General features: G+C 41.9%; 48 protein-coding genes. 10 read left to right on the top strand and 38 right to left on the bottom strand.

The genetic code is table 11. The annotated features are described in order from the left end of the window. Positions 1–18 precede the first annotated feature (18 nt). The 5 genes from iscR to prlC form a co-directional block, all read right to left on the bottom strand. Entirely contained in the window at positions 19–510 is a 492-nt protein-coding gene (gene iscR, locus B4F91_RS14080; RefSeq protein WP_004585770.1) for a Fe-S cluster assembly transcriptional regulator IscR, read from the bottom strand. Positions 511–730: 220 nt separating this feature from the next. Continuing rightward, entirely contained in the window at positions 731–1,459 is a 729-nt protein-coding gene (gene trmJ / locus B4F91_RS14075; RefSeq protein WP_054982876.1) for a tRNA (cytosine(32)/uridine(32)-2'-O)-methyltransferase TrmJ, read from the bottom strand. 99 nt (positions 1,460–1,558) lie between these two features. Then, positions 1,559–2,314 carry a class I SAM-dependent methyltransferase gene (locus B4F91_RS14070; RefSeq protein WP_004585768.1) on the bottom strand — a complete coding sequence of 252 codons (756 nt, stop codon included), beginning with the start codon at positions 2,312–2,314 and terminating at the stop codon, positions 1,559–1,561. 50 nt (positions 2,315–2,364) lie between these two features. Beyond that, a complete protein-coding gene (locus B4F91_RS14065) occupies positions 2,365–3,546 on the bottom strand; it encodes a response regulator (RefSeq protein ID WP_286938838.1) in 1,182 nt (393 codons plus the stop codon). A 131-nt stretch (positions 3,547–3,677) separates the two neighbouring features. Beyond that, complete coding sequence (prlC, locus tag B4F91_RS14060) at positions 3,678–5,729, bottom strand: oligopeptidase A (protein WP_286938840.1); 2,052 nt, start codon at positions 5,727–5,729, stop codon at positions 3,678–3,680. Between the two features lie 226 nt (positions 5,730–5,955). Here prlC and gorA point away from each other — a divergent pair, with 226 nt between their 5' ends. From gorA to B4F91_RS14045, 3 genes are all read left to right on the top strand, one after another. Next, on the top strand, positions 5,956–7,317 hold the full coding sequence (gene gorA / locus B4F91_RS14055; protein ID WP_286938842.1) for a glutathione-disulfide reductase: 1,362 nt from the start codon (positions 5,956–5,958) through the stop codon (positions 7,315–7,317). Positions 7,318–7,631: 314 nt separating this feature from the next. Continuing rightward, positions 7,632–8,216, top strand: coding sequence for a hypothetical protein (locus B4F91_RS14050; protein WP_232510954.1), 585 nt, complete (start codon positions 7,632–7,634; stop codon positions 8,214–8,216). A 209-nt stretch (positions 8,217–8,425) separates the two neighbouring features. Further along, positions 8,426–9,262 (top strand): mechanosensitive ion channel family protein, encoded by an 837-nt coding sequence (locus B4F91_RS14045; protein WP_286938844.1) that lies wholly within the window; start codon positions 8,426–8,428, stop codon positions 9,260–9,262. Between the two features lie 50 nt (positions 9,263–9,312). Here the strand turns inward: B4F91_RS14045 and tldD are convergent, their stop codons facing one another. From tldD to B4F91_RS13920, 25 genes are all read right to left on the bottom strand, one after another. After that, positions 9,313–10,752, bottom strand: a complete 1,440-nt coding sequence (tldD, locus tag B4F91_RS14040) for a metalloprotease TldD (RefSeq protein ID WP_024032486.1) — start codon at positions 10,750–10,752, stop codon at positions 9,313–9,315. Beyond that, complete coding sequence (locus B4F91_RS14035; protein WP_286938846.1) at positions 10,749–11,576, bottom strand: carbon-nitrogen hydrolase family protein; 828 nt, start codon at positions 11,574–11,576, stop codon at positions 10,749–10,751. Before B4F91_RS14035 ends, tldD begins: the two co-directional genes overlap by 4 nt. Continuing rightward, positions 11,573–15,430: a YhdP family protein gene (locus B4F91_RS14030; RefSeq protein ID WP_286938847.1), complete on the bottom strand. Its 3,858-nt coding sequence runs from the start codon at positions 15,428–15,430 to the stop codon at positions 11,573–11,575. Before B4F91_RS14030 ends, B4F91_RS14035 begins: the two co-directional genes overlap by 4 nt. Next, positions 15,430–16,902, bottom strand: coding sequence for a ribonuclease G (gene rng / locus B4F91_RS14025; protein WP_004585759.1), 1,473 nt, complete (start codon positions 16,900–16,902; stop codon positions 15,430–15,432). The genes B4F91_RS14030 and rng overlap by 1 nt, the downstream gene beginning before the upstream one ends. A gap of 1 nt (position 16,903) precedes the next feature. Next, on the bottom strand, positions 16,904–17,473 hold the full coding sequence (locus B4F91_RS14020) for a Maf family protein (RefSeq protein WP_024032489.1): 570 nt from the start codon (positions 17,471–17,473) through the stop codon (positions 16,904–16,906). Next, positions 17,473–17,952 (bottom strand): rod shape-determining protein MreD, encoded by a 480-nt coding sequence (mreD, locus tag B4F91_RS14015; RefSeq protein WP_004585757.1) that lies wholly within the window; start codon positions 17,950–17,952, stop codon positions 17,473–17,475. Before mreD ends, B4F91_RS14020 begins: the two co-directional genes overlap by 1 nt. After that, positions 17,945–18,787, bottom strand: a complete 843-nt coding sequence (gene mreC, locus B4F91_RS14010; RefSeq protein ID WP_024032490.1) for a rod shape-determining protein MreC — start codon at positions 18,785–18,787, stop codon at positions 17,945–17,947. The genes mreD and mreC overlap by 8 nt, the downstream gene beginning before the upstream one ends. Next, positions 18,787–19,830 (bottom strand): rod shape-determining protein, encoded by a 1,044-nt coding sequence (locus tag B4F91_RS14005; protein ID WP_002958401.1) that lies wholly within the window; start codon positions 19,828–19,830, stop codon positions 18,787–18,789. Before B4F91_RS14005 ends, mreC begins: the two co-directional genes overlap by 1 nt. A 136-nt stretch (positions 19,831–19,966) precedes the next feature. After that, entirely contained in the window at positions 19,967–22,006 is a 2,040-nt protein-coding gene (locus B4F91_RS14000; RefSeq protein ID WP_286937754.1) for an SUMF1/EgtB/PvdO family nonheme iron enzyme, read from the bottom strand. Between the two features lie 176 nt (positions 22,007–22,182). Beyond that, a complete protein-coding gene (locus B4F91_RS13995) occupies positions 22,183–25,863 on the bottom strand; it encodes an H-type lectin domain-containing protein (protein ID WP_288635898.1) in 3,681 nt (1,226 codons plus the stop codon). 56 nt (positions 25,864–25,919) lie between these two features. Further along, a complete protein-coding gene (locus tag B4F91_RS13990) occupies positions 25,920–26,405 on the bottom strand; it encodes an agglutinin biogenesis protein MshP (protein ID WP_286937751.1) in 486 nt (161 codons plus the stop codon). Further along, on the bottom strand, positions 26,395–27,234 hold the full coding sequence (locus B4F91_RS13985) for a PulJ/GspJ family protein (protein WP_273609587.1): 840 nt from the start codon (positions 27,232–27,234) through the stop codon (positions 26,395–26,397). The genes B4F91_RS13990 and B4F91_RS13985 overlap by 11 nt, the downstream gene beginning before the upstream one ends. Further along, on the bottom strand, positions 27,234–27,776 hold the full coding sequence (locus B4F91_RS13980) for a type IV pilus modification PilV family protein (protein ID WP_126005702.1): 543 nt from the start codon (positions 27,774–27,776) through the stop codon (positions 27,234–27,236). The genes B4F91_RS13985 and B4F91_RS13980 overlap by 1 nt, the downstream gene beginning before the upstream one ends. Continuing rightward, positions 27,763–28,254, bottom strand: a complete 492-nt coding sequence (locus B4F91_RS13975; protein ID WP_288635895.1) for a type IV pilin protein — start codon at positions 28,252–28,254, stop codon at positions 27,763–27,765. Before B4F91_RS13975 ends, B4F91_RS13980 begins: the two co-directional genes overlap by 14 nt. 8 nt (positions 28,255–28,262) lie before the next feature. Next, the gene (locus B4F91_RS13970) at positions 28,263–28,829 is read right to left on the bottom strand and encodes a prepilin-type N-terminal cleavage/methylation domain-containing protein (protein WP_054982904.1); all 567 of its coding nucleotides are present in this window, start codon (positions 28,827–28,829) and stop codon (positions 28,263–28,265) included. 22 nt (positions 28,830–28,851) lie between these two features. Beyond that, a complete protein-coding gene (locus B4F91_RS13965) occupies positions 28,852–29,436 on the bottom strand; it encodes an agglutinin biogenesis protein MshB (protein WP_286937748.1) in 585 nt (194 codons plus the stop codon). Between the two features lie 5 nt (positions 29,437–29,441). Further along, entirely contained in the window at positions 29,442–30,659 is a 1,218-nt protein-coding gene (locus B4F91_RS13960; RefSeq protein ID WP_286937747.1) for a type II secretion system F family protein, read from the bottom strand. Then, complete coding sequence (locus tag B4F91_RS13955; RefSeq protein ID WP_273605492.1) at positions 30,646–32,373, bottom strand: GspE/PulE family protein; 1,728 nt, start codon at positions 32,371–32,373, stop codon at positions 30,646–30,648. The genes B4F91_RS13960 and B4F91_RS13955 overlap by 14 nt, the downstream gene beginning before the upstream one ends. After that, a complete protein-coding gene (locus B4F91_RS13950; RefSeq protein ID WP_286937746.1) occupies positions 32,370–33,560 on the bottom strand; it encodes a tetratricopeptide repeat protein in 1,191 nt (396 codons plus the stop codon). Before B4F91_RS13950 ends, B4F91_RS13955 begins: the two co-directional genes overlap by 4 nt. Then, a complete protein-coding gene (locus B4F91_RS13945; protein ID WP_286937745.1) occupies positions 33,557–34,459 on the bottom strand; it encodes an ExeA family protein in 903 nt (300 codons plus the stop codon). Before B4F91_RS13945 ends, B4F91_RS13950 begins: the two co-directional genes overlap by 4 nt. 2 nt (positions 34,460–34,461) lie before the next feature. Then, the gene (gene mshL / locus B4F91_RS13940; RefSeq protein WP_286937744.1) at positions 34,462–36,120 is read right to left on the bottom strand and encodes a pilus (MSHA type) biogenesis protein MshL; all 1,659 of its coding nucleotides are present in this window, start codon (positions 36,118–36,120) and stop codon (positions 34,462–34,464) included. Further along, positions 36,104–36,427: a mannose-sensitive agglutinin biogenesis protein MshK gene (locus B4F91_RS13935; protein ID WP_004585744.1), complete on the bottom strand. Its 324-nt coding sequence runs from the start codon at positions 36,425–36,427 to the stop codon at positions 36,104–36,106. Before B4F91_RS13935 ends, mshL begins: the two co-directional genes overlap by 17 nt. Continuing rightward, entirely contained in the window at positions 36,405–37,085 is a 681-nt protein-coding gene (locus B4F91_RS13930) for a hypothetical protein (protein WP_024032505.1), read from the bottom strand. The genes B4F91_RS13935 and B4F91_RS13930 overlap by 23 nt, the downstream gene beginning before the upstream one ends. Beyond that, on the bottom strand, positions 37,082–37,681 hold the full coding sequence (locus B4F91_RS13925) for a PilN domain-containing protein (protein WP_286937743.1): 600 nt from the start codon (positions 37,679–37,681) through the stop codon (positions 37,082–37,084). The genes B4F91_RS13930 and B4F91_RS13925 overlap by 4 nt, the downstream gene beginning before the upstream one ends. Continuing rightward, on the bottom strand, positions 37,678–38,610 hold the full coding sequence (locus B4F91_RS13920; protein ID WP_054982911.1) for a hypothetical protein: 933 nt from the start codon (positions 38,608–38,610) through the stop codon (positions 37,678–37,680). Before B4F91_RS13920 ends, B4F91_RS13925 begins: the two co-directional genes overlap by 4 nt. Positions 38,611–38,687: 77 nt before the next feature. Here B4F91_RS13920 and B4F91_RS13915 point away from each other — a divergent pair, with 77 nt between their 5' ends. After that, complete coding sequence (locus B4F91_RS13915) at positions 38,688–39,596, top strand: 1-aminocyclopropane-1-carboxylate deaminase/D-cysteine desulfhydrase (RefSeq protein ID WP_286937742.1); 909 nt, start codon at positions 38,688–38,690, stop codon at positions 39,594–39,596. A 138-nt stretch (positions 39,597–39,734) separates the two neighbouring features. Here B4F91_RS13915 and B4F91_RS13910 read toward each other — a convergent pair whose 3' ends face one another. The 6 genes from B4F91_RS13910 to B4F91_RS13885 all read right to left on the bottom strand — a co-directional run bounded on the left by B4F91_RS13910 (position 39,735) and on the right by B4F91_RS13885 (position 47,708). Next, the gene (locus B4F91_RS13910; protein ID WP_286937740.1) at positions 39,735–41,408 is read right to left on the bottom strand and encodes an EAL domain-containing protein; all 1,674 of its coding nucleotides are present in this window, start codon (positions 41,406–41,408) and stop codon (positions 39,735–39,737) included. A gap of 145 nt (positions 41,409–41,553) precedes the next feature. Beyond that, complete coding sequence (arsC, locus tag B4F91_RS13905) at positions 41,554–41,970, bottom strand: arsenate reductase (glutaredoxin) (RefSeq protein WP_286937739.1); 417 nt, start codon at positions 41,968–41,970, stop codon at positions 41,554–41,556. Between the two features lie 9 nt (positions 41,971–41,979). Then, entirely contained in the window at positions 41,980–42,996 is a 1,017-nt protein-coding gene (arsB, locus tag B4F91_RS13900; RefSeq protein ID WP_064386234.1) for an ACR3 family arsenite efflux transporter, read from the bottom strand. Between the two features lie 9 nt (positions 42,997–43,005). Beyond that, positions 43,006–43,728: an arsenical resistance protein ArsH gene (gene arsH / locus B4F91_RS13895; RefSeq protein ID WP_024032512.1), complete on the bottom strand. Its 723-nt coding sequence runs from the start codon at positions 43,726–43,728 to the stop codon at positions 43,006–43,008. Positions 43,729–43,899: 171 nt separating this feature from the next. Further along, positions 43,900–46,626 carry a response regulator gene (locus B4F91_RS13890; RefSeq protein ID WP_286937737.1) on the bottom strand — a complete coding sequence of 909 codons (2,727 nt, stop codon included), beginning with the start codon at positions 46,624–46,626 and terminating at the stop codon, positions 43,900–43,902. Between the two features lie 170 nt (positions 46,627–46,796). After that, positions 46,797–47,708, bottom strand: coding sequence for a LysR family transcriptional regulator (locus B4F91_RS13885; protein ID WP_138576981.1), 912 nt, complete (start codon positions 47,706–47,708; stop codon positions 46,797–46,799). A gap of 138 nt (positions 47,709–47,846) precedes the next feature. Between B4F91_RS13885 and B4F91_RS13880 the strand changes: the two genes are divergently transcribed. The 4 genes from B4F91_RS13880 to B4F91_RS13865 all read left to right on the top strand — a co-directional run bounded on the left by B4F91_RS13880 (position 47,847) and on the right by B4F91_RS13865 (position 51,247). Continuing rightward, positions 47,847–49,019 (top strand): MFS transporter, encoded by a 1,173-nt coding sequence (locus tag B4F91_RS13880; RefSeq protein ID WP_138576979.1) that lies wholly within the window; start codon positions 47,847–47,849, stop codon positions 49,017–49,019. Between the two features lie 69 nt (positions 49,020–49,088). Continuing rightward, positions 49,089–50,228 carry an MFS transporter gene (locus B4F91_RS13875; protein WP_055254624.1) on the top strand — a complete coding sequence of 380 codons (1,140 nt, stop codon included), beginning with the start codon at positions 49,089–49,091 and terminating at the stop codon, positions 50,226–50,228. An 11-nt stretch (positions 50,229–50,239) separates the two neighbouring features. Further along, positions 50,240–50,773, top strand: coding sequence for a redoxin domain-containing protein (locus B4F91_RS13870; protein WP_286937734.1), 534 nt, complete (start codon positions 50,240–50,242; stop codon positions 50,771–50,773). 63 nt (positions 50,774–50,836) lie between these two features. Beyond that, a complete protein-coding gene (locus B4F91_RS13865) occupies positions 50,837–51,247 on the top strand; it encodes a hypothetical protein (RefSeq protein WP_055254627.1) in 411 nt (136 codons plus the stop codon). A 120-nt stretch (positions 51,248–51,367) separates the two neighbouring features. Here the strand turns inward: B4F91_RS13865 and ssb are convergent, their stop codons facing one another. Together ssb and B4F91_RS13855 are read right to left on the bottom strand one after the other, a co-directional pair. Continuing rightward, positions 51,368–52,072, bottom strand: a complete 705-nt coding sequence (gene ssb / locus B4F91_RS13860) for a single-stranded DNA-binding protein (protein ID WP_024032519.1) — start codon at positions 52,070–52,072, stop codon at positions 51,368–51,370. A 20-nt stretch (positions 52,073–52,092) separates the two neighbouring features. Further along, positions 52,093–53,460: an MFS transporter gene (locus tag B4F91_RS13855; protein ID WP_024032520.1), complete on the bottom strand. Its 1,368-nt coding sequence runs from the start codon at positions 53,458–53,460 to the stop codon at positions 52,093–52,095. Between the two features lie 163 nt (positions 53,461–53,623). Here B4F91_RS13855 and uvrA point away from each other — a divergent pair, with 163 nt between their 5' ends. Beyond that, positions 53,624–56,446, top strand: a complete 2,823-nt coding sequence (uvrA, locus tag B4F91_RS13850) for an excinuclease ABC subunit UvrA (protein WP_286939040.1) — start codon at positions 53,624–53,626, stop codon at positions 56,444–56,446. 35 nt (positions 56,447–56,481) lie between these two features. Beyond that, positions 56,482–57,519: a hypothetical protein gene (locus tag B4F91_RS13845; protein ID WP_286939039.1), complete on the top strand. Its 1,038-nt coding sequence runs from the start codon at positions 56,482–56,484 to the stop codon at positions 57,517–57,519. The last annotated feature ends 152 nt before the right edge of the window (positions 57,520–57,671 follow it).

Raw genomic sequence — 57,671 nt, 5'->3', positions numbered from 1 at the left:
TCCGCTGCAGGTCAACTTTTATAGTTGACAGCTTACTTGAATGTTTTCCAACTGCTTAATTGCATTATTGATGCTGTTATCTTGGCGAGATGCGATTTCTTTTACATCTGATTTTTCCACCAATTCAGCTAAGGTAATATTATTTAAAAACTCTTCGATACGTGCGCTTAAATCAGACCATAGGTTATGAGTTAAACAACGCATACCGCTTTGACACCCGGTATCGGCACCTTGGCAACGTGTTGCATCTACCGATTCGTCTACGGCGCTAATTACATCGCCAACAGAGATAACCGCGGCTTCTCGGCCTAGCAAATAACCGCCGCCAGGACCACGAACCGAGCTCACTAAGCCATTTTTACGTAAACGGGCAAATAATTGCTCAAGGTAAGACAAAGAAATTTCTTGTCTTTGTGAAATATCAGCAAGGGCAACAGGACCTACACTCGCATGTAGTGCAACATCCAGCATAGCTGTTACGGCATATCTGCCTTTTGATGTTAACTTCATAACGCCCCCCGCACAAAAGAGTGCAAATTTTAATTACCAGAGTAAAATAGTCAAGTATTATCACTTGATAAAAATTTGATTAGAGAACACTGTTCTATTAACAAATTTTTAATACCTGACCTTTTTGGTCAAGTATTAGGTGTATTGTAATTACTTGAGTGTTTTAGTCAAGTATTAGCTCGTTATTTACCCGCAGGTTTTTATAACCAATCGCTATACCTTACTTAGGAATAGATTTATTAATTGAGGTAAGAATACCGCGCAGTATGTTCAGCTCTGCCTCTTCTGGGCGTGCACGGTTAAACAAACGGCGTAGCTTGGTCATTACTAAACCTGGATGCTGCTTAATAATAAAACCGGTGTTATCGAGCGTCTCTTCTAAATGCTCGTAAAATAACTCTGTTTGTTTTGAGCTTGGGTAAGCAGTCTCATCGTCTGCTTGCTCAGCCTTTGGCTGCTGATTTAAAAACGCCATACGCGTTTCGTAGCTTAGTGTTTGTACCGCCATAGCTAAATTAAGCGAGCTGTACTGTGGATTTGCAGGAATACATACATGATAATTACACAGCTGTAGTTCTTCGTTAGTTAAACCGCTGTTTTCACGGCCAAATACAAGCGCTACAGGGCCGTTTACAGCCTCAGCAACTAGCTTTTCACCGCACTCACGTGGCTCAACCATAGGCCAAGACAGCGTGCGTGAACGAGCACTCGTACCAATAGTTAATGCACAATCGGCAATCGCATCAGCCACGGTATCAACAATAACCGCATTACCTAAAACATCGGTTGCACCGGCTGCTAAGGCGCTTGCATGGCTGTCTACTTCACAAGCAGGGTCCACTAAATACAGTTTTGATAAACCCATGGTTTTCATGGCGCGAGCCGCCGAACCAATGTTGCCAGAGTGTGAGGTATTAACTAAAACGATGCGAATATCATCTAAGATCATTGCTGTGCTACTTTACTATGCCAAAAAATTGTGCGAATTCTAACATAAAAGCGCGCTAAGATCCTAGATCCTTAAAGCCGATCAACACGCATAATACCGTTAAACCATGGCCGCTTTTACATACACATCAAAACGGTTCTTTTTTGTTTTAATTTGCATGCTGGGGGTTTGGTTGTTTAAAAATGGGGCGTAATCGGGGCGTTTAACGACCACACGCTTACTGGCAAGTGGGTAGGCGAATTCAAGTAAGTCATCAGCGTCGGTATCTGCGCCTACTAATGCCTGAAATACGCGCATTTCTTTTTTAACTAACGCTGATTTCTCTCGGTGTGGAAACATAGGATCTAAATACACTACATCGGGCATGCTCTCGCACTGCTCTAACAACGTGTGGCTTGAGCCAAACACTAAGCTCATATTTTGCTGCATCCACGAACCAATCTCTGCATCTTCGTAAGCGCGTTTTAAGCCATCAAATAATAAAGCTGCTACCACAGGGTGGCGCTCATGCAGTATAACCTTACAGCCAAGTGACGCTAGCACAAAGCCATCTCGGCCAAGCCCGGCGGTGGCATCAAGTACAACAGGGGTTGCGCCTTTATTTAACCCTACCGCTTTTGCGATTGATTGCCCTTTGCCGCCGCCAAACTTACGCCTGTGAGCAACTGCACCTGTTACAAAGTCTACGTTTATTGCGCCAAGTTTAGGCTCATCGCTTTTTAAAAGGCTAAGGCCTTTATCGTCGTAATGCAGAGTAAAACCGCTACAACTTTGCGCCCATTGGGCTAAGTTAAAACGCGTTTCTAGCTCATTTAAATATGGGCGACACTCTTTAAAAGCACACTGAATAACCACTACACACTCCGACGAAAAATTTCAGCTGCAGTATAACAAGCGTTAAAGCACTAAAATAGCTCTATATCGCTTTGATGCGCAAGACTATGTGAGCTGGCCTCCTCTACTTTAGAGCGTAAGTTGTACAATAATTCGTTGCGGCTCTCGGTCACTTGTTTAAGCTGGTACTTTATAAACGCTAAATCACTATTTGCGGTTACTAGCAGTTGCATAGTTTCGTCTAATTGCGACATGTATAAAGTTAAATCAGCAGGATTGGCGTGTGCTTGTGTTTGCTTAATTGCACAGTTAAGTTCATGAAGCTGCTCTATAAACTGCCTTGTGTAGTCGTTTTGTACAACATTTTGGCTAGTAAGCTGCTTTACTATATCTTGCAAAGCAGTGCTAATTTGGGTGGCTTGTTCAAAGCTATTTTCGTTTCTTTCCATAGCAACGACCTTTTCGTTTGTCACTTCGAGTATGTGCGGGAATAAGTCTTTATAACGGCCGTATAAAGCACGATTATCAGCCGGCATATTTTTAATTAATAAAGATATTTTGGGGTAGTTAATAATGGTGCTGCTACCAATATCAACAAACCGGTTGGCATTACGGTGCTGCTCTAAAAGCTCCTGCTCAAGCGGGCATACGCCACTTTCTAAACTATAAAAATAGCTCCCCCCTTGATACCAAAACACAATAACCACGTCTAAATTAAACGGGCTGAAAAAGGCAAGTAAGTGCTCGCTTAATGACTGAAAGTTATGAGAGTGATAGCTTTGCCCCACAAACCTAACAATACGCCCCATATCCCCCGACTCCGCCAAAGCCATTGCGGCGGTATCTTGCGCTTTAGCTACATCAAATTTTAGCCTTTCACATTGCTGCCGGTACTCATAAAGCACTTTAATGCGTGCCATTAGCTCTTCGGTGTTGAAGGGTTTTATGATGTAGTCAGACGCGCCTACGCTGTAGCCTTTTACTCTATCGTTAAGCTCCACCTTAGAGGACAAAAACATAACGGGTATATCGTGTGTTGACTCATCTTCTTTTAGTGCTTGGCATACTTGGTAGCCGGATTTACCGGGCATTTCTATATCAAGTAAAATTATGTCGGGCGTGTGCTTTTTGGCTAGCTTAAGTCCTTGTTCGCCATCTTTAGCGTGAATAAGCTTACAAAAGCCCGCTAAAGCCTCTTCAATAATTCGATGAACATACAAATCGTCATCAATCGTTAGTACCAACTTTGCCATGCCCTAGTCCATTTTGCTGCGTATACACAAAGCATAGTACGGGAGGTTAAAATTACTAAAAACAATTGGCCAATATATTAAAAAACATAAAAAAAGCGCCATATAGGCGCTTTATAAGGTTAAGTAGTTGTTTATGCAGCTATACCACTGTGACGCAGTAAGGCATCAACATTTGGCTCGCGACCACGGAACTTTTTAAATAACTCCATAGGTTCTTCACTGCCGCCTTTTTCTAAAATATTTTCTAAGAAGGCTTTACCTGTTTCGGCGTTAAAAATACCGTCTTCTTCAAATTTAGAAAATGCATCTGCAGAGAGTACCTCAGCCCATTTGTACGAGTAGTAACCGGCGCTGTAGCCACCTGCAAAAATATGACTAAAGCCATGTTGAAAACGATTAAACTCAGGCGGGTTAACCACCGACGTCCGGCTACGTACGTCGTTTAAAATCGCTTGAATTTGGCACTCTTGGTTTGCCTGGTAGCCGTGGTGGATTCTAAAATCGAACAACGAAAATTCAATCTGACGCAGCATTTGCATGCCAGAATTATAGTTTTTAGCAGCCAGTAGCTTATCAAGTAGCTCTTTTGGTAATGGCTCACCACTTTCAAAGTGGCCTGAAATAAAGCTCAGCGCTTCTTCATCGTAACACCAGTTTTCTAAAAATTGGCTTGGTAGTTCTACGGCATCCCATGCAACGCCGTTAATACCAGCAACAGGAGCAGCATCAACTTGGGTAAGCATGTGGTGTATACCATGGCCAAATTCGTGGAAAAGCGTGGTTACTTCGTCATGTGTAAATAGCGCCGGTTTGTCGCCTACCGCTTTATTAAAGTTACACACTAAGTATGCCACGGGTGTTTGCAATTCGCCGCTGGCGCGCACTTTACGCCCCATACAGTCATCCATCCACGCACCGCCACGTTTGCGCTCGCGTGCATATAAATCAAGATAAAAACAACCGCGCAATGTATTACTGCTATCAAAAATTTCAAAAAAGCGAACATCGCTGTGGTAGCTATCAAAGTCGCTTACTTCTTTTACCTTAATACCAAAAAGGCGGTTAACGGTTTCAAATAAACCGCTAAGTACTTTATCTGCAGGGAAATAAGGGCGCAGTACTTCATCTGAAATTGCGTATTTTTCTTGCTTGAGCTTTTCGCTGTAGTAACCAAAATCCCATGCTTGAAGCTCAGTAATGCCATGGTGTTGCTCAGCATAGGCTTTTAGCTCTGCCACTTCTTGCTCTGCTTGAGGCTTAGACTTAGCGGCTAAGTCTTCTAAAAATGAGAAAACTTGCGCTGGCGACTCAGCCATTTTAGTTGCTAATGATTTTTCAGCGTAGTTATTAAACCCTAATAGCTGCGATAGCTCATGGCGTAGTGCAAGCTCTTCTTTCATAATGGCTGAGTTATCAAACTCACCCGCATTAGGGCCTTGATCTGAAGCGCGCGTACAAAATGCTGTGTAGGTTTCTTTGCGCAGTTCGCGGTCATCTGCATAGGTCATTACCGGTAAGTAAGACGGAAAATCAAGCGTAAATACCCAGCCGTCTAAACCTTTGCTTTTAGCTGTTTCGCTAGCAAGCGCTAATGCCGACTCTGGCAAGCCTGCCAATTGGCTTTCATCGGTAATGTGTTTATGCCATGCAAGCGTTGCATCCATTACGTTGTTGCCAAATTTAGAGGCAAGTTCAGATAAACGCGTGCTAATTTCGCCGTAGCGCTTTTGATCTTCTGCTGATAATGCAATGCCTGAAAGTTTAAAATCACGTAGGGCGTTGGTGATGGTTTTTTGTTGCGCAGTGCTGAGTGTTTTAAATTCATCGCTGTTATAAAGCGCATTATACGCTTCGTACAGGCCTTGATGCTGCCCGACAAATGTTGAGTACTCCGATATAAGTGGTAAACATTGCTCGTAGGCTTCACGCAGCTCGTCGTTATTCATGACTGAATTAAGGTGCGATACCGGTGAAAACATACGCGAGAGTTTATCGTCAGCTTCTTCAAGGGGTAATACTAAATCGTTCCATGTATACGAGCCTTTTTCTAACACGTCATCTATGGCTTTACGACATTGCTCTATACCGTGCTTTAGTGCCGGTACTACGTACTCTGGCTTTATTTTCGAAAACGGGGGTAAGCCTTCTAGGCCAATGAGTGGATTTGTTTGTGCTTCGCTCATGAATTTTCTCAATTTAATTGACTATGAATTTGAAGTTGGGGCAAAACGGTGAAATACAAGCCTCCATTAATGGGTCTAATATAGCTTAGGATGAAACTGATCGGCATAATAAACAGTTTCGTTTGTTGTATTTATCAGCTTTTTAGCGCGCCGCGCTGGGTGACTTGCACTTAGCATATGCTATCATCGGCACATTATAGTTAAATATTTTTTTTGAGGATAAAACATGGCTCAGCATTTTGATTACATTGCGATTGGTGGTGGTAGTGGCGGTATTGCCTCTGCTAACCGTGCGGCAATGCGTGGCGCTAAGGTAGCGCTTATCGAAGCAAAACACATGGGCGGCACCTGTGTTAATGTAGGCTGTGTGCCTAAAAAAGTAATGTGGCATGGCGCACAAGTTGCTGAAGCAATTAACTTATATGCACCTGATTACGGCTTTAACGTAGAAGTAAAAGACTTTAACTGGAGCAAACTCGTTGAGAGTCGCGAAGCGTACATTGGTCGCATTCATAAAGGATACGACAACGGTTTAGCTAACAATGGCGTAACCGTAATTAATGGTTTTGCTAAATTTGTTGATAGCAAAACCGTAGAAGTAAACGGTGAGCATTACACGGCCGATCATATTTTGATTGCAGTAGGTGGACGTCCGCATACTCCTAATATTCCAGGTGCTGAGTACGGTATAGACTCAAATGGCTTTTTTGAATTAACAGAGCAGCCAAAGCGAGTAGCGGTAATTGGCGCAGGTTACATTGCTGTAGAACTTGCCGGTGTACTACATGGTTTAGGCACAGAAACTCATTTATTTGTACGCAGACACGCGCCGCTTCGTAATTTTGATACGCTACTGGTTGAAACCCTAGTAGAGATCATGAAAAAAGAAGGCCCAACACTGCATACCGAATGCTCGCCTAAAGAAATTGTTAAAGAAAGCGATGGTAGCTTAACCATTCATTTTGAAAATGGTTACAGCCAAAATGTTGACCAAGTAATTTGGGCTATTGGCCGCGAGCCAAGCACCGATGTAATTAACATTGCAGCAGCAGGGGTTGAACTAAATAGCTCTGGTTATGTAAAAGTAGATGAATATCAAAATACAAACGTACCTGGTATTTATGCTGTGGGCGATATTATTGAGCACGGTATAGAACTTACGCCTGTCGCTGTTAAAGCCGGCCGTACCCTGTCAGAGCGTTTATTTAATAAAGAACTACCTGATGATTTAAAAATGGATTACAGCCTTGTACCTACTGTGGTATTTAGCCACCCACCTATTGGTACTATTGGTGAAACCGAGCAAGAAGCTATTGCTCGCCACGGTGAAGAAAATGTAAAAGTGTACAAGTCGGGCTTTGCCGCTATGTACACAGCCGTTACACAACACCGCCAACCGTGTGCAATGAAGCTTGTATGCGTAGGCCCTGAAGAAAAAGTAGCTGGCTTACACGGTATTGGTTTTGCCGTTGATGAAATGATTCAAGGCTTTGCTGTTGCTATGAAAATGGGCGCAACTAAAGCTGATTTTGATGCCGTTGTTGCTCTGCACCCTACAGGCTCAGAAGAGTTTGTGACGATGCGCTAAGCAAATTCTGCTTATAACGTTAAAAGCCCTTACTATGTTTTAGTAAGGGCTTTTTTTATGCTTAACGCATTTAACCCTATGCAGCACAACTAATTAACTCAATTTATTACAAAAAACACATCATAAATACATAAAATAAAAACATAACCCATTAATTTAACAGCAAAAAACTTAGACCGATAAATATATAAAAAGTTTCTATAATGTTTTGGCTTTTAGCCATTTTTATAATTAAACTGCCGCGCATTGTTTTCTATTTGAGCTTTTATATGTTTTTACTGCGATCTTTTATTTACTTATTATGCTTAGCAGGTGTGGCTTTTTTAATTCAGCTTGAAGGTTTTGATTTACAGCAAAATGCACTTTACAGTGAAGAAACACTAACCGAACACATGCAAGATATTTTAACGTTTTTAAGTTGTATGCTGTTTTTCTACGCCTCACGTATTCACTCTGATCTTAAAATAGCCGCGCTGTTACTAGCTGCATTGTCGGCTGCTATGTTTGTTAGAGAATTTGACACCTACCTAGATATGTATGTGTTTGATGGCGCATGGCAAGCAATTGTATATACGCTGTTAGGGAGCGTACTACTTTACTTAAAAGCCCAACGAGGCTTTATTTACAGCTCGTTAAAAGCCTATGCGCAAACACCGAGCTATGGTATTTGTCTGTCTGGCTTAGTGACCTTACTCGCTTTTTCGAGAATGATGGGCAAGGGCGAGTTTTGGCACTCAGTTATGGGAGAACAATACGTTCGGGTAGTTAAAAATATTATTGAGGAAGGCATAGAAACCCTAGGTTACACGCTTATTTTTATCGCTGCTATTGAGCTTGTATTGTTTTGCCAAAAACACGCTCAATACGCGCAAGCCTCTATTACAGAGCACACAGCCTAGCTGCTAAGTAATACCGGTTTAATTAAGTATTAGCCGTTCTAGCGTGCAAAATAAAGCGCTAACAGGGTTATAACGCTATTCACCTATAGCTATAAATGGCTCATAACTTAACACAATTGGTATAAGTGATTTTATGTAGCTTAAATTTGCTAATTGGTTTGATTACTCAATATACTTAGCGTGCCTATTGCTACTCGTATTTGGAAGTTATGATTAAAGACATACTCATGCACCCTTTTTTAGTTTCTGTGCTCGTGCTTGCCATTGCATTTGTGCTTAAAGTACTGGTTGATAAACTAGCAAGAAACCGCGCAGAAAAAAAAGAAAAAGACATTCGTTACATCACTCATAACATTAAGCACTTTATTAATTTTGTTATGGTGTTGTCGCTGCTATTTGTGTGGTCGACCGAAATACAAAATTTTGCGCTGTCTATTGCTGCGTTTGCAGTGGCTATAGTGCTTGCAACACGCGAGTTTATACAATGCGTTATTGGCTTTTTTTACCTAGTTACCACCCGCCCGTTTAGAGTAGGTGATTGGATACAAGTAGGTGATTATTTTGGCGAAGTAGCCGAAACAGACTGGGTAAAAACCACCATGCATGAAATAGACATGCACACTTATCAGTTTTCGCGCAAAACAATTTATATTCCAAATAATAAGCTGATCACCAGCTCAATTAAAAACCTTAATTATGTAAAGCGCTTTGTGACTCATCATTTTACTATTGTACGCAGAGAGAGCTTTAACCCTTATGTTATCCATGACGAATTAGTCAATCAGGCAAAACTATACTGCGAAGAGTTTCACGATGTAGCAACACGTTATAATTCGATGATAGAGCGTAAACTCGATGCCAAAATTTCGGGTCCGGCACCGGTTATTCACTTTGGTACTACAGAGCTTGGGGAGTTTAAAGCAAGCTTTACGCTATTTTGCCCAACCAACAAAGCACTTGAAATAGAGCATAAATTAACTGAGTGTTTTATGTCTTTGTGGTACGAACAGGCGAAGAAGAACAAAGAAGAGCAAAGCGAGGCGTAAACCTCGCATTGGTAACCTAAAAAGCGCGAACTGCTTCGCGCTTTATTGTTTTATGCGGTACCACCTACTGTAAGTTGGTCTATTTTAAGGCTTGGTTGACCTACCCCTACAGGAACGCTTTGGCCATCTTTACCGCAGACACCTACGCCTTTATCAAGGGCTAAATCGTTGCCTACCATAGAAATATGCTGCATCACCTCTGGACCATTGCCAATCAGTGTTGCACCTTTAATTGGCTGGGTAATTTTACCGTTTTCAATTAAATACGCCTCTGATGCGCTAAATACAAACTTACCTGAAGTAATATCTACTTGGCCGCCACCAAAGTTTGGTGCAAATACCCCTTTTTTAACTGAGCTTATAATATCGGCTTGGCTATGCTCGCCCCCTAACATGTAGGTGTTGGTCATACGCGGCATAGGTAAATGCGCATACGACTCACGACGTGCATTACCCGTTGGGTTTACACCCATTAAACGCGCATTGAGCTTATCTTGCATGTAGCCTTTTAAAATACCGTTTTCGATAAGTACGTTATAAGCTGCAGGTGTGCCTTCATCGTCAACGTTAAGTGAACCACGGCGATCGGCCATGGTGCCATCATCAACTACTGTACACAGCTCAGATGCTACTTTTTGCCCCACTTTACCGCTGAATGCCGAAGCTCCTTTACGGTTAAAGTCGCCTTCAAGGCCATGGCCTACCGCTTCGTGTAAAAGCACGCCAGGCCAGCCATTGCCAAGTACAACTTCCATCGTACCTGCTGGTGCATCAATTGCCTCTAAGTTTACTTTAGCTTGGCGTACTGCTTCTTCGGCAAAGCCCATCCAACGTGGCTTGCCTTCAACTAGTTCTTTAAAGTAACCATAATCTAAGCGTGCGCCGCCCCCTGCACCACCGCGTTCACGGCGGCCATTTTTTTCAAGTAAAACGGAGCAGTTTAAACGAATAAGCGGGCGTATATCGGTAGCAAACGTGCCATCGCTGGCAGCAATTAATACCTCTTCGTATACAGCCGACATTGAACTAATTACTTGCTCAGCATCAGGGGCGAGTTCGCGTATGTAGTTTTCAAGCTCACGCAATAAACTCACTTTATCGCTGTCACTCATGCTTGATATTGGCTGATGCGGGGCAAATTGCTCTTTTGCTTTCACATCGCTAAATACTTTAATGGTTTTATCTTCGCCTGCATCGGCAATGCTACGAGCTGCCGTTGCGGCTTTGTTTAACGCTTCAAGGTTAATGGCATCAGAGTAAGAAAACCCTGTTTTTTCACCACTAACGGCACGCACACCTACTCCGCGCTCAACATTGTAAGAGCCTTCTTTTACTAAGCCGTCTTCAAGCACCCATGACTCATGATGGCTTGATTGAAAATATAAATCGGCGTAATCCACTTTATGCTGATGAATATACCCAAGCGTTTTTTCGAGTTCTTCTCGATTTAGCTGGCTGTCGTGTAATAAATGCTGTTCAACCGAATTCATAATAAATGCTCTCTAAATCGTTGATGAGATTGCACGGGCATATCTCTTCTAATTTTATTTAACTGGTTTAGGTCGGCGTAACCGCTTATAGACCCTACCCCACTTTCAAGCGTTGCTATTTGCTCGCCCCACGGTGAAATAATAATACTGTGGCCGTATGTTTGGCGGCCATTTTGATGCGTTCCATACTGCGCAGCTGCAATAACGTAACATTGCGTTTCTATTGCGCGTGCTTTTAATAAGGGTTGCCAATGTGCTTGCCCTGTAGGGAGTGTAAAAGCACTGGGCACTAAAATTATTTCAGCCCCTTGGCGCGTAAGTGCGCTAAATAATCCGCTAAAGCGCAAATCATAACATACTGTTAAGCCAATTTTACCAAACGGTGTAGCAACAACCACCACATCATCGCCTGCCTGAGTAAAGTCTGACTCTCGATAGCTGGCGGTTTTATCGGCCACATCAACATCAAATAAATGCATTTTATTATACGTGGCTACGCATTCACCTTGGCTATTAAATAAGTGCGAGGCCGCAAAGTATTTATTATTTTTGTGTGGCTCAGGGATGGTGCCCGCATTTAACCAAATATTATGCTTTTTACACAATGCACTTAATTGCTGCTTGTAGTGAGTAATACGTTTAGCAACCGCTAGCGTATCATCGCCACTTTTACTAAATACTAAAAACGCCTCGGGTAAACATACAAGCATTGGCCTGGCTGCGGGGAGTTTATTTAACGCCTCGCCAAGGGTTGCCATGTTTTCGTCGGGGTTGGTGCCTGAGCACATTTGCAAAGCAATTATATTGGCGTTTAGCGTACTCATTGTGTTGCTGTTACCACGGCATCTTTAAGTGTGAGTGTACTGGCCGCTTGCGGCTGATTTTGCGCAGCTTGCGGTAAGGTAACTTCTTTACTTTTACGCTCAAGCTCTTGTACCACAGGGTCATTCATTTTGCCGGTTACTTTAAAGTTAATTTCGGAGATCACCCTTGCTGAGTGAATAACCTTATCAAGCGCTAAAGCGGCAAGCCCTGTGACGGGATTAACCATCCAAGCCACTATAACCGGAATACTAGATGTTACTTGCGGTGCCACAGCTAAATCGTAATCTATTTCAAGGGTGTTTAAATTAGCATAGCCGTTAATCGTTAAATCGGCTGGCACGCCATCCATTTTGGTATCTTTTGTGTAGGCTATACCTTTATCTAGCTGCATAGAGCCTTTTAAGCTGTTGTAAAAAAAGCCTTTTGAAAATACATCTCTAAAATCGAGTTTTAATTTACGCACTAGCGAGTCAAGGCTAAGTAGCGAAAATACACGTGCCCCACCATCACTTATTTCAGCAATGTGGCCTTCGCCTAAATCCCACTTAACTTCACCGCCCAAACTAGGTATATCAAAGTCATACGGGGCGCCTTGCCAAGCAAGGTTGTAGTTAATATCGGCTTTTGAATCTTTTATGGCGGTGGTGATATCAAATTCATCAAATAGCGCGCCTATATCGTCACTTTTAAGTTCACCATTAAATTGCGTAAAGCCACCTTGCCATTGCCCTTTGGTACGTAAAATATGGTCGCCCTTATCAACCACAAGCTCAGAAATAGTAAGCTTGTCGCCTTCACCGACCAGCGAAGCGCTCACTTTATCAAGCTGATAACTTGCCACTTTACAATCTGCACATTTAAATTCAATGGCAGGTACTGTGTTAAGCCACGCTAGGTTTTGCTCTGGCAGTACATCGGTGATCTCAAGATCTTCTTCTACTTTAGGTGCAAAGTTAAGTCTTAAGTAATCGCTATTTATACGTATCGGCTGGCTTGGCTGAGAGCTGGGAATAAACACGTCAGCACGCAGCTCTTTGGCATTAAGCTTTAAATATAAGTCGTTTTGCTGGGGCGCTAAGCGCATTTCAAAATCGTTAAAAATAATGTCGCTAGCATTAACCTTGTCAATATGCGCAACCACTTCATTTAATGGCGGCATAATACCCTCAGCCTGCTGGTCTGGCTTAGCTTGAGCGGCTTTAATTATTTGGTCTATTAATCCAAACCATGCTTCTAGTTGCGTTTGTTCAAGGTTAATATTAACGCTTAAATCTTTTTGATTTAGCCCTAAATCTTGCTCAGCAAGTACAATATGCATATTACTAAATTGCGGCTGACCGTTTTCTAAAATCGCATTAAAATATAGCTGCTGATTAGCATTAGCCGTAATAAGATTTGAAATATCATCGCCTTGCACTATGCCCGTTAACGGCCAAACCTGTTCACTTGTTTTGCCATAGGGCGCTGGTAGCGTGCTCGTCAAGCCACGTAGCTCAGAGCTAACCTGAGCGCGGTAATTAAATCCTTGCTCAGTAAAATTAAGTGCAAGGCCTATATCAACTTCACTTTGCCCACTCAGGTACCCTTTCAGTACACCTTGCGCCTGGGTTGTTAGTGTATCTGCATTTAGTAACGCCGTTATATCAATATTAGCGGTGTACTGCTGTGCTTCGCTTGCACTATTATAGTTAATGCTAAGCGGCATACCCAACCATGTAGCGCTGGCGTTTTGCATGCTAATTGTATCGTTTTCAAAGCTGAGCTCGCCGCTTAGTTTTTCAAGCGCAATGCCAGGGGCTGCAATATAAACAGGTAAATCGTTTAGCTTTACTTTGCCGTTTACACTGGCTCCACCTTTAAATTTAGAGCCAATTAAAAGAGTTACGCTTGCATCGGCTAGACCTTTACCTTGCACCACTTCAAAAATATTGGCCAGTGGGTTTGCAATCGGGGTGGCTGCAAAAAAGTCATGCAGTTTTTCCATTTGCGCGCGTTTATCTATTTGTACAATGAGTTCATCAGCGTGCATTAAATCGGCAATACTCACTTGCACGCTATCGCCTACTTCTAAATTAACTAACTGGCCTTGCTGGCTATAAATATCCATTCGCTCGTTGGCAAAATGCAGCTGCACATTAGCGTTAGTTACTGCCGGCCAATTGGAGTCAAACGCGTATGTTGCGTTGTCTATTTGCGCGAGTACATCAAATTGGCCGCTGCCATCGGTGAAAGGAAAACCTGAAAGCGGACCTGCAAATAATACTTGCGCCTTAGCTACTTCGCCCCCTTTTATTGCACCGTTTAAGTAGCTTACAAGTTGAGGGCTCATTGCCTTTAACGGAAAGTAGTGCCCAGCTACTGTGGCATCCTCTGCATAGGCTTCTGCGTATAGATCTAAGCGAGGATCGTCGCTAAGGCTTACATTTAGCTCAGCCGCTAAGGTAACTTCGTTATTATCAAACCAAATATTATTACTGCTTACATTCCAGTAATTATCTGTTTTTGCTAAATCCAGATCGATATTAATTTGGTTGTAATCAATATTTTTACTGAAGCTGTTGCCGGTTATTAAAGTCCCGTTTTCGCCAAATAGCTGCACTCGCCCGCGCTGCTGATTTATAAGCCCCGAGACTCTAAGCGCCTGCGCTGCAGGAATACCAGACACTTCTTGCCAGCCAATATTATTAGCTGAAAACCATAACTGCCATTGCTCATCTGGATTAAGTTCTAGGTAGGCTTGATCGATAAAACCACTTGGTTTGCGGTTTAAAAGTGGCTGTAATGCTTCAAAGTTAGTTAACGACGCCAAGTTACTCAGTAAAGAAAGATCAACCTGCTGCAGCCACACTTTATTGTGCTTACCTAAGTTTGCCTCAAATTCTAGACTTGGCCAGGTTGTGTCGTTATTACTAAATGTTAGGCCCGTGCTTTTTAAGTGCCAAGCGTTTGCCTCAGGAAATAAATGAAATCCCCCTTCGCTTAAGCTTACTTGTTTAGCTTGTTGGTTGTTTTGCCAGTGCACAAAGCTAGGTAACCACTGCATTTTTACATCGCTGATAAAGCCATTTTCGAGCTTAAGCCAAGACTTTAAGTTTATGTCTGTGTAAAGCTGTTGTTTTTCAGTATTAATATACTGCGCCAGCCAATTAGACACATCTACGCTATTTGCTTGTACGTAAATATCACCCGCTATTTGCTCTATAGTTTTGCCACTAAGCGCGATACGTGCGTCAAAGCTACCCACACTAATGCCGGGCAAGGCGAGGCTGCCGCTTCCTAAATGCTGTTCATCTTGGTTTTGCCATACTATGTTTTCGAGTAATAGCTTGCGCTCTCTACCGTCTTCTAAAATGAAATTAATACTCGAATTTTCAATAGCAAAATGCCCTGTATCTCCTAAAAATAGCTCTTCAATTAGCTCTTTTTGTTCAAACGAGACATCATCGTTATTGCTGTTATTAAATAAATTTTGAATATTTACACTGGTATGAAAGCCATTAATAACAAAGTAATTAGACTTTAACTGAAAGGCTTTAATGCTCTCCCATAGGTTAAGCTCTAAGCTTGTTTTGGCAATAGTAAGCGATATAGGCGCAGTTTCGTTATCCTTAAAGGAGAGATCTTCTAATACCAAGGCAGGGCCGGCGCCATGCCAACTGGCAGAGATTGCGCCTATAGAAAGACTAATGGCAAATTTATCGTGCAGGTAGGTTTCTATATCGCCTTTATAGTCGTTTGCATAAGGTAAGGTGTACTTTAAAATAGAAACAATCACGGCCAGTAATACTAAAATTATGGCGCAGGTTTGCCATAACTTTCTAAAACAAAAAAAACAGACCGCTTTCGTTTTCATTACATCATTACCACATCAAACTGCTCTTGGCTGTATAGGCTCTCTGTTTGAATATTGACCTGTTTTCCAATAAATAGTTCAAGTTCGGCAAGGTTATGATACTCATCATTGAGTAAGGCTTCGCTTACTGCAGGCGCCGCATACACCATGAATTTATCGGCATCGTAGGCACGATTAACGCGTACTATTTCGCGCAGTATTTCATAGCATACAGTTTCGACTGTTTTTTGTGAGCCACGTCCAGAGCAAGCCGGACACACATCACACAAAATATGCTCAAGGCTTTCGCGGGTGCGCTTACGGGTCATTTCTACTAAGCCTAATGCGCTTAAGCCGTTTATGTTGGCTTTTGCACGGTCTTTAGATAGTGCTGACTCTAGAGAATGTAATACTCTGCGTTTATGATCTTCGCTGATCATATCGATAAAATCGATAATAATAATACCGCCTAGGTTACGCAGGCGTAGCTGCCTAGCAATGGCTGATGTGGCTTCCACATTGGTATTAAAAATGGTTTCTTCTAAATTACGATGCCCTACAAATGCACCTGTATTCACATCAACTGTGGTCATCGCTTCGGTTTGGTCAATAATTAAATAGCCGCCCGACTTAAGCGTGACTTTACGATGCAGTGCTTTTTGAATTTCGGTTTCAACGTCAAATAAGTCAAAAATTGGGCGCTCACCTGGGTAATACTCAAGTGCCTGCGAAAGCAAAGGCACAAACTCTTCAGTAAACAGCTTTAGCTCTTGATAGGTTAGCTTAGAGTCAACTCTAATGCGCTCCATATCTTCACCTACGTAGTCGCGCAGGGTTCTAAATGCAAGCGTTAAGTCTTCGTGTAATATACTGGCTTTATTGGTTTTTTTACGACGTGATACAATTTTTTGCCATAGTTTTCGTAAAAATTCAGCATCGTGTCTTAGCTCCGCTTCGCTAGCGCCCTCTGCCGCTGTACGAACAATAAAACTGCCATTATCGTCGCCGTATTCTGCCACTATTTTTTTAAGTCGCGCACGCTCTTCTTCGGTTTCAATACGCTGACTAACACCTACATGCGTAGCGTCTGGCATAAACACTAAATAGCGAGAAGGAATAGTGATATCGGTAGTAAGCCTTGCTCCTTTAGTGCCTAGTGGGTCTTTAACCACTTGCACCATAATGTACTGGCCTTGGCGTACTAGCTCACGTATGTCTTGTACTTTTTTAATCGGCTCGTCGTCTACACCCTCAACTATTGAGGCGCTATTGACTATGTCTGATGCATGTAAAAAAGCGGCTTTTTCTAGGCCTATATCTACAAAGGCTGCTTGCATGCCTGGCAGTACGCGGCTTATTTTTCCTAAGTAAATATTGCCTACAATACCTAGGTTGCCTATACGCTCTAGTTGAATTTCTTGTAATACACCGTTTTCGATTAGGGCAACACGGCTTTCACTTGGCGTGACATTTATTAGTAATTCTGTACTCATGTTACCTTCTTAGGAATGCTTGTAATAATTGTTCGGTCTCGTATAAAGGTAAGCCTACAACAGCAAAATAGCTACCCGCAATGTGTGTAACAAAGCGACCACCTAAGCCTTGAATGCCATAACCACCGGCTTTATCCTGTGGCTCGTTTGACTCCCAATAGCTATTTATCTCTTCATCGCTGAGGGTTTTAAAGGTCACATCGGTACTCACCACACAACTTAGTACATCTGTTTGTGTAGCAAAAGCAACGGCAGTAAGCACTTGATGTGTATTACCAGATAAACGTTTAAGTGTTGTTATAAAATCGTTTTTATCGCGTGGTTTACCCAACGATTCGTTATCAATAACAACCACAGTATCGCTACCAAGCACTGGGCGGTCTGTGTAACCAAGCGCTACGCCTGTTTGCGCTTTTAAGCGGGCTAAGCGCTCAACCAATGCATGAGGCTGCTCGTTTGCAAGTGGGGTTTCATCTGCATCTACACTGAACTGTTCAAACTCAATGCCTAACTGACTCAACAACTCTTTACGTCGCGGGGAGGCTGATGCCAAATATACTGCGGTTGTCATTACCTGATCCTAAAATGTCTACGGTATTTGCGAAGAAGTAAAAAGACCCAAAACCAGCTGACCATACCGGTCGCCACTGGCCACAGGTATTGTGGATTAAAATAAACACCTAATAAAAAGTGATTTAACCAAAATTGCATTAGGTGATACAAGGTTAAAAATAAGCCCACTAATAAGCTTTGCTGCCAAAGCGAAAAGTTACGTATTTTTTGAAAGTTACTTGCGGTCACAAATATACAAATAGAATACGTGAGTGAGTTAACTCCTAATGGCGAGCCTAAGGCTAAGTCCATGAGTAGGCCAACAACCCACGCGGTACCAATATTTAATCTATGCGGCACTGCCAGCGACCAGTACATTAATACCAGTAACACCCAATCAGGTCTGAAGGGCTCAAACGAAAAAGGCAGTGGCATTAATGCCATAATTAAAGCAAAAAAGATGCTTAGGGCAATTAACAATGAATAACGATTAATCATCGCTGATTTGCTCCTGTTGATTGCGCCATAAAATAACCAACAAACGAATACGGTCTAGCTGTGCAATAGGCTCTGCAAATACTTGAGCAAATGGGCGCCCTTCATCGCGGTTTATTTCGGTGACAACAGCCACCGGATAACCTTCAGGAAACGTACCGCCAAGCCCTGAGGTCACAAGTACATCGCCAATGCGCACATCAAGGCTATGAGGTACATGCGAAAGCTTAACAACGTTAATTTTACCTATGCCTTCGACTACCGTGCGTACGTCGTTTCGTAGTATACGTACCGGCGTAGCATGGGTTGTGTCGGTCATTAGTAGCACGCGCGATGTGGTAGAGCCTACTTTTGTTAATTGGCCAACAACCCCCATTTCATCAATTACGGCTTGGCCTTCGCTTAGGCCGTCGGTGGTACCGCGGTTAATAACCACTTGATGACTATAAGGGTTTGAATGTACAGAAAGTACTTGGGCTATTTTTTTACGATTAGATTGCTTAGCCGATGAGCCAAGTAAAGCGCGTAGCTTTTGGTTTTCGCGGGCTAAAAATTGGTATTGCTGCAATTGCTCGCTTTGTAGCATTTGTTTCTTTTTCAGCGCTTCGTTTTCACTCAGTAACTGATCGCGGGTATGCAGGCTTTTAGCACCTAAGCTAAATATTTCGTAAGGTAGGTTGGCAACGTAAATTAATGGGCTGACAAGTGTATTGAGGCTTGTACGTACAACCGTGCCGCCTTGTGTAAACTTATCGCCCGCAATGAGCACTATGCTCAAAAGCACTGCGACAAAAAGTCGCAGTTGCAAAGAGATGGTTTGTCCAAACAGTAATTTCATTAATCGTAACTAAAAACGTCACCACCATGAACATCAATCATTTCAAGTGCTTTACCGCCGCCACGTGCTACACACGTAAGTGGATCATCGGCAACAACCACAGGAATGCCTGTTTCTTCCATTAATAAACGATCTAAATCTTTTAATAGTGCACCACCGCCAGTCAGAACCATACCGTGAGCTGAAATATCCGATGCAAGCTCAGGTGGAGACTGCTCAAGTGCAACCATTACGGCACTTACAATGCCCATTAGCGGCTCTTGGAGTGCTTCTAAAATTTCGTGCGAGTTAAGTGTAAATGAGCGAGGAACACCTTCGGCTAAGTTACGACCGCGTACTTCAATTTCAATTGGTTCGTCAGTTTTAAAAGCAGAGCCAATTTGATGCTTAATATTTTCAGCCGTTGCTTCACCAATTAGGCTACCAAAGTTACGGCGTACATAATTAATAATGGCTTCATCAAATTTATCGCCACCAATACGCACAGACGATGAGTAAACAACACCGTTTAGTGAAATAATAGCAACTTCGGTAGTACCACCACCAATATCAACAACCATAGAACCGGTTGCTTCTGATACTGGTAGCCCAGCACCAATTGCTGCGGCCATTGGCTCTTCAATTAGGTACACTTCGCGCGCGCCGGCACCCATTGCTGATTCGCGGATTGCACGCTTTTCTACTTGGGTTGCACCACACGGTACACAAATAAGTACACGCGGGCTTGGGCGCATAAAGTTATTGTTGTGCACTTGTTTTATAAAGTGTTGTAACATTTTTTCGGTTACATAAAAGTCGGCTATTACGCCATCTTTCATTGGGCGAATCGCTTTAATATTACCCGGTGTACGCCCTAGCATTTGTTTTGCTTCTGTACCCACAGAAGCAACACTTTTAGGTCCACCAGCGCGTTCTTGACGAATAGCTACAACTGAAGGTTCGTTAAGTACAATACCTTCTTCTTTTACATAGATAAGGGTATTGGCTGTACCCAAGTCGATCGATAGATCGTTTGAAAAAATACCACGGAGTTTTTTAAACATGAGGCTGGATGACCTTTGAAATACGTTCTTATGTTAGCTGCACTCACTTTAACATGCCTAATTAGATGAGCAATATAAAGCGCAACTACCTTTGTTAATTTGTGAAAAAAGGAAGCTAGGCTTCCTTGGTTAAATGCTATCGTTCGCGGACTAAGCGAAAGCCAATGTAGTTAGATCTAAAATCTGGCGCTAAAATTAATCGTGTTGAAGCACGTGCAAGGCTTGGTGCAAAGTTCCACGCCCCGCCTCTTACTGCAACATCAGATTCGCCCGACTCTTTAGCTGTCCATTCCCACACATTGCCTACGGTGTCATATAACCCAAATGCGTTAGGAGAAAAAGAACCCACCGGTGCTGCACGTTTGTTTGACCATTCGCTACCACACCAACCACAGTTAGCTAAATTTTTACCTATTTCGTTACCCCAAGGGTATTCTGTTTCTGTACCTGCGCGAGCGGCGTATTCCCATTCAACTTCATTAGGTAAACGGTACTGCTGGCCGGTTTCGCCAGAGAGCCATTCGGCGTACGCTTTCGCGTCGTTAAATGTTAAACACACAGCAGGAAAATCGCTGCTTTGCTCAAAACCTGGGTTACGCCAGTTTAAATTAGCTTCCCATACGGGTTCGCCATTTAAATAATAAGCACACCCTTTGCTTTGCTCTGCTTGTGTTTTATACCCAGTACTTGCTACAAACGCTTCGTAGGCACCTACGGTAACCTCTTTGGTTTGCATAGCAAATGAGCTGGCTATCACTTTTTCAATAACCGGGCGTTCATTTGCTAAACCATTGCCGTTAATATCGCCCATCTTAAATTTACCGGCGGGCACAACTACAACATTATTTTGTACATCAGCAGAGCGATTAGTGCTTGCTGTACGACTTACAGGTTTTGGTTGCTCGCGAGTGTAAGCCGGTGCAGCAATCGACTCAGACTTTTTTACTAAGTTAGCATGAATAGTCTGTGCTTTGGTTAAATCAACTCTTACTTTGTAAGGCTTATAACCTAATTTACGTATTTCTACGTTATGCACACCACGCGGTAAACGCGTAACTAAACGCGTAGAGCCAAAGCTCACCCCATCAATAAACACTTCATCATCGTAAACATTTGAACGTAAAGTCAGCTCAACTTGCTGATTTTTCTCTTTATTTATAATTGATGGATAGTTTTTTTTTGTAGGTGCAGCTTTCACTGAATAATCGCGCACTGGCTGATTGTTCATTCGCGATACAGACACAGTGTCGGTATTATCCGCGGCGTTGCTGAATGTTAACTGACTATCAGAGTAGGTTGTACCGTAACCAGGCTGATACGCTGTCGCGAGTGGCGAGCCATATTCAGAACAATAACGGTTATCTACGTTTAATAAGTTACATAGGCGGCTGCTGTTTACTTCGCCGCGCATGGTTACGCTTAAGTTAACGTTGTAATTGCCTTGTCCGCTAAATGCACTGTTAACTACATGGCTACTTAAAATTTGTACTTGTGCGCCTGCCATGTTGCGTTTTGGTTCAACAATTCGCTCTTCTGTTAAATTAGCAAATATTTGATCAACAAAGCGCTTAGTGGCTTTTTGTAAACCCATTTGCTGGCCGCGTTGCTCACAGGCTGCGAGCGTTTCGGTACGCTTACAGTTAATTGTGTGGTTTACTTCAAGTGTACCTTCGCGGGTAAACTCATTACGTAAACGCTCTACTCGGGCTGTAGTTAATTGCTCTTTTAAGCTTTCTAAGGTGTTTAAAAGCGTATGTTTTGCAACACGAATTTGCTCTATATCTTTACGATGAGATGCAATTGCCGCCAACTGCATTGAGATGTCGTCTTTATTTTGCTTATGATCAACCACGGCTTTTTGATAGCGCGATTGGGCAGCACTAATATCAAGCGTAGGATCGTCAATTAAGCGGCGATACATTTCGTTCATCGCATCAAGTGATTGGTTTTTCTCTTTATCAAGCTCTGTAGAGCGAGAACGAAGTAGTTCAAGTTGGTTTTGTAACTGACTTTCTTCTTTTAAGTGTTTTTCAAGTATTTGTGTCGAGTTATCGTATTCTGTTTGTTTAATACTAATCTCTGATTCAATTCCGGTTACTGTTGCTGTGTCTTGTGCAAATGCACTACTAGCTAACAAACTAGCGGAAATTAACAGAGATAAAGGAGCAATTCGCATATATTCCAGTCCCAAAAAGCGGCAATTATTTGGTCGTTATTATTGTTTATTAGAGTGTACTCACTTTTGAAAGCTGAACATTTTTCAACCATCAAAAATCAATACACCCAATGCCTTATGCTATGTACTTGAAGCACAAAACACAAGCTTTGTTCAATTATTATCTTAGTTTACAACTATTCTCTTGTTTCACGCCAGTAAATAACCCGATCATTTCCTCTAAAGCGACCAAATTGCAAAATAGCATGGGGATCTTGCTGTGAATTATCACCAAGCCAATCCCACTTTAACCAATTTTCTGTTTCGTATTCTAATGTAAATGTACCACTGCCATTTGGTATTGCATAAATAGCATTGTTTGTAGGGTAGCTGCCTTCCTCTAATGAACCCGCTGCGCCTGCACCATACTCATAGCTTAATATTGGCGTTGATGGCGATATTTGGGATAACTGCGGATGCTCAAATACACTGCAGTTATCTTCGGTATTTAATACAAAGCCTGCTCCATCAAAGTACTGAGCCTGCATAGGCACACGTAATGAGTCTAAATCTGAGCCGGCATTGTTGCCTAGCACTAAGCGTCCAAAGCGAAAGTCTATTGGCACATCATTTAAACGCACGCTATTGCAATCAGTGCTGCAGCTCGCTTGCGTACTCGGCTCATCGTTGGCATCAATTAACGTAGCCCCTTCTGTATTAGTGACGGTGGCCATAAGATTAACCATAGTAAATGGGCCGTCGGGGTTATTTATAGCCAAGCGCGTTAACATGGCTGTGCTGTCGCTCATTTGCCACTGTCCATCGGCTAGAGTGTTCCAACTGTTGCTACTTATATTGGCTAACCTGCTGGTTAGCGTGGTTGCTGGTACATAATTACCAGCTTGATTGTTTTCGGCATTTATTTGTACTTGGGCTTTTTCAAAGCCTTGTTTGTAATTAGCCATTAGCTGGTTGTTATGATTAAGTGCTTGTACCGTAAAACCAAGCTCAAAGGGCTGATCTAAATAGGTTAAATTACTGCCTAACTGTGTACATTGCGCAGCAGCTTGAACACCTAATACTTGATAGTGCGATGGAGCAAACCGCCCTACGTTGTTTAGCTGCCCTTTTACATCGCCCACACCAAAATAATCGCCATCTTGTAAACCCGCAAATACGTTTATAATACCCACTTGGTCATAAGCGTACTGCGATATGGATTCACTCAAGCTTCCCGTATCTGTAAAGGCAAGGGTACTTAGCGCTTCAATTTGCCCCTCATTCCCAGAGCCGGGTAATACTAAGCTATGTGTTACTAAAGGAGACTCGCTAATGAAGTGTTTGGCAATGGGATTGCTATGAATAGCGCTATAGTTATCAGGTATCCCATCGTTGTTATTGTCTTGCCCTGCACGCCACTGTACTGCATTCATTTTTAAATCAAATGACTCACCCGTTAATCTAAATAAACTATCGCTTGCTGTTTGAGCATAGCCATCACTTGCAACTTGCATCGCTAATCCAAAGGGCTTAACTACATATTCGTTAGAACTGCCGGTTAAGCTTACTGATAAATTAGTTACTGGGTCTAATACAATTGTTGCCCGTGCATTTAAACTTAATTTAGCGGCATCAGGGTAGTTAATAGCAATAGGGGCTTTTGAGTCTTGATCAAAGGTGAGCGAAAAAGTTTGATATGCTTGCTGCACGCTATACGTATTCGCATTATTACTAAGTTGTATTGGATCTGAACACGTAGCGCCGGTACTGCAGGTATAAGCTAAATCTAAATCAACTTGACCACCTGCAGGGAATGCGGCTTCGCATACGCCTGTTGTGGTATTTGTTTTAACCGCTTGAATGGATAGCTCGGCGGCATTAAAACCCTCGTTAGAGAGCTTACCAGATAATTGAGTGGGGATACTCGCTGTATTGGCTGTGTCGTTATTAAAAATAAACCCTGCATCAGAAAAAACCACTTTGCACCCGCCCAGCCCTACGTTATTACCATTAATATAACAACGCAGCGGTGCAGATGGGTCGGCGGTATTATAGCCAAGTGTGACGGTGCCTGTGGTACGCTTTGCAAGCGCTACTGTGGCAGAGCCTGTAAAGGTAACAATTTCACCGTTTACCCAGCTTTGCTGGCCACTGTTATCTGGAGACAGGTCAAGTGCGGAAGGCTCATCGTACAGTAAATCACATGCATCGTTTGCACAGGCGGTTAATGTCATTTCTTTTGCTTGGCAGGTTAAGCCTTGGTTATCACTTAATGATATGCGGTAGTGATCAAGCAAAACCGGCGTAAAAATACCGCAAAATCCAGGAATACTCTCTGGCACTGTTAACGCATCAAACGTAGAGCTGCCCTCGGTTATTACTTGTGTTGCAGCGGTTATAGAGCCATGGTATGTGACATTTTGAGCAATTCTTACCTCCCCCGTTGCGACAATATATGCAGCAATATTTGCATCGGCCGCAATGGCAACATCACCATCGACATATATAGCTAAATACGCCCCTTCTTCAACCGCAATATTCGTTTTGCCTATGTTCAAAAATGCGCTAGCAATTAGCGACGATGTATCTTTTAAAAAGATACGGGTGGGCGCTGTTACCTTATACTCATCTTCCAATAAGTTAAGTGCTAGTTCGTCATAAAAATAATCGCCAGCTAACGATACAGGCACATCACCGGTAGAGCTTCCATCGTTTGTGACCGTGGGTACTTGCGCAGCTTGATTTGGCTCAAGGGAGTTATACCCTGTGGCTACACAGCCTTGGCCATTACACAAGGGTGGGTTGGTGAGTGCAGTTGATATTAAATTAGTGGTGGTAATAAATTGTGCATTGCTATCGGTTATTTCCACACCTTGAACAAGCTGCACTTGTCCATCATTGTAGGTAGAAATAGCGCCAGGAAATAAAGTATCGCAATCTAAAATATCGCCATTAAATACAAACGTACTGGTCATGGCCAATATAGAGGCTTCTTCTTTTACGTGGTTACGCTCTCTGTCGCCATCACGGTCTTCATCAACCACCAGCCCTAACCGATCCGCTCTTAAATTACAGCTGCGCAGCCACCCACCGTCTTCTTCAAGTCGGGAATTTTTACTTGCCACCACCAGCGGTGCCTCACTAAAGTTATTGTTAAAATTAAAGTAGTTACACCCATCATTCCAACCATCAACTTCGAATCCTGTAAAAAAGGTCTCCCAGGACACTTCTACCCCATTGTCATCGGTAAAGGTGCGATTACTGCCAGGCTCTACAGCCATGTAGGCCACCGTTTCAGTTTGAATAACACCTAATGCGGTTTCTGAGGCCTCTAACGCTATATTTACCCCGCTTGTAGATAAGGAACCACTTTGCACTGCAATGGTTAAAAAAGGCACAAGCGCTTGAGACGGCGGGTTACTATCTAAACTATTTAGTGTTTGTAACGAATGAAAAAAGTTAGGCCTTACGGCAAACGGTTTATTAAAAGTCAGTGATTTGTAACCTTTAGGCGTGATGGGGGCAAACCCCGACTTATCACCGTATTGTAGTTCAAGGCGTAAGTCGGTGTTTCCGACTTCCATAATGGTCCCATCAGGAAATTCATGCACTCCATATTCTACCGCTAAATAGTGCGCGCCCATGGTTATATGCTCGCCATCTTCTCCTGATGGCTCAAGTGGCAATGCTTCAAACCCTGTGGTTGTTACATTGCGTATTCTCACTATAGCGGGGTTACCGCCTTGATTAGTGGACAACATAAATACCGCAGGAGGGGTTATGTATTGCTGCTGAAAATTTATTTTTGTCCATATGGGTGAAGTGTACGTGTCTTGTAGCTCTATAAATCGCCCTTCAATTTTAGGCGGTACAGCCATAGCACATCGGCTTAGTAGCAAACTTATTAAACATAAAATACAGAGGGTATATTTGCTCATGGTAGTGTTTTAGCCTCCACACTTAGAGTACGTTGGGTTTGCCAATATTCCTTTTGACATGCTGCACCGGCAGCACAATCATTGGCGGCGCACGTTGCAGAGCTTTGTAAGTAGTAAATATTAACGGTGCCAGAGCGGGTGCTGCTATCGGGTAAGGCTATGTATTCACTACAGCTCAGTTCAACTTCACAATTGGCTAGATAGAGGGTGCTAAAACTCCTACTGGTGGTTACTGCACTACATGTTTGCGCAGTGCTATTTAGTGCAAAAATTTCGCTTAAGCCGGTTTCTAATCCGCTTTGGGCTGCCATGTAAGCGCGCGCGCCGTAATACTCAATGGTATTTTGCTGCGCCGCACCCGATAACACTTTAGAAAGCGCCAGCCCTAGTGCCAGCAAAGTGACACTGATCACCAACGTAATTATGAGCAAATTACCCTGCTGCTTTTTAGCAAAACTGATGTTTTTTATATTAAGGGACATTAGGCACATGCACCTCATGGCTAATACTTATTTGTTCGGTGTCGTTAAACCCCATTTGCGCAAACACATTAACAACCGCGCTGCGCTGTAGCGAAATCTCACTTAACGTAAAAAAGGCTCTGCTCGTTAAGTTATTGGCAATATAATTACTCATTAAATCGCGTTTAACGCCCGAGCTAACCTGTAAGCTGGCGGCGTTTAATTGATTTGTAGTAAAGCCGTAGTTGCTATAGCGATACAGTGAATTACCTTCTACACAAAAGCTAACGGGCTGATCTAATAAATAAAGACGCTTACTCGGTGACTCTTGAGCAAATGCTTTGCTAAATTGCCATGTATCTAGCTCACTTGTAACGGCGCTGTAGCCGCTAACTTGTAGGCGTTTGTTTTGACTTTCATCGTATATATCGCTGCTATTTAATGGATAAATACTTGCCCAATCGTTTATTTGTGGCTCAGTTAAATTATTAAGCGCAAAATTCACGGCGGTAATCTCAAAAGGGGCACTAGTGGGTAAGTAATCGGTATAATGAGTGGCAGATAAAAACGGCGTAAATTCTAAACATTGCTGCGTGCTACACGCTCCATTGCTGGCGTTATCACAATTTAAGCGCAGTGAGTTAGGGGTTGCATGGCGAAGCTCTTTACTTAATCGGGTTAAAACAAAGCGACTTTGCGCCACCGCTTCTTGGCGTTTCACACCTTGGCTGTAAATATTAAATCCGGCGCTAATAAACGAAAATGACGCTACGGCTAAAATGCCAATAATTACCATCACAAGTAATAGCTCAACTAAGGTAAAGCCACGCTTTTGCTTTGCTCTATTCATTAGTAATTACCTTTATATGCACTAAAGCCGTACACTTGCCCCAAGGGTGAGGTTACTTCAATGGTAATTCGTTTAAAGGCAACGCCATCGTTATTGGTCGCCTCGTTTAGGTCGCTGTCGTATTGCACGTTTACAGCCAGTGAAAAGTCGCTGTATTGCGCTAATGTATTCCCTAAACTATCACTAATAGGCTGCCCTGTGAGCGCAATGTAATCATCAACATCGTTAAAATTAGCCCGTGCTTCACCGCTATCAGCACCAAGCTCAGAATGAGTACTACAAGGCTGGGCCCCTAAGCTTGTTTCGGAGCAGCGCCTAAATGGTGGCGTGCGCTCGCTATGTTCATCAAATGATTTAGCTAATATTTCGTTCATTAATGCTTGCCCAAGCTCTGAGGCCCTGAGTGCGACAATAGGCTTGGCACTTTGTTTTGCTTGAGGTGCTATAAGCGCTGTAATGATACTTAGCGCAATAGCAAACATCACAATGCCAATAATCAACTCAATTAAGGTAAAACCTGATTGTATTTTAGGGGCAGGCATAAATAAGCCCTCCACCGCTAATGCACACCGCGGCTAGACCCAGGTCAATTTTACATTGTACTGTGCAATTTTGATCTGCTCGCCCAAGTGGGTCAAAGTTAATTTGCGTAAACACATTAGCATTACTATCTAAGGCATTAAATCGTACGTCGCTGCGCTCGGTATTTATAGCAACAACTAAATGCTCGCTATTATTGGTACTTGGGCCGCCAGTACAGGTTTCTGGCTCTGGCCCCGCAACCAAGGTAGGTGAAATATACAGTTTATGGCAGCTGCTTGTTGCAGTATTTTGCATCGCGCGTAATTGTACTGTGCGCAGGGCGTTTAATACCCTATCTCTGTATGAGTATGCTTGCTCTGTTGAACTTCCTAGCAACTTGGGCACTGCCGTTACCGACAGTATGCCCAAAATAACTAAAGTAATAATTAATTCAACCAGTGTGAAGCCACGCAATCGTTGATTACTACTGCTATTCATTTATGCAATTAACAGCCTTCTATAAAAAGCTCAACTTTAGGCGGCGTCACGTTCACTGGCCCAGTAGTCGCCGTTGCTTGAGTGTACTCAATACGACATTTGTCATCTGTAGTTGCATCCCCTGTTGCAGTATAGCTGTTTGGGTAAATAGTAACTTTTGGTACGGCACCAGCATCAGTAGTACCATTAGTACCATTAGACGTTTCTACAAGGTTAAAATCTGCAGAGTCATCAGATGCAAATTCTACATCTAAAAAAGCTTCAAAAGCTGCTTCTGTCGCTGCGGGGTAGCCATAAACAGTGGGGACGTCTGCACCACTATCTACAGAAACCAAATCAGCATCTTTTTTATGGGTACTTGCGATAATAGATTTACCATTAACGATGTTCATACCACTGCGAATTGAGCCTTGTAAACCTTCGAGTGTAGAAGCGTTAGCATCACCCTGCAGGTTTAAAAAACGAGGGGCAGCGGTCACCGCTAAAATACCTAAAATTACAATTACAATTATTAGTTCGACAAGCGTAAAACCTGCTTGCTTATTCATTGGTTGTTTTAATGACTGCGTTTTCATAAGTAAGCCTCTTTATAATTACTTAGTTTTTAAAAATTTGCACTTTGCCTGTTGTTGGAAAGTACGAAAACCCTACTTTTTTAGCCATAACGGCGCCATCGGTAGGTAGGTTATTGGTGTTTAAATTATGAGTTAAATAATAAATACACTGGTTGTTTTTAGTGTTATAACGCACTAAATAACTCACCTTGGTTATTATAGAAACCTCGGTGCTTAATGTGCTTGTAGGCGCATCTTGTAAAATTACCCTTAATACTTTTTGGCATTGCAGTGCAGTCATTGCGCTGGCCCGCGTATCAGTATTAGTCGTTTTATCACCCGTTGGTGTGCCTCTGTGTCCATCGACACCAACAATGACACCTCCGTAATTAATATGTGTTGTATTATTAACGCCCTTTGGACGCCCCGATAATTCCCACTGACCTTTGACCATCAACACCGCAGAGGCAAATCCACCAGCCACCACATCCACACTCGCATTGTGTGCCTGATCTTTAATGCCTATGTATTGAGGTATAGCAAAAACCATAATAACTGCCAGTAAAACAACTACTAAAACAAGCTCAAATAACGAAAAACCTGTTGCACGAACATGACAGTTAGTCACAATAGCTACCCTTTAATAGCCGACATCATGTTCCACATTGGCATAAAAATACCGAGTGCTAAAATAAGCACCATAATGGCAACAAACACCGTCAAAATGGGCTCTATTTTTGCGGTTAAACTGCGTAAATCGTAATCGACTTCTCGTTCATAAAAATCAGCCGCTTCTTGTAATAACTCATCTACGCGACCGGTTTCTTCACCCACTGCCACCATTTGCAGTACCAACTGTGAAAATAGCTGGCTACTTCGCGAAGCCCGCAACAAACTGTCGCCTTTTTCGATATCTTGACGCATGGTGATAATGGCTTTTTCCATGTAGCTGTTATCAACTGCATGGGCCGTTAACGACAGCCCTGTCGTCATAGGGACGCCCGAGCGCAGCACCATGGCTAAGCTTTGGCTATAACGGCCAAGTAAGGTGCGTTTTAAAATATCGCCTACAAATGGAATTTTGAGTTTGTGGTGATCCCACTTAAAGCGCCCAGCCGACGTATTTAAATACCGACGCCATGCAACGACTCCCCCCACTAACATTAGCGCTAGCAGCCACCAATAATTGACAAAAAAGTTACTGGTGCCAATGAGGATCTGGGTCATTAAAGGCAGCTCTGCATCAAACTTTTCGAACATGCTGGCAAAGGTTGGGATCACAAAAATATTTAATATGATCATCGCAACTAAAAGCGCCAAAATAACAAAAGTGGGGTAACGCATAGCGGCTTTTATGCGCTTACGAGTCTCTTGCTCTTTTTCAAAGTAAATAGCCAGCTGATAAAACGCATCTTCTAATCGTCCCGAGCCTTCTCCGACTTTAACCATAGAGATAGTTAAACGGCTAAACACCTTGTTATGTATAGCTAACGCACTAGATAGTTCACGGCCTTGTTCGAGCTGGCGTGTTACTTCAAGCAACACACTTTTAAACTCTTTATTTTGCGTGGTATCAGCAAGCCCTATCATTGCCCTAATAATGGGGATCCCGGCTTTAAGTAAAGAATACATTTGCCGTGAAAACATGATCATGTCATCAAGGGTTATTTTTTCGCTAAATAATTTATCGAATAACTTTATATTGTTTTTTGTTTCAACTAACGAAATTGAAATAGGTATGTACTGGCGCTTTAATAAGCTATCGGCAACACCGGCCTCATTATTTGCCTCAACACGCCCTTTAACCAGCGCACCTTTTGCGTCTTTGGCTTTGTAACTATAAAGCTGCATCGTCATCACCTACCACTTCAGGTACATATTCAGCCACTTTAAATACCTCATCTAACGAGGTAATGCCTTGCTTTGCATACGTTAAAGCCATATAAGAAAGCGGTGCAAAATTAGCGCTATTTTTAGCCGCTTCGGCAAAGCGCTGTGTGTCGTTAATACGCAGGGCATCCATCATAGCGTCGTTCATTTCTAACAGCTCAAAAATCCCCACCCTGCCTTTGTAGCCGCTATGGCTACATGCTGTGCAGCCTTGGCCTCGCCAAAACTGTGTGCTGCTAACATCTTCGCCTAAATACGTAAGCCAGCTTTGTTCTTGTTTATCTGGGTGATACGGTGTTTTACATTCATTGCAAATACGCCTAACTAAGCGCTGAGCAATAATAGCGCGTAGTGAGCTTGCAACTAGATAAGCGGGTGCTCCCATATCAATTAAGCGCATTGCGCTTGATATGGCATCGTTGGTATGTAACGTAGAAAGTACTAAATGGCCTGTTAATGCAGCCCTTAGGCCTATATCAACGGTTTCTTGGTCACGCATTTCGCCAACCATAATAATATCGGGATCTTGGCGTAACGTGGTTCTTAATACACTGGCAAAATTTAAGCCTATTTTATTGTTTATTTGCACCTGATTTACCCGCCCAATGCGGTATTCAACCGGATCTTCTACGGTAATAATTTTACTTTCTTGTTGGTTAAGCTCACTTAAAGCGCCATACAAGGTGGTCGTTTTTCCTGAGCCGGTAGGCCCAGTCACTAACACCATGCCATGAGGGCGTTTTATAATGCTGCGCAGGCGTTTTAAAATATGCACCGGCATGCCCGTTTCATCTAACGATAAAAGCCCTGCAGATTGGTCGAGCAACCGCATCACAACTGACTCGCCATATTGCACTGGCATTGTCGATAAACGTACATCAATGCTGTGCGCGTGCACTTTTATATTAAAACGGCCATCTTGCGGTAACCGCTTCTCCGATATATCTAACCCCGACATAAGCTTTAGCCTAAGTACTAAAGCAGAGGCTATTTTTACTTGGTTTAATGTGTGCTCTTGCAATACACCATCAACTCGTTGGCGAATGCGTAATAGCCTTTCATCGGGTTCTATGTGGATATCTGAGGCACGTACTTGTACTGCATCTTCAAATATAGATTGCAGTAGTTTTACTACGGTGGCGTCAGAGGTTTCATCTGCTAAGGAATTAAGATCAAACTCTTCTACGTCTTCGTATTCTTCGTGTAGCTTTTCAGCAAAGTTAGTAATCTCTTCTGTTCGGCGGTACACATTATCAAACGCTGCCATAAGCTGGCTTTCTTGCACAACAGCAAGCTCAATTCGCTTAGGGGCTAGCATTGGCGCTAACTGATCCAATGCTCTCAAATCAGCGGGGTCACTCATTCCGACTAACACAGAATCACCGTTATCTTCTATTACTAATGCTCGGTAGCGCCTGGCATAAACCTCTGAAAGTAATTTAGATACATCTGAAGATATTTTGCGCTGCGAAATATCTAAAAACGGTATTTGTAATTGTTGAGCTAAAAAGCGCAATAATTGCGGCTCACTTATAAACTCAAGCGCAATTAATGTAGCCCCTAGCTTTCGCCCTGACGCAGCTTGCACATTAAGTGCTTCGCTTAGCTGCGCTTCGGTGATCATTTGCTCATGAACGAGTAAGTCCCCTAAGCGCATTTTTAAACTGGGTCTCATACAGCCTCCTTCAATGCGACTAAGCGCTGTATTGCATGTTGCGTCATTGCGGCATTTAAACCGCCTAAATCTAGGGCAACTTTATAAAGGTGCTTTGCATCAGCAAATTCCCCCAACGCATCTTTTGAAGTAGCTAACGCCAGCCACCACTTAGCCTGCTGAGGCTGAAGCTGTGTAAGCTGTGTAAAACTCGCAAGCGCTATTTGATGTTGCTGCGCATTTTGTGCTGCAGTGCCTTTTAATACCCAAAACTCCAAGTTTGCTTGCGGCTCAAGTTCGGCTATAAGCAGTTTAAGCACGCCTTCGTACTCTTGTTGCATAATTAAAATTTTACTGAGCATTACGCGCCACTGCACAACCTCAGGGTTTATTTTTATGCCAGCAACTAATAACTGCTGAGCCATAAGTACATCTTGTTGCTGAAAATACGTTGCCGCGAGTAGATTACGCGCTTCTATATGCTCAGGTTGTGTTTGTAAAATAGCGGTTAAATCGTTAATCGCATCATCATATAGAGCAAATTCCAACGCTTGTTTAGCACGCTTTAATTGCTGTGCTATGCGCTGGGCTTTGCTTTGTTTAACACTGGCAGTTTTTACTAATTTATTTTCAGTGGGCGGCTGCTCAGCCTGTGTAATGCTTTTTACTGGTGCACTGCTTTTTGCTTCAACTGGGGCATTTATTTCTGTGCTAGTGGCTACTTTAGCGCTTGCTTCTGTGGGGCTTGCTTTTTTGCTCAGTAGCGCGGCTTTGTCTGTAGCGTGTTGCTGTATTACTTCGTCTTTTGCCTGATTAGGCAATGCGTTATTGCTTTGTACCTGCCCCAGCTCTTTTTGCGTATCTGCATTAATATGAGCTGCTTTAGCGCCAGTGTTTTCTTCGCTTAATTGTTTTAAGGGCTTAATTACGGGGGTAATTTTAGCTTGGGCAATTTCAATCGGCTGGCTGTTATTATTAACCGCATATGCTTTTTCAGCCGTGTCGCTACTCGCTTGTGGTGCCTGTGCAAAAGGTAAATAAAGGTAGGCTGTAAAAATTAGTACAATCGCTAATAAAACACTCAGCACTTTAAATAATACATCGTGGTAGTCGCGTACAGGGGGAATAGCGACCCCGCCACTTTGCTGATTACGCTGTGCAGTTTGGCGCTGGTCGATATTTTTTAGCATGTTATTAATAACACTCATAACCATTGCCTCCATACCCACATAATTGCAATAACAAAAACACCAATAGCTAATAAGCTGTAAGCCCAGTAATGGTTAGCATGGTGCTTTTTGCAATCTTCGGTGTCTGCAATGGCAAGATGTATATGGCGCGGCGTTACTTTTTTAAGGCCTTCACCGTATGCCTGCAGTAAAACTTTATGGCATAAAATATTGACCAAACGGGGAATTCCTCGACTCGCACGCGCTATTTTTAACCCTAAACGATTAGTAAATAGTGGTGGCTGATTAAAGCCTGCCACCTGTAAACGGTGATTAATATAATAAATAACTTCACTGGCGGTCATTGCACGCAATGAATAGGAAAAACTGATCCGCTGGCGTAGTTGCCTCACTTTACTATTAGCAAGTTTTTCATCTAATTCAGGTTGGCCAAATAGCACCACCTGAATAAGCTTTTCGGTTTCGGTTTCTAGGTTTGTAAATAATCGAAGCGCTTCAAGTGTATCCCAACTCAGGCACTGCGCTTCATCTATCAGTAATACAACCCGTTCGTTATCTTCTTGCAGCTCTAATAAGTAATGGTTTATTTGCTGACTCAACGATTGCTGATCTAGGCTTTTATCTACCTCCATGCCAAGTTCTACAGCAATAGCCCAACGTAATTCTTCAGGGCTTAAATAAGAATTAGGTAAATAAGCCACAAAGTAGTCTTCTTCAATTTGATTTAAAAGTTTTCTGCATAGTAAGGTTTTGCCTGTCCCTACTTCTCCTGTTACTTTTATAAATCCCTCCCCCATTTCTAGCGCTGTGGTAAGTACTTGCATCGCTTCGTGGTGCGGCTCAAGTGCACAAAAAAACTCGGTGTTTGGGGTTAAGGTGAAAGGCATTTCACTTAAATTAAAAAAGCTCAAATACATAGTTAGTTCTCATACCATGTATTTAACAGCGCGCGGCTATGAGCTTGTTGCTTTTTCCACGTGTCGGGCATCACCACCGTTGGCTTGATTAAAATAACGAGCTCTTTTTTCTCTTGGCGCTTACTAATACTTTTAAACAAGTTACCTAATATTGGCACATCGCCCAAAATAGGTGTTTTCGATTCTTCATCTTCCGTGGTGGTTTGCATTAACCCACCAATTACGACTATTTCCCCACTTTGAGCGCGGATCACCGTATCAGATTCGCGAATATTACTTTGTGCAAGCGGCAACTCAAAACGCTGATCATCTAATGTAATCACCTTGAGCTGCTCTTCTGTTTCAGTTACCGATGGGTGAACGTGCAAAATAACTGAGCCATATTTATCAATTTGTGGTGTAACATCTAAGGCAATTCCCGAAAAAAACGGAGTTAAATCTATTTCTGGTGACGTAGTCGTTGAAGTGCCCGTTACTGTTGTGCTCGAAACGTTAGTAACAAAGTACTCATCTTGCCCCACTTTAATCACGGCTTTTTGATTGTTTGTTGCAGTTACACGCGGGTTAGAAAGCATTTGCAGGTCGCCCTGCGTTTCAAGCAAACTAATTACGCCGCTAAAGTCGCCTTTTTCAATCGTTAACGAGGAGACCCCTCCTAAAGTAGCTGAAATAGAATTACCTATGCTGCCTGCTGTAGTTGCAAACGACACCCCACCTTCTAACCCTCTAGAAATTCGCTCCCAATTAACCCCTTGTTGGTATTCATCTTTTAAGGTTATTTCGACAATTTTAGCCTCAAGAATAACTTGTCGCTGAAGGTTTTCTTGGCTTTGACGTAAAAAGTCTTTTAACTGGTTTATTTCACTTGGTAATGCATTAACCGTAACCAAGCTTGCCTGTGGGCTGGCAACCACATAACGGCCATCGTTTGAACCAATAAGCGATTTAAGAGCAAGCTCAAGTTCCTTCCAAAAGTCGTTTTGGTTAATTGTTTGGATGCGAGAGCCATTTAGCTCGGTATTTTGATTATCGCTGCCAAACTGATTATTTTGGCTTGAATTATTACTACTGTTTGAGCTTGAATTTGAACTTGAGTTGTTTTGTGAAAACTGGCTCACTCCACCAGCAACAACACTTACCGTTGATTGCCCATGGCGCTGCATCATTAAATAATTAACCGGTATAGTTTCTGTGCGCATGACCGCTGGCAACACCTGCACAATACGACCTTCTTGGACAATATCTAACGGGTACATGCGTTTAATAACAGCTATAACTTCTTCAAACGTTACGTTTTTTAAATTTAAAGAAATAACTCCGCTCACTTGTGGGTGTACTGCCACGCTGTATGGAGTATCAGCAGTTAATCCATTAAAAAATGAGCTTATTTCTACCTCTTTTGCGGCTACATCAAAACGCTTTACAGCTAACTCATTTGTTAAACTTTGCTCGTTATTAAGTGACGAAAGTAAGCTTTGTGTAAGCGCGCTACTCACCTCTACCGGGGCAACACTTTTAGCATTGTTGCTTATAGGAGTAAGCTCTTGTGCTATGTGTGGCTGAATCTCTTTTCCGGGCTTAAAACTATGGCACGCCGTTAAAAAAGGCGGTATTAAAATAAGCGCAAGCCATGGCTTTGTTATATTATTTTTTAATTTCATAGTCGTATAATTCTAATTTTATTTGCTTATCATCATTCGCTAACAACACTGAATTGGCGTTTATTGTTAGCACCCGAAATTCACCTATTACATCTCCTGGCTTATACACCTGCTTAGAAATAATCGCTTTGTATTGCTTTTCGGTTTTAATAATTGACTGTAACGACAGCGCTGTATTGCTAACTGCAGCGCCTTTTAGTATTGGTGCATTGCTTGGCTGAGTAGGATCGCGCAGTATTTCAGCTGAACTAACAGAAAAAAAACACACGCAACATACAGACAAACTATAAAGCGATAAATTTTTCATTGGCACTCACCGTTGCTATTTGTAATGTTAACTCTGCATTAGGGTATGTTTGCACCTGATAGTTAAACTGCTGTATTAACAACTTTTGTTGGCTAGCTTTAAGGCCTTCTAAATACTGCTGCAAGCTAAAATAACGCCCCTGCAAAGTAACCACCATTTGGTGTTCGAAAAACAAGGTTTGCGTATCGTGCTCACCGAGTTTTTCTACATCAATTGCTTTTGCTGGGTTTACTCTAAAGCCAACCACTTGCACATCGGGGGTATTTACTAATAAATCCTTTAATACAGCAGGTACTTTGTTTGCTGAAATAAAGCCTTGGCTAAACGTGCTTAACTTATTATTTATATCTTCTAGCTCGCGCTGGGTTTGCCCTACCTGATTTCTAAGTACTTTTGTGTAGTCATGCTCTAATGCCTGGGTAAGCATAGAGAGCTGTGCTTCATTTTGATTGAGTTTTTGCCACAATGTATTTTGTTCAACGCGTAAACTATTTACTGCATCTTGCTGTGGAAACACCACAAACCATAAACCTAAATAAACAATAAGAAACAAGCCAACAAACAGTACAGAATACTTTTCCCGCTGCTGTAATGCCGCAAATTGTGCTTGGTATTTAACGAATAATGGCCAGCCTTTATTTTCATTTTGCTCATTCATTGTGCTACCTCACTTGAACTAAGTTCTGTAGCCACATTAAACTCGCTCATGCCATCACTGCTCGACAGCTCCAGCACTGAAAACTCCTTCCCCTTAAAAAAGCTCGATTGCTTGAGATTAGCAAGCCAAATAGGTAAAAATTTGGCTTGCTGAGTACGCCCTTTGAGCATTACTTTTTGGCCTTCAAATTTTATCTGATCAAGCCAAATTTGCGGTTCGTGGTACGCTGCCAAATCGCGCATTACATCGGCATAATCCGTTTTCGTGTGCATGGATGTGTTTTCTAAATAATCAAACACCTGCTGTTTATGCAAAATTTCTTGTTGCAGTACTTTTAGCTCATCTATCAAATGCGATTTATTTTGTTTATCAGCTAATTGCTGCTTTACCACGTTTAATTGCTGCTGCGTTTGCTTTAGATAAGCTTGGCTTTGTGTAAGTAATTGCTGGCTATTGTGCTCTTCGTATAAATAAAACAACCAAGTTAATGCAACCACTAACAATGTACCTAGCCACAGCAACAGCATTCCTTTAAAGGGCACGGGGTCGCGCCTAACCCTAATGGCTTTTTGGTAAAAATTAATCCGTGTTTTCATAGTACTGAATCCGGATCAGTTAATTGATACGCTGCGCCTAATGCGTAATAAAAGCTTGGTTCGAGATCCTGTGCTAAATCTATATTAGGTTTAAAATCAACAACCTTTACTTGCAAAAATTCTGCAAGGCCAGCCCTTAATGTTAAAGACGATAAATCATCGCAATGCAGCTGAATGCTTCTGATAGGTGGCTGTTTTAGTTGGCTTTCAAAAAAATCCATTGATCGTTGGATCTCAAGCCCTAAGGCTTCAACCAAACCGTGTGTGCGCTCTTTATCTGAAATGCCTAAAAACCCGTTTAAACGCCTGGCTAATAAAAGCTGACCATCACGAATAATTAAAATACGCGGCTCATGCCCTGCATGTTGCACTATAAGCATGTGCGCGCTTTTATCTTCGCCAAACAAGGTCACTAAAATCATTTCTTCTGAGGTCATTGCTCTGAGCACAGGCTTTATTTTTGAAAAGCTATCAATAAAAGGCAGCAACTGTAGTTTATTAGTAATAAACACATTCATTTTACTGCTTTGCATAGGCTGAATAATGGGGTAATCGATAAAGTCGGCAACAATGTTCTCTGGTGGAATATCAACTAAGTCTTTTGTTGTCCATGGTAGGGATTGAATGATCTCTTCGTCACTCAGCATGGGTTTATCCATTTGCACTATTTGATAAAAATAATGAGGAACCACTAAATTTACAGGGCACACCTCAGCGCAAACTTCATTTGTGCAAGTTGCAATAGCGACTGTATAATCCGTTTGGTCCTCTACATTCACACTGTGTGAGTTATGTACGTACCACTGCCCTTGATTTTTTTTTAAACACACCGCGTTTACTGTATCTGCATAAGTAGCAATACCAATCGCTGTGCTTGAGTCTAAACTGCGATTTAACCAAGATAACAACGAAAACAGCTTTTTTTTCATATAGCTACTATTGTTAATAAGAGATTAACTAAGTGTCGTACAAGTTTTTTAGTTTGCAAGTTTAAACACGAGAAATAATGCTTAATTTATTTAATATTGAAAAAGAAAGTCCAATACAACAAATAGATAGCGACTGTCTAAAAAAGAGAAACATACGGTTAAGTGTAAAAAGAGATGACTTACTTCACCCACTAATAAGTGGTAACAAATGGCGTAAGCTAAAATATAATTTACAGCAAATGCAAGCCCTTAATAAAACACAACTCCTCACCTTTGGGGGGGCTTTTTCTAATCATGTTCACGCCTGTGCTGGGGCGGGTAAACTATTTAATATAAAAACCCACGCCATAATTAGAGGGCCACACTTAGATTCTCAAAACCCCACCCTGCAATTTGCTAAACAGTGTGCAATGGATTTACATGCGGTTACTCGTATTGAATATAAGCAGCGCCATGACCCAGATTATTTAGCCCAGTTGCAAGCACGCTTTATGCACGCCTATATAATTCCAGAAGGTGGAAGTAATACATACGCCCTGCCTGGGTGTGCTGAGCTTGCTAAAAGCTTACCAAAACATGATTACTTAGTATGCCCCACAGGAAGTGGAGGAACTCTTGCAGGCTTAATTGAAGGTAGCCATGAGGCCACACAGCTGTTAGGAATTGCGGTATTAAAACAAGCTGAGTACTTGAACAAAGAAATTACAGCACTCAGTAAAAAAGCAGCTCAGCAATCCAATTGGCAGCTACTTACTGAGTTTCATGATGGCGGTTATGGCAAATTTAGTAATGACTTATGGCTGTTTTGCCAACGCATGCAACAGCAACATAACTTACCTCTTGAACCTATATACAGCGGTAAAATGATGTATGCACTATGGCGGCTTATCGAGCAAGATTACTTTGCTGCTGGTAGTCATATAATGGCTATTCATACAGGCGGTTTACAGGGGCTCAATGGGCTAAAATATCGTGGCCTGATTTAAGGCTATTAACCTCAGGGCATTAAAACATGCTTACTTAAGGCCAGTTTAACCACGGTACAGTGTGTAACCTAGTGAGCTCTACAACCACTGCTAAAGTGGCCCTTTTGGCTGCGCTTAGCTTAAAAGGATTAACTGGCCTTAGTAAAACGTGGCATGTGTGTATTCTTGCAAGGGCTCAGAAAAGTAAAAACCTTGTGCGGCAACTACGCCTAGTTTAGCCAACATAAGTAGCTCTTTTTGGGTTTCTACACCCACCGCGTACACAGGTATATTGAGCAACTTGCTTTGCGCCACAATGTTTTTAACTTGTTTTTGCTGTTGTGTTTTTTCATCCACATTATGAACAAGCGGATACCCTAGTTTAATACCGCTAACTAATTTTTGAGAAGCAATTTGGTTAATGTGCTCCACATTCTGTACATTATCAATCACCAGCAAACTTTGTAGGGCCGTCAGTTTTTCAAAGGCACCTGCTAGTTGCGCTTGGTACTTAATAAAGTCTGCTTCGCTAATTTCAAACTGTAATTTTCGCTTTGTCGTAAAACCTTTCATATTGGTGACAAACCAGCTCCAAAACTGCTCGTTAAACCAATTACTTATATGCAAATTAACGCTCACCGTTAGAGCACTGGGCTCAGCTAAAATAAGCTTTTTAACTTGAAGTAGCACCGCTTTATCTAACTCAAATGCTTGGTGATTGTTAAAGTCTTGATTAATAAAGTAACGCGCAGCTAATAAACCGTGCGGTTGCTGCCTAATTCTTATTAGCACTTCATGTTGTACAATATCGCCGCTGGTGATAACAAATAACGGTTGAAAGAATAAGATAAATTTATTCTTTTTAATATTTTCAATAACCTGCTTACTTGAAATTAAGTTCCCTTGCTCGTGCTGTAACGCGAGCCTATGCCAGTGCTGAATTAAGCTTTTTTCTGAAAATACTAAGGCCGACTTAGCGAGTTTAAAAATAACGGGTTGCTCAGTCGCATATCGATAATCGCACAGTCCAACCTTTATGTTTTTACGCGTTACTGTGCTTCGATAACGCTTACAAATTTGATAAACGCATTCGTGTAGGCTTTCACTATATGTATCTAGCTTTGCTACGGGGATATTATTTAAAGTAATAGCAAGGTTGTTAGCATCAAATACATTAACTGATACTGCAGGAAGCTCTTTAAAATATTTTGCTATTAATACCTTAAAGCTTGCTTGGGTATCGGTATTTTCATCAAACACACAATCACATTTCACTATGGCAAATAAGCTATGACGCGCTGCACTAACACCGTACATAGACTTTACTTCGCAGTTTAATGTGGTTATTTGCGTAGAAAGTTTTTTTGCTGCTTTAGTTTTGCTGTAAGGCAATGGCAGGTTCGCTGCCGGTTTTTTTACTAATACTTTCCACCATCTAACCCACCAGCTAGTGGCACCTAATATAATGATATTTAATAGTAAAAATAAGTAAGCTTGCTCCACCCAGGCAGGCCAGTGGTATAAACTTATGCTGAGCGTTTTATAGCTAAATACATCGTGCTGTATATCAACTAAGTATTTGAAGTGTTCGGCATTTGAGTGTGCAGCCAGCATAAAGCCCTTACTTTGCACCAATGCCTGCACTATTTCTTTATCGGCATTGGCATTAATTTGCAGCTCAAAAATTTGCTGTGTTAACTGCTGACCATTTTTATGAATTTTTTTATGGAGCGTATCATTTAAAAGCACATTAAAAATAATTACCACCAGTGTGAAACTGGTTAAGTAAATTATTTTTTTTTGCTCAGCAATTTTTATTAAGGCTTTATGCATAGTGCTCTCTGTGGCAACGCGACTATTTAAAGTGTTGTTCAAAATAGTCATTAGCACAAGCAGGCAAAGCAAGTTTAAATGTTTATAATTTTGCTAAACAAAAAAACCCCGTGTAAACGGGGTTTTGGCAAATAGTTTATTACTTTTAGGGTTGCTCGCCCTGCGCGTTTAATATCATTTCGCCGTCTTCTTTGTATAGCTCGCCTTTAGGCCATTGCGCTAACAACGTTAAAACTTGCTCACTAGGGCGACATAGCTTAACCCCTTTTTCGGTGCACACTATAGGTCTATTAACCAGTATAGGGTGCTCAAGCATGGCCTCTAAAATAGCTTCGTCTGTTACATTTTCATTCAACAAGCCTAGTTCTTCAGCAGGCGATTTACTCACTCTCAACGCTGTTTTTGGTGTTAAGTTTGCTGCGGCAAATAACGCTAACAATTGAGATTTTGTCCAGCCCTCTTTAAGGTATTCAATAACCGTGGGGTTATAACCAGCGGCTTTAATAATCTGCAATACATTGCGCGATGTACCACAATCAGGATTATGATGAATAACGACCATGACACTCTCCTAGTTAAACCAATGACGCGTTTTATTAGCAAAATAAACTAAGCTAAGCATAACGGGTACTTCAACAAGAACGCCCACAACGGTGGCAAGCGCAGCACCAGAGTGCAAACCAAATAATGAAATGGCTACGGCAACAGCGAGTTCAAAAAAGTTAGAAGTTGCAATCATGCAAGCTGGAGCTGCAATATTATGAGCTAGGCCCATTTTTTTTGCGGCTATATAGGCTATTGCAAAAATACCGTACGTTTGAATAAGCAGCGGAATAGCAATCAATACAATGGCTTCTGGATTATCTATTAATGTTTGAGACTGAAAACCAAATAAAAGTGCCACCGTTGCCAGTAAGCCAATTATAGAATACGGTTTCATTACCTTTAAAAAGTGATTTAACCGTGTGTGATCTTCACCTTCATCTAACTTTTTGCGGGTAATAGCGCCTGCTATTAATGGAATAAGTACATACAAAACCACCGAGAGTAATAACGTGTCCCACGGTACCGTTATGTCTGTTACCCCTAGTAATAAACCTGCTATGGGCGCAAAGGCAAATATCATAATAATATCGTTGATAGATACCTGCACTAACGTGTAATTAGCATCACCTTTTGTTAATTGGCTCCACACAAACACCATTGCAGTACATGGTGCTACTCCTAATAAAATCATACCGGCTATGTATTCTGTTGCCGTTTGTGGGTCAACAAAGTCTGCAAAAATGCCTTTAAAAAATAACCACCCTAGTAAGGCCATGGTAAAGGGCTTTATGAGCCAGTTGATAACAACTGTCAGTACTAAGCCTTTAGGCTTTTTGCCTACATCTTTAATAGAAGAGAAGTCAATTTGCACCATCATTGGGTAAATCATAAACCAAATGAGTACAGCGATGACAATATTAACATGTGCATATTCTAAGCTTGCAACAACACTAAATACATCGGGTACGGTGTAACCGGCGACAATCCCTACCGCGATTGCCAGCGCAACCCACACCGATAAAAAGCGTTCAAATAACCCCACAGTAACCTCCTAAATGTCTTTTTGATTTACGCGTTTACTGAGCTGCTCTGCTGTTTCTACTCGCTCAGAGTATCTATCAACAAAGTAATCTTTTTGGTCGCGCATTAATAAGGTAAATTTTACGAGCTCTTCCATTACATCCACAATTCGATTGTAAAAAGCAGAAGGCTTCATTCGGCCATTCTCTTCAAATTCTAAAAACGCTTTAGGCACCGATGACTGATTAGGTATTGTTACCATGCGCATCCAGCGCCCTAATACGCGTAACTGATTAACCACATTAAATGACTGTGAACCACCACAAACCTGCAGCACAGCCAGCGTTTTACCTTGTGTAGGCCTTACGCCACCCAGGTTTAATGGAACCCAATCAATCTGGTTTTTAAATACACTCGTCATAGCACCGTGTCGCTCCGGCGAGCACCATACTTGCCCTTCAGACCAGAGCATTAAATCACGTAGCTCTTGCACCTTAGGGTGCGTCTCATCTTCACTATCTGTTATGGGTAAACCTTCAGGGTTAAATATTTTAACCTCAGCGCCAAAGTGGGTTAGCAAGCGTGCACTTTCTTCTATAACTAACTTGCTATATGAGCGAGCTCTTAGCGATCCGTATAACAATAAGATTTTAGGTTTATGAGATGAAAACGTTAGCGTGAAATCCTTAACGGTAGGCGGAGTGCTTTGTGAAAGTTCTAAATTAGGTAGCTCGTGTTCAATTGATTTACTCATAATCCTTAACCTTGTAGTTCTATAGCGAACTAAACATATATGAAAAAACGAATATATGAAATTTCACATATTAAAAGGTGTGAGTCAAACCCTATTTATATAAATTTTACGTTTTGTTTTTTAACGTTGCAGGCGTTAAAGCCTGCTATTAAAGGTAGGTAATTGATAAGTTTATTTATTTAAGCAATTAATTATTGTATCGCGTAATGTTTTAGCTTTTATTGGTTTAGCAACATGTGCATTCATACCAATAGATAGGTAGTGAGTAATATCATCTTTCATTACGTTTGCAGTTAACGCAATGATAGGCATAGAGGCAAGCGCAGTATTGCTGTCACTGCGTATTACTTTAGTCGCTTCTACACCGTCCATAATGGGCATATGAATATCCATTAAAATAATGTCAAACGTTTCTAATTTTACGGTTTGTATGCATTCTAAGCCATTTTCTACTACGTGCACTTGCGCCCCACTGGCGGCTAATATATCGGATACAATTAACCTGTTTATGGCGTTATCTTCCACAACGAGTATTTTTACCCCTTGCAGTGGCTTTTCGGTGGCAGGTTTATGGGTATTGCTTGTAGAAGGGCTAACCACTTTGCTTTTCATCGCTTCAAATAACACGCTGGTAAGCACAGGCTTATGCAAAATAGTTTTAATGTTTATTTTTTTAGCTATGTCGTAAATTGCGTCGTTTTTGCTTGCTGTAAGTACAATAATATTGTTGCAAAGCTGTGGGTTTACTTTGTAAATGCGGGTAAAAAACGTTTCACTGCTCATGGTCGGCATTTCACAATCAACAATAATAATTTTATAAGTGTTTATATTTTCTTTAATTATCTCTATTGCATCACTTGCCTGCGTGCAAGGCGTACAACGCAGTCCCATTGCACTAAGCTGACTTTTAATTAAGCTTAAATCATCTTCGTTATCATCTATTAGTAATACATCAAATGGTTCAGCAAATGATAACTGTGGGCTGTCTTCTATTAATGCTTGGGTGTTTACCTCAACGTTTATGGTAGCAATAAACTCACTGCCTTCACCTTGCGTACTGCTTACAGAAATATCGCCACCCATTGCTTGGCATAAACGTTTACTAATGGCTAAGCCTAACCCTGTTCCCCCGTATTTTCGGGTTGTAGAGCTGTCGGCCTGAGTAAATGACTCAAACAAGTTAGGTAAGCTTTTTTCATCAATACCAATGCCGGTGTCTTTAACACTAAAGCGTAAAACAATACTTTTGGTGCCATGGGGGGCTTCTTCTGCGTCTATTTGCACCGAAACAGCTCCATTAGAGGTAAACTTAATCGCGTTAGAGCACAAGTTAATTAATACTTGGTTTATACGCACCACATCGCCAACTAAGTTATGTTTCACGTTATCGCTAATATTAATCTCAAACGCAATACCTTTACTCCGCGCCCTATTTTCAAATGTGGTCGTTATATAATCGACAACCGCGTTTAACGAAAATGCAAAGGCCTCGAGTTTGATATTTCCTGACTCGATTTTTGAAAAATCTAAAATGTCATTAATAACCACAAGCAATTGATCTGACGAGTACTTTATTTTTTCTAAATACTGTTTATCTTCTTCAGGTAAGTTTTTGCCCAATAAAATATTTGTCAGCCCTATAACGCCACTCATTGGGGTTCTGATCTCATGACTCATATTGGCTAAAAACTCTGATTTTGACGAGGTAAGTTGCTCTGCTTCTTCTTTAGCTTGTAATAGCTCTTTAGTGCGTTGCTCTACACGCGATTCAAGTCGTAGCTTTTCTTCGTCAAGCGCATTTACAAGCTGAATGCGGCGGCGGTTTAATCGTAATACAAACACTAAAAAAGCGCTCAATACAAAAATAGTAATGGCGGCGCTGTAAATTAACACTTTATTTTGTTCAAAGTAACTCGGCTTGTAATAAGCAATAATCGATTTTTCTGGCAGGCTTTGCGGGGCAACATTATATTTTTTTAGCTGTCGCCAATCGTATTTATGAACACTTAAATTTTCATCGCTTATAGTAGGTAACACGTTATTTTCACTGTAAGAAATAATAGCTTCACCTACGCGTTTACCTATTTTCTCACCTGATAAAACATAACCACCCACTACACCTGAGCCCAATAAAACTTCCCAGTAGCTAAAAATGGGGGCGTTACTATGCTGAGCGAGTAAGCTGACGAGCTGATACGGGCTAATCGACTTATTTTCGTAATTTCTAAATATAGGGGTAAATAAAATAATGGCGTCTGAAGGCGCATTTTTTACTTTTTTCATCAGTTCAGCAGCCGGAAGATCAAACCATTGCTCAACTTCTAAATACGAAAAATCTTGGCTGATAAAATTAAACAGCCCTGTATAAAAGTTTCTACCTATTTCATTTTTAGTATCTAAGATGACTATGAGTTTTTTAGGTTTCATTAAATTAACCGCGCTGGCGGTTGCTTGCTTGTAGTCTAACTTAGCCTGCATTGAGGCACTATTAGTGTTTGCCGGCAGCCTAAACTGTTCGCCAGGCTCAATATAAACTTTTGGCGTGCTAGTAAAAAAATCATTCAATTGCGATATTAACGTGGCTGCTGAGGGTGATAGCGTGACAATAATATCTATGTGCTTATTTTTATATTTTTGCGTAAGGTAGTCGCTCATTAATTGCTTTTGAGTGGCCTCATCAAAGCGCCCCACATCAATGTTTTCAACAAAAAGCTCATAGTCAAAAGTCCGTGTTGATAGCTCGCTATTTAAGCCCTCTTCAACACTTTTATGCCAAGGCATATGTTGGTTTGTAGAATTTATAAATAAGACATTGGTAATTTTAGAATCCGGTTGAGCGCTTACCGGCAAACTGGCAAATTGAAAAACAAGAAATAAAAATAAAATAATGGCTTTCATGTTTCTCATAGTTGCTTGAAGTAATTAGTACCACTAGAGTAGATGTTAATTAGTTACAAATCAATTAAATGAGATGTAAATTACAAAGGTGTTTTTGCGTTTTTGCGCATTTACGCCTCGCTAATTATTGCAGTGCATAAGTTAGCTAAAAGCGCTTTTATAAAGCCAACTCAATTACGCATGCTAAGCTGAATCTCTGCTTGGGCATCAAGTGCCATTTCTACAAACGCTTGCGTGGTAGCGCTGCTGTTAATTTGCTTGTATTGCAGCTGCAAATAAATTTGTGTGTCGACCTTTTCTAACTCTATAAAATGGCAACCCTCGCTATATAATTTACTTACACAATAAGGCGCTATAGCTAACCCTAAACCGGCGGCAACCTCTGTTACTAAGGTTTGCATATGCCTTGGCTGACTAATAATGTTAGGTGAAAAGCCAGCGCGCTTGCAACGAGTAATAATTTCATCAAACAACCCTAAGGCTTCGTCGCGATTAAAAAGAATAAATGGCTCATTTTTAAGGGTTTTCAAATCAATAGTTTGCACCGATGCAAAGGGATGGTTTTTGTTGACCACCGCTACGAGGCGGTCAACGTACATAGTTTCACTTATAAACTCATCGGCTATGGTGCTTGGTAACGGCCGAGAAAACGCGACATCTACCCGTTCGCTTTTAAGGGCCTCTATTTGCTCGGTCGCGGTCATTTCTAGCAAGGTAACGTGAACATTAGGAAACTGCGACTTATACGTTCGGATTAATTTGGCCAAAAATGTTAAACACGCAGAGCTTAAATACGCAATACTTAGCGAGCCTAACTGCCCGCTATCGACCAGTTTAACCTTATTTTTAGCCCGCTCTGTAAGCGCTAAAATTGCCGTGGCATCTTTAACTAACTGCTCTCCCGCTTGCGTGATCGACACCTCCCGAGAGTTACGGATAAACAAGCTAACACCTAGCTGCTCTTCTAACGAAGAAATATGGCGACTTATAGCGGGTTGAACAGTATGTAGCTCTTGAGCCGCTTCTGAAAAGCTCAGGTGCTTAGCCACTGCAATAAAACTTTTTAATATTTTTATATCCATGTGCGACTCAAATTTGCTCTGTGTGAGAGGTATAGCAGCAACTATACGTTATTTGTATAGATTCCATCAAATTTAAACATTTCTAACATCAAGCATCTCCCTCTATCATTCGCCTACCTTTTAATGTTGGAGAGCAAAATGACCCAGGTAACTCAAAGCGCCTCGTTAAGTCGCTTTATTTTATTGTTGATGACAACCGCCATTGCAGCAACCGCTGCAAACCTATATTACAGCCAGCCAATTTTACCTCTGATTGGTAACGAGTTTAATTTAACGGATTCACAACTTGGTAGCATTCCCGCATTTACTCAGTTTGGTTACGCTTTTGCCCTATTGTTTATTTCGCCGCTGGGGGATTCTATTGCGCGTCGGCGCTTAATAAGCATTTTATCGGGCTTACTGGTTATTGCATGTAGCTTTGCCGTATTTACACCTAACTTACCGCTGTTATTAATGTCGGTATTTTTAATAGGGATAAGTGCCAACATTACCCAGCAATTAATCCCTTTTGCGGCATCACTTGTATCTGCTGAAAATAAAGGGGCGACATTGGGCACCTTAATGATGGGTCTAACCATTGGTATTTTACTTTCACGCACGTTAAGCGGCTTTGTAGGAGAGCACTTTGGTTGGCGTGGCGTATTTGTTATGTCTGCAATATTAGCTGCGCTATTTGGTGTACTACTTAGGCTCTTTTTACCCCTAAATAAACCACAAACTAGCTTACGTTACTGGCCGCTACTTAAAAGTACAGTGGCGTTATTTAAACAGCACAAACCACTACAAGTGTTTACTTTAACTGGCGCGCTTTGGTTTGCTGCTTTTAATGTACTGTGGGCTACTTTAGCTATTTATGTCAGTGATGCACCTTTTAACTACAGTGCCCAAGAGGCCGGATTATTTGGCATCATCGCATTAGCTGGCGTAATAGGGGCTAAGTCTTCGGGTAAGTGGGTCAATGCGTTGGGCTCTAAAAAATTAGTCATGATAGTACTCACACTTGCCGCAATTGGTTTTGCTATTACAGGCGTTTTTTTAGGAAACCTAATAGCCCTAATTATCGGTATTATTTTAATCGACTTCGCTATTTTTAGCGCACAAGTAGCCAATCAAGTCCGCGTATTTAGCATAGACCCAAGCGCACAAAGCCGTATTAATGGTGTTTACATGCTCGGCTACTACTTAGGCGGCGCCTTTGGCTCAATTATTGGTGTGAAAGCCTTTGCTTTGTACCAGTGGCCTGGCGTAGTCGTCCTTAGTGTAGTGTTAATTACCATCAGCGCTGCTTTTAACTCTCTCGCAAAAAAATAACCGCCATTAACTCCTTGCAACTAAGCGTAAGTCCCCCTTAGTTGCCCCATTTAAAAACAGAGAATACTTATGAATAAACTCAATAACGCAGGAAGCTACACTTTGCTGTGTATAGCTTGCTTAACAATCATGGTGGGTGCATTGGTTGCACCTGGTTTAATCAGTATATCAACAGCCCTAAATGTTGCTGACAGTGCGGTATTTTTAGTGACCTTACCGGCTTTAGGGGCTGTTATATTTGCGCCTATTGCAGGTAAATTAATTGATAAATATGGCGCTTACCGTTCATTAATTATTGGCTTATTTTTATACGGCTTTTTAGGTGCAAGCGTGTATTGGTTACAAGGGCCGTTGTTGGTTTTTGCTAACCGTATTTTGCTTGGCGGTGTTACCTCAATTGTTATGGCCGGTTGTACCGTTTTAATATCACAGTGGTACTTTGGTAAAGCGCGCCTAGGCATGCTTGCTAAGCAAGGTATGGCAATAGAGCTCGGTGGCGTTATATTTCTATTTATAGGTGGCCTACTTGCTGTGCAGCATTGGGCTTTACCATTATCGTTGTACCTTATTTCTTGGGTATTTTTAGCCATGTTGCTACTTTTTGTGCCGCGTAATCACCCTCAAGCACAAGAGGCACAAGCAACACAAGAGCACGTAATATCAAATAAAGGCTTATCTCTTAAGCATGTGTATTCGCTGGCTGTGCTTGCAATGATCACGTTTTTTAGCGCAATTGTTTTACTACCCAGCACAATGCATGCGCAAAATTATAATGAAGAACAAGTAGGGTTTTTACTCTCTTTCATCTCGTTAGTGGCTGTTGTTGGGGCACACTTTATGCCTCAGTTAACTAAAAAAATGGGCGAGCAAAAAGTACTTGCGCTGGCATTTATAGGCTATGGGGCATCATTTGCTTTCTTTTTACAAACGGGTACAGCGTTATTGGTAATAGGCGCTGTGTTTAGCGGTATTGGCTTTGGTTTTAGCATCCCACTATTAAACCATATGACCGTAGAGCGCAGCGCAGCCTCTGTTCGCGGTCGTAACCTCTCTTATTTCACAATGGCTGTTTTTTCTGGGCAATTTTTAACATCGTTTGTTGAATATATCCCAGGAGGCACTCGCAATATTTTTATTAGCTGTATCAGCTTATGTGCACTCACCGCGCTGTACTTATTTGTTAAAAAAAATCATTCACAATCAGTATAAAAGAGGTTTTTATGTCAGAGTCATTTAAATTAATAGCCGGTAATTCATTTCCAACAGTTACTGCACACTTGCTCGATGGTACAACCGCAGATCTAAGTAAGCCGCACGGTGGCGCCGAGTGGCAAATGCTCGTGGTATACAGAGGCAAGCATTGCCCGCTTTGTATGCGTTACTTAAATTTACTAGAAGCGCAATTACCCGCATTAAAGGCACTTGGGGTGAGCGTTTGTGCCGTTTCTGCAGATAGCCGCGCACAGCTAACACAAAGCATGGACACGCTCGCGGTTAGCTTTCCTATTGCGTATGGATTAACACAGCAGCAAATGAAACAACTTGGGCTGTATATTTCCTCACCTCGCTCTGAGCAAGAAACCGTTCACAACTTTGCAGAGCCCGCGATATTTGTCGTAAATGAGCAAGGGGTATTGCAAGCTGTAAATATTTCTAATGCCCCGTATTTACGCCCTGAGTTAGACGTGGTTGTAAGAGGCCTAAAGTTTATTAAAGAGCAAAATAACTACCCTATTCGCGGCACTGTTGTGTAACCATTTAAATTGCAGCCGTGGCGTTTATTACCTTACGGCTGCTTTATTAAGGCATAAGCTTTCATGAAGAATTTATTTAGTAACCTTTTAAATTTAGCCAGCGCGCTTTTTATGTTTAAGTTTGCCCTGCCAAAATTATTAGCAGCGCAGGTAAGCGTTAAAACCTTTAGCTACTTTGCGCAGGTACTGCCCGTTAACGCTAAAATTTATATGTATAGCGTTGGTTTACTGGAGTTGGTAGTGGGTTTAATGATGCTTGCTCTTTTGTTTATTAAAAATGAAAAGCAAAAAGCACTGTTTACCTATGTTGCGTATGTTTTATTGGCGGGTACGTTAATTGGGGCGCTGTTACATGAATATTTTGTTCGCCCCGAGCCAGTTGCTCAGTTAGTGACTTACTCAGGCTGCTTTTTAGTTATATGTGCCATTCAATTTTTAGCCTATAAAAAGGCGCTAATAGCGCGTTTTGAGTGACTTTAAGGCGTTAAATGGTAGATAGAAACAGTGCCTTTTGTGCTAAAACGTGTAGTTACAAAAAAGCCGCTAAATAGCGGCTTTAGATGTTTTTTTCAACATTTTACATTTTGTCTTTGGTTAAAACGGAATGTCGTCATCAAAATCTATTGTTGGTTCCATAGGATTTGATGCACCGCCCTGAGGGGCGTTTTGCGGCTTAGGTGCAAAACCACCTTGCTGCTGTGGCGCATTACTTTGCCCAGGAGCAAAGCCACTGTTGTTTGATTGTTGGTATTGGTTATTTTGCTGTGGAGCAGGTGCTGCAGCTGGGCGTTGTGCTGGTGCAGCTTGTTGCTGTGGTGCATAACCACCTTGCTGGCTGTTTTGAGCTTGGTTGTTTTGACCATAGCCACCGCCTTGTTGATTATTTTGGTAACCGCCACCTTGTTGGCCACCTTGATTACCTTGATAACCACCACCTTGCTGATCGCCACCGCGAGCGCCTAGCATTTGCATTTGACCCGTAAAGCCATCAACAACGATTTCTGTTGTGTATTTTTCTTGGCCTTGTTGGTCGGTCCATTTACGTGTTTGAAGTTTACCTTCAACGTAAATCTGCGAGCCTTTACGGCAGTACTCACCAACAATTTCAGCTAGCTTGCCAAAAAATACTACACGGTGCCATTCAGTTTTATCAACCATTTGGCCAGTGTTTTTGTCTTTATAGCTGTCTGACGTTGCTAAGGTAATATTTGCTACACCATTGCCATTAGGCATGTAACGAACTTCAGGATCTTGTCCTAAATTACCAACCAAAATTACTTTGTTCACACCGCGTGCCATGGAACCTTCTCCTATAAACGTTAGATTAAACCAGCTACTTTACGTGCTTGGTCTAGGTCAAATTCTTTATCATTAATCTTTAAATAGCTGCGGCTTTCGTCGCGTACTACTGTTGCTTCTATTACGCCAGGTAAAGCAACTAGCTGAGAAGCAAGTGCTTGAGCTTGCTCTTCAGAACTTAAATTGGTCATTAAACTAATAACTTTACTTTTCGGTGGGACTTGCATTTTCCACGCAATAATAAGCCATATTAACCCAACAAGTGCCGCTGCCGCAAACACAGCTTGCGTACTTGTAGTTTGAGCAACATAACCCCCTAAAATACCACCTAAAAAAGCCCCTAAAAACTGGCTAGACGAATACCCACCCATAGCCGAACCTTTTTGGCTAGCGGGCGCAATACGCGATACAAGCGCAGGCATAGTGGCTTCTAAAAAATTAAATGCTACAAAATAAAGCAACATACAAATGGCAATGCCAACCACGCTATTCACCCAAATAGACATAGCAAACATACTAATAGAAAGCAGTGCTACTGAGCCAATAAACGCCTGTTTTTCTTTTTCTTTTTTAATGGCAATAATCATAATAGGGACCATTAAAATAAACGCTAACAGCAATACTGGAATATATAAATACCAATGATGGTTTGCCACTAAGCCATCTTTTATTAGTTGGCTTGGCAGTACCACAAAAATAGTGGTTAGCGTTAAATGTAGCAGTAATACACCTGCATTTAAGCGCGATAATTGCGGATGCTTAATAAGCTTTTTAATATCACTAAAGCTTGCCAAGGTATCGCCTTTGGGCGCTTTGTTTACTGCGTTGGGCACTAGAAATAAAATAATACCAATACCAAACACGGCAAGGATTGCTGTTAACCAAAACACCCCTGCTACACCCCACGACGCGGCAACAATAGGCCCAAGTAACATAGCAAAAGCAAAGCTCATGCCTATGCTCATACCAATCACCGCCATTACTTTAGGGCGCTGTTCGTCGCGGCTTAGGTCGCTGGCAAAAGCAAGCAGCGCACTGGCTATAGCGCCCATACCTTGTAGTGCACGGCCCACTGTAACCATTTGAATAGATTCAGCAAGGGCTGCAATAACAGAGCCCAACGCAAACACAACTAAGCCACCAACAATGACTTTTTTACGGCCTATTTTATCTGACAAACGCCCCATAGGAATTTGCAGTACCGCTTGCGTTAAGCCATACGCGCCAATAGCAAATCCTATCCACATAGGCGAAAAACCATCAAGCGATTGGCCATAAATAGCCAATACAGGCATCAGCATAAACAAGCCAAGCATTCTAAATGCAAACACACTCGCCAGCGATACAGCGGCGCGCTTTTCTCGTGAATTAAGTGAAGATGCGGTCATTATCTGCGTATTCTTACGATATGAAAAATTTAGGCTGGGATTCTACCACAAGCTTGGCAATAATTAATCGCCTATAAGTAAGGATTTTTTCGTTGATCATTGATTAATAATGTTTCGTATTATGCGATACTGGACAAATAATTTTGGTAATAAACGAGATAGCATGGAAAACATTGAAGTCCGAGGCGCCCGTACGCACAATTTAAAAGACATCAGCCTAACCATCCCACGTGATAAATTAATTGTTATCACAGGCCTATCTGGTTCGGGAAAGTCATCACTGGCATTTGATACTTTATATGCAGAAGGACAGCGTCGTTATGTTGAGTCACTTTCTGCCTACGCAAGGCAATTTTTATCGTTAATGGAAAAGCCCGACGTTGATCATATTGAAGGCCTCTCTCCCGCCATTTCTATTGAGCAAAAATCTACATCGCACAACCCTCGCTCAACAGTGGGTACCATTACCGAAATATACGATTACTTGCGTTTAATGTTTGCCCGCGTGGGCGAACCACGATGCCCAACCCACGACTTACCGCTTGCAGCTCAAACAATTAGCCAAATGGTTGATACCGTTTTAGCACTGCCAGAGGGCACTAAGCTGATGCTTTTAGCGCCAGTGGTTAAAGATCGTAAAGGTGAGCACATTAAATTACTTGAGCAACTTGCAAGCCAAGGCTACATTCGCGCTCGTATAGACGGCGAAGTATGCGACTTATCAGATCCGCCAACGCTTGAGCTTCATAAAAAACACACTATTGAAGTGGTGGTTGACCGCTTTAAAGTAAAAGATGGCCAACAGCAGCGTTTAGCAGAGTCGTTCGAAACCGCACTAGAGATGTCTGGCGGTGTGGCAAATGTAGCCTTCATGGACGACAGCACGATAGAAGAAATGCTGTTCTCGGCAAATTTTGCCTGCCCCACCTGTGGCTACGCAATGACCGAATTAGAACCGCGCTTATTTTCGTTTAATAACCCTGCAGGTGCGTGTCAAAGCTGTGATGGTTTAGGCGTACGCCAATACTTTGATCCTAACCGTGTGGTACATAACCCAGAGCTCAGCCTTGCCGGCGGTGCTATTAAAGGATGGGATAAACGCAGCTTTTATTATTTTCAAATGCTACAGGCGGTCGCCGAGCACTATAACTTTGATTTAGATGTGCCATTTGAAAAGCTGGCTAAAGAATCGCAAAAAATTATTTTAGAGGGCTCAGGGCAAACAAAAATAGCCTTTAACTACCGTAACGACAGAGGCGATTTAATAACACGCAACCACGAGTTTGAAGGCGTGTTAAACAACATGAACCGTCGCTATCGCGAAACTGAGTCAAACTCGGTGCGTGAAGAGCTCGCTAAATATCAAACTAGCCAAGCGTGTCCTAGTTGTCATGGCTCGCGTTTACGCCAAGAAGCACGCCACGTATTTATAGGTCAAACAAACCTACCTGCTATAACGACTATGAGTATTGGCGAAGCGATGGACTTTTTTGAAGGGTTATCGCTAACAGGCCAAAAAGCCCAAATAGCTGAAAAAATCCTGAAAGAAATTCGCGACCGCTTATCGTTTTTAATTAATGTAGGCCTTAATTACTTATCACTTGAGCGCAGTGCCGATACCCTCTCAGGTGGTGAAGCCCAGCGTATTCGTTTAGCCAGCCAAATAGGTGCAGGCCTTGTAGGCGTAATGTACGTACTGGATGAACCATCAATTGGTTTACACCAGCGCGATAACGACCGTTTATTACAAACATTGGTACATTTACGCGACTTAGGTAATACCGTTATTGTTGTTGAGCACGACGAAGACGCGATACGCGCAGCCGATCACATTATTGATATTGGCCCAGGTGCGGGTGTACACGGCGGACACATTATTGCACAAGGTACACGTGACGATATTTTAGCCACTAAAGACTCGGTAACTGGCCAGTTTTTATCAGGCGTGCGCAAAATAGAAGTGCCAAAAGAGCGTAACCCAACCAGCGACAAATGGCTTGAGCTATTTGGTGCCACAGGTAATAACCTAAAAAATGTAGACTTAAAAATTCCATTTGGCTTATTAACCTGTATTACAGGGGTATCGGGCTCAGGTAAATCAACGCTCATTAACGATACACTCTTTAAGCTTGCGCATACTGAGCTTAACGGCGCGACCACAGCAGAAGCCGCGCCGTATAAATCAATTAGTGGCCTTGATCACTTTGACAAAGTTATTGATATTGACCAAAGCCCAATTGGTCGTACACCGCGCTCAAATCCTGCAACCTACACAGGTATTTTTACCGGTATTCGTGAGTTATTTGCAGGGACACAAGAAGCCCGCTCTCGCGGCTATAAAGTAGGTCGCTTTAGCTTTAACGTAAAAGGCGGGCGCTGTGAAGCTTGCCAAGGGGATGGTGTAATTAAAGTAGAAATGCACTTTTTACCTGATGTATATGTACCGTGTGATGTATGTAAGGGCGCGCGCTATAACCGCGAAACCTTAGAAGTGCAATACAAAGGTAAAAACATTCACCAAGTGCTCGAAATGACCGTTGAAGACGCGCACGACTACTTTGATAAAATACCTGCAATAGCGCGTAAACTTAAAACGCTAATGGACGTAGGTTTATCGTATATTCGCCTAGGGCAAGCTGCTACCACGCTCTCTGGTGGTGAAGCACAACGTGTAAAACTGGCTCGTGAGCTTTCTAAACGCGATACAGGTAAAACACTGTATATACTTGATGAGCCAACAACCGGCCTTCACTTTGCCGATATTGAACAGCTACTTGTGGTATTACATCGCCTGCGCGATCATGGTAATACCATTGTGGTAATTGAGCATAACTTAGATGTGGTTAAAACCGCAGACTGGGTGGTTGATTTAGGCCCTGAAGGGGGCGCTGGGGGCGGTGAAATACTCATTGCAGGCACGCCTGAAGAAGTAGCCGAATGTGAACGCTCGCATACTGGGCATTACCTAAAGCCCCTATTAAACTAACTGGGGTTTATTACCTCATACGATAAGGAAAGTCGGTGTTAAGGCGTTATAAAATTATAAAATGGCGAGCCAGTAGGCTATTTAAACAGCTGCAAAAAAAATTGCAGCCTCTTAAAGCTGATATTGATAAGCATATTAAACCCATATGGTTTAGCCTTAGCACCGCGCAAAAGCTTTACTTAGCAGCGCTTATATCTGTGATTTTCTTTAAATCCTGGTCACTTTGCGCGCTTTTAACAATGACTGCCTTGGTAATTGAATTTTGGCCAAAGTTTAATAAACTATGGCACTCTTTAGCAGGCAAAGCTTTAATTTTGGTTTTTTATGCAACCATTGCTAATTTTGTTTTGGCAAATGCAAGCAGTATTGTTAACGATGTAACTCACGTATCAGCTGCAAACATGAGCTACACACACAATTTTGCAACTTTGATATATTTACCCATTTGGGCATTAGGAATTACACTCTGTACATTACTAATATTTCAATTTATTTTACCCTTTTATATCATAATGCTGTTACTTATAAAGCCATTTGGATCGCAAAGCATTAAATATATAAGTCAAAGCTACTCTCCCTTACTTACCGCATCTATTAGATTAATATTAGCCTTCATAACTTTAAGTACCCTCTATCCTTTATTGGACGATAGGGATGAAGCAACATTTCTATCAGATATAGAAAACGGTTTCTATTTTGGAAGAGAGCTGGCTAGTGACTCTCCTGAGGTGAAGGGGCATGCTATGGTCAACCTAAATGAAAGGCTGGCTAAACAGGAAACAAAAACTCAAACCAGCTCGCAAAAAGCAGAAGAAATAAATGAATTCGCCGAATCTGCAAGTTCATTTGTTGCTACTGAAGGTTATTTTGGGCGTAGTAAACACCTTATAGCGATGTTTGCATTTAATTACGAAGCGGATGAATACTCAAGGTGTAAAAAAGCCAAAAATAGCAAAGTGGTAGAGTTGAACGATTACGAAATAGTAGAGATTACGCCAAATGAAACTATGCCTTATGGCTATTCTTTTATTGTAAAAGCCTGCGAATCGCCTGCGTTTAAGTCCACTAGCTAATAAATTATAGCTTTTTTAAGTGATGAATGAAGTATTAGAAGTTATAAAAAAATGCCGCTAAATTTAGCGGCATTTTTATTTGCTTATACTAGGGCGTGTTGATCTTTGATGGTTGAATTTGCAGCAGCATGTTTGGTTTTTAGGCAAGGCAG

The sequence above is a fragment of the Pseudoalteromonas sp. UBA6610 genome (genome assembly GCF_002433295.1).
Classification (GTDB): Bacteria; Pseudomonadota; Gammaproteobacteria; order Enterobacterales; family Alteromonadaceae; genus Pseudoalteromonas; species Pseudoalteromonas atlantica.
This window is presented reverse-complemented; position numbering and strand designations above follow the sequence as displayed.

Bases quoted from the DNA above. Each gene is read 5' to 3' on its own strand.
- iscR (WP_004585770.1), bottom strand. From the start codon at position 510: ATGAAGTTAACATCAAAAGGCAGATATGCCGTAACAGCTATGCTGGAT.
- trmJ (WP_054982876.1), bottom strand. From the start codon at position 1,459: ATGATCTTAGATGATATTCGCATCGTTTTAGTTAATACCTCACACTCT.
- B4F91_RS14065 (WP_286938838.1), bottom strand. From the start codon at position 3,546: ATGGCAAAGTTGGTACTAACGATTGATGACGATTTGTATGTTCATCGA.
- prlC (WP_286938840.1), bottom strand. From the start codon at position 5,729: ATGAGCGAAGCACAAACAAATCCACTCATTGGCCTAGAAGGCTTACCC.
- gorA (WP_286938842.1), top strand. From the start codon at position 5,956: ATGGCTCAGCATTTTGATTACATTGCGATTGGTGGTGGTAGTGGCGGT.
- B4F91_RS14045 (WP_286938844.1), top strand. From the start codon at position 8,426: ATGATTAAAGACATACTCATGCACCCTTTTTTAGTTTCTGTGCTCGTG.
- tldD (WP_024032486.1), bottom strand. From the start codon at position 10,752: ATGAATTCGGTTGAACAGCATTTATTACACGACAGCCAGCTAAATCGA.
- B4F91_RS14035 (WP_286938846.1), bottom strand. From the start codon at position 11,576: ATGAGTACGCTAAACGCCAATATAATTGCTTTGCAAATGTGCTCAGGC.
- B4F91_RS14030 (WP_286938847.1), bottom strand. From the start codon at position 15,430: ATGAAAACGAAAGCGGTCTGTTTTTTTTGTTTTAGAAAGTTATGGCAA.
- rng (WP_004585759.1), bottom strand. From the start codon at position 16,902: ATGAGTACAGAATTACTAATAAATGTCACGCCAAGTGAAAGCCGTGTT.
- B4F91_RS14020 (WP_024032489.1), bottom strand. From the start codon at position 17,473: ATGACAACCGCAGTATATTTGGCATCAGCCTCCCCGCGACGTAAAGAG.
- mreD (WP_004585757.1), bottom strand. From the start codon at position 17,952: ATGATTAATCGTTATTCATTGTTAATTGCCCTAAGCATCTTTTTTGCT.
- mreC (WP_024032490.1), bottom strand. From the start codon at position 18,787: ATGAAATTACTGTTTGGACAAACCATCTCTTTGCAACTGCGACTTTTT.
- B4F91_RS14005 (WP_002958401.1), bottom strand. From the start codon at position 19,830: ATGTTTAAAAAACTCCGTGGTATTTTTTCAAACGATCTATCGATCGAC.
- B4F91_RS14000 (WP_286937754.1), bottom strand. From the start codon at position 22,006: ATGCGAATTGCTCCTTTATCTCTGTTAATTTCCGCTAGTTTGTTAGCT.
- B4F91_RS13995 (WP_288635898.1), bottom strand. From the start codon at position 25,863: ATGGCTGTACCGCCTAAAATTGAAGGGCGATTTATAGAGCTACAAGAC.
- B4F91_RS13990 (WP_286937751.1), bottom strand. From the start codon at position 26,405: ATGTCCCTTAATATAAAAAACATCAGTTTTGCTAAAAAGCAGCAGGGT.
- B4F91_RS13985 (WP_273609587.1), bottom strand. From the start codon at position 27,234: ATGAATAGAGCAAAGCAAAAGCGTGGCTTTACCTTAGTTGAGCTATTA.
- B4F91_RS13980 (WP_126005702.1), bottom strand. From the start codon at position 27,776: ATGCCTGCCCCTAAAATACAATCAGGTTTTACCTTAATTGAGTTGATT.
- B4F91_RS13975 (WP_288635895.1), bottom strand. From the start codon at position 28,254: ATGAATAGCAGTAGTAATCAACGATTGCGTGGCTTCACACTGGTTGAA.
- B4F91_RS13970 (WP_054982904.1), bottom strand. From the start codon at position 28,829: ATGAAAACGCAGTCATTAAAACAACCAATGAATAAGCAAGCAGGTTTT.
- B4F91_RS13960 (WP_286937747.1), bottom strand. From the start codon at position 30,659: ATGCAGCTTTATAGTTACAAAGCCAAAGACGCAAAAGGTGCGCTGGTT.
- B4F91_RS13955 (WP_273605492.1), bottom strand. From the start codon at position 32,373: ATGAGACCCAGTTTAAAAATGCGCTTAGGGGACTTACTCGTTCATGAG.
- B4F91_RS13950 (WP_286937746.1), bottom strand. From the start codon at position 33,560: ATGAGTGTTATTAATAACATGCTAAAAAATATCGACCAGCGCCAAACT.
- B4F91_RS13945 (WP_286937745.1), bottom strand. From the start codon at position 34,459: ATGTATTTGAGCTTTTTTAATTTAAGTGAAATGCCTTTCACCTTAACC.
- mshL (WP_286937744.1), bottom strand. From the start codon at position 36,120: ATGAAATTAAAAAATAATATAACAAAGCCATGGCTTGCGCTTATTTTA.
- B4F91_RS13935 (WP_004585744.1), bottom strand. From the start codon at position 36,427: ATGAAAAATTTATCGCTTTATAGTTTGTCTGTATGTTGCGTGTGTTTT.
- B4F91_RS13930 (WP_024032505.1), bottom strand. From the start codon at position 37,085: ATGAATGAGCAAAATGAAAATAAAGGCTGGCCATTATTCGTTAAATAC.
- B4F91_RS13925 (WP_286937743.1), bottom strand. From the start codon at position 37,681: ATGAAAACACGGATTAATTTTTACCAAAAAGCCATTAGGGTTAGGCGC.
- B4F91_RS13920 (WP_054982911.1), bottom strand. From the start codon at position 38,610: ATGAAAAAAAAGCTGTTTTCGTTGTTATCTTGGTTAAATCGCAGTTTA.
- B4F91_RS13915 (WP_286937742.1), top strand. From the start codon at position 38,688: ATGCTTAATTTATTTAATATTGAAAAAGAAAGTCCAATACAACAAATA.
- B4F91_RS13910 (WP_286937740.1), bottom strand. From the start codon at position 41,408: ATGCATAAAGCCTTAATAAAAATTGCTGAGCAAAAAAAAATAATTTAC.
- arsC (WP_286937739.1), bottom strand. From the start codon at position 41,970: ATGGTCGTTATTCATCATAATCCTGATTGTGGTACATCGCGCAATGTA.
- arsH (WP_024032512.1), bottom strand. From the start codon at position 43,728: ATGAGTAAATCAATTGAACACGAGCTACCTAATTTAGAACTTTCACAA.
- B4F91_RS13890 (WP_286937737.1), bottom strand. From the start codon at position 46,626: ATGAAAGCCATTATTTTATTTTTATTTCTTGTTTTTCAATTTGCCAGT.
- B4F91_RS13885 (WP_138576981.1), bottom strand. From the start codon at position 47,708: ATGGATATAAAAATATTAAAAAGTTTTATTGCAGTGGCTAAGCACCTG.
- B4F91_RS13880 (WP_138576979.1), top strand. From the start codon at position 47,847: ATGACCCAGGTAACTCAAAGCGCCTCGTTAAGTCGCTTTATTTTATTG.
- B4F91_RS13875 (WP_055254624.1), top strand. From the start codon at position 49,089: ATGAATAAACTCAATAACGCAGGAAGCTACACTTTGCTGTGTATAGCT.
- B4F91_RS13870 (WP_286937734.1), top strand. From the start codon at position 50,240: ATGTCAGAGTCATTTAAATTAATAGCCGGTAATTCATTTCCAACAGTT.
- B4F91_RS13865 (WP_055254627.1), top strand. From the start codon at position 50,837: ATGAAGAATTTATTTAGTAACCTTTTAAATTTAGCCAGCGCGCTTTTT.
- ssb (WP_024032519.1), bottom strand. From the start codon at position 52,072: ATGGCACGCGGTGTGAACAAAGTAATTTTGGTTGGTAATTTAGGACAA.
- B4F91_RS13855 (WP_024032520.1), bottom strand. From the start codon at position 53,460: ATGACCGCATCTTCACTTAATTCACGAGAAAAGCGCGCCGCTGTATCG.
- uvrA (WP_286939040.1), top strand. From the start codon at position 53,624: ATGGAAAACATTGAAGTCCGAGGCGCCCGTACGCACAATTTAAAAGAC.